This is a genomic window from Coprococcus sp. TM115-187, assembly GCF_027679115.1.
Classification (GTDB): Bacteria; Bacillota; Clostridia; order Lachnospirales; family Lachnospiraceae; genus Allocoprococcus; species Allocoprococcus comes.
Window position 1 is genome coordinate 1 of record NZ_JAQEKS010000024.1, and the last position, 45,358, is coordinate 45,358.

Sequence of the window (45,358 nt, forward strand, 5' to 3'; positions counted from 1 at the left end):
CCTATATTATTTCTAATATAAGAATCTAATTATTTTTCCTTAACTTAATGACATTGGGTAAAATGGGGGCATTTTTTTTGCAAAAAAACGGTAAAAAATAAATAGTTTTAAAATTGAAAATATTATAAATTGTAAAATTTACACACTTAAAATTATGTAAAAATAGCAAATAAATAAACTAAAAAAGGAGGAAAAATGAGAAAATTAGCTTTAGATGATGATGTTTTACTGAATATAGAGAAGCCTGCCCGCTACATCGGACACGAAGTCAACTCAGTCATGAAAGACAAGGATGCCGTGGAAATTCGATTTGCAATGTGTTTCCCGGAGGTGTATACTTTTTGATTTCTCTGATATATTACCAGATACCATATAATACCTTTAAATCCCATGTTTTCAAGGATTTTAGGACGTTATGGTATTACGTGGTATAAGATGGTATTGTTGTAAAACGGCAATTTTATGATTATTTTTTGTCAAATTTGTTGTAAAAAAATGGAACACCCTTTTTAAAATTCATAAACTATTCTCCGTGTATATTTATACATTTTAAATAAATTTCCGTTTTTATGATAAACAGGTTACTGACTAGATTTTATTTCGAAAAAAGCAATGTATACGCATCACCAGTTCTTTTTGGCATCCTATATTCTTTCAGGTACTTTTGTGCCACTTCTTCAAATCTACTTAATCGTTTGGCTATTTCAGAAAATGCGATTCCACGTTTCGCTAGGAAAGATACTCCACTTTTTGGGGTATGGTTTCATCTTTTTCTCTACCTTCTACCATAATGCTTGATTTAAAACCAGTCATATGTTCAAATTTTTCAAAATTCAGAACACTTAATCTTAATAAATTTTTTGTTTGAAAGAGAAAAAGATAAAAAGGTAATGTTTATGGGTGATTTAAACATTTATTAAAAAGAAATTAAATGATCATCGAATGCTTGTTGTAGATATTGAGGAGAACGATATAAGAGAAAACGATTACAAGGATAGAGAAAGAAGAATGTTGTACAGTGTGAGGAGAAGTATGTTTCCTGATGGAGGAGAAATCTATACCATTGAAGAAGTTAAAAGATTATTTGAAGAGGAAGGTGTGTATCCGAAAAATTTTGAAGATGCATTGAGCAAATGTATAGAAAAAGGATGGATTATAGATTGTGGAAATGGTAATTATACTAGGTAAATTATAATGATATCAAATATATCTTCAGAGAGCCAAACGGCTCTCTTTTTTTCGAAAATCAAAAGTTGTAACGGTTTATACACAATCTAATTATGTATAAATATAACATAGCAGACGGGAATCGCCAAATTCAAGAGGTTGATATTCCTCCATTTGCCCCTCCGCTGAAAGCTTACAAGTAGAATATAATAGAATCAGGATCAAGAAAGAAAGGATAAGGAAATGGTAGTTTTTGACAGTTGGAAATTCAGAGAAATATTGAAAAGCATAGTAGAGAAAAAGGAACTTAATGGAGATAGGATATCTTCTAAACAACAGTTATATGTGCAGATAGGTGAAGAACTGCATGTATCACCGGAAACGGTTAAATATTGGCAGAGAGATAAATCCAGTGGACCGGATTCTAGAACACCAGAACTTTTGGATGAATTGGAGAGTTATTTGGGATATCCGAAAGGTGCTTTGCAAAAGGAGATAAAGATAGAGGAAGAAAAAACGGAGGATAAGAGAATGGATAAAGTAAGTGAATTTCAGAAAAATCAGATCATGGAGATTTACGAGGCTTTAAAAAGTTTTGTAAGCGAGATGGCTATAGAGAATGAAGATGAATACTACAGGATCCGAGCTGTCATAGAAAGAAAGCAACTGGTTCTTCCGGATACAATATTTAATACGATACTGCAGTTTATGGATAATGTCGTTGAAGAATATGTTTTTGATGCGGAGAGACCAGCTTTTACCGAAGAAGAAGCAGAATATGGGAATAGTGTGATGAACATAAAAACAGATGCAGCGTTTAATAAGCTGATGAGTCATTTCTTAGAAAGACTCCAGGAGTTGGATGAAAAAATAGACCAATTCGCGGAACAAGAACTGCGAGCGTATCTTTTAGGATAATATTTTCGAAAGGATCGATTTATGCGGATTAAAAGCAGAGCCATATTATACAATCTCACCATAAAAGGCAGAAAGAGTCATTGGTGATGTATTTCAGACATCGGATAATGGACTTTAATCCGCAAGGGATAGGAGAGTAGTAAATCAGAATCAATAAGGAGACAACATGGGATTTAAACATTATAAATTTCAACCAAATGAGTATGTGCTTGTGATGAAGAACGGGAAAGTTATAAAGCAGGGAATTGGATTATCATTTTTTGTAACACACTTAACACAGGAATGTCAGTGGTTCCTACAGTGTCATTTGACACATTCTTTGCTTTCGATGATGTGTTGACATCGGATTTTCAGAGAATCAATATACAGGGTGATATTTCTTACATTATTCGTGATTACGAAAAGGTAGCTGGAATGATTGATTTTTCGTACACAAGTGAATCAGGGTATGAAGGGAAAAAAGTTGAAGCAAAGCAGGTGATGGGAAAGCGAATAACAAACTTAGAAAAGACATCTGTTTCTAAGTTTGTTAATGCAAGAGATGTGAAGGCGGTAATTCATGCACAGGAGAAATTAGCAGCATTTTTGTCTGAAGAAATGACCTCCAACGAAGCCATTAAAGAGTTAGGATTGGAAGTTGTAACCGTATCCATTTTGGCTGTATCTCCTTCATTGGAAACTCAAAAAGCTCTGGAGTCAGCTACAAGAGAACAAATCCTTCAACAACAGGATAATGCGATTTATAAGAGAAGAAATGCGGCGATAGAACAGGAACGAATTGTTAAGGAAAATGAGTTGAATACAGAAATAAAAGTTGCGGAGAAAGAGCATGAAAATCAAATGCTAAGGCAAAAAAATGCTTTGGAAGAGGTTGAGCTTAAAAGTAAGTTAAGAAAAGAGCAAGCGGACACTAAAGCATACGCCAATGAAGTTGTACTTAAAGCATTGGAATCAGTGGATAAGGAAGTTCTTCTTGTCATTCTTTTATCCGGTATGGACAGTAAAACACTGATTGCAAAGGCATTTAACAGTCTTGTGGAAAACACGGATAAAATCGGAAATTTGAATATTTCGCCTGATCTTCTGGAGACATTGACATCTTCGGGTGTTACTACAAGTAATTAAGTATATAATCTGGGTGATTCTAATCAGGAAATTGCCCGGTAATGGAGAGCAAATGGATAGAAATGCAAATAAAATTGTGATTGTGACGCAGAAGAGTCGCCTTCAAGAGCTCTTGTACAAGTATAATACATATCGTTATTGCTGTCGGAAGAGATGGTCTGGTATGCAATACGGTGAAGTATTTGAGCGGACAAAAGTTAATCGGAGTCAATCCTGATCCTGCAAGGTGGGATGGAATCCTCCTTCCGTTTGAGGCGGGAGAATTGGAGAAGATTATCCCCCAAACGATAACTAGTGACTGTGATGTGAAAAATGTTACCATGGCAAAGGCTGTGACCAATGATGGTCAGAAAATGCTTGCTGTGAATGATTTTTTTATCGGTCCCAAATCTCATACATCAGCACGATATGACTTAACCACACGCCATACTTTGGGGCGTGTCATAACAGAAACACAGTCTTCATCCGGTATAATAGTTTCTACAGGAATTGGGCAGACCGGATGGTACAAGTCAGTAATGGCACAGGCAAAGACTGCATGTGGATTGTTTGGTTATGATGGTAGTGGTGATTATGAAAAGATTGGATGGGATGAGAAAAAGTTAAGTTTTGTTGTTAGAGAGCCATTTCCTTCAAATACAACAGATGCCACTGTTGTATTTGAAACGATTGGTGAAGGAGATCCGTTCCGGGTATTATCTAAAATGCCTGAAAATTGAATAATCTTCTCTGACGGAATGGAGGAAGACGCGATTGAGTTTAATTCTGGAGTAGAAGTAAATATTGGAATGTCGGAATGGAAAGGGTGTCTGGTGAGATAGATGGCAGAAGTATATGATGTAACGAGGGATGTTTTAGTTGAAGATTTAGTTTTTATAGCCATAAATAAGGAAAACGGGATAACAATAGAAGTTCCTTTTTGCTATTTATATCCCTATGAAAGGGAAGTCGTGGATATTTGTCTTGATTGTTTTGCATATCGTCGAGATGACAGGAACAATTTGCCTGTGGGAATTTATGATAATGATTTTATTTGGAGATTAAAAAGAATAGACGAAGAACCCTCGGACATAAAACCGATCAAGTTCATTTCGGCTTATCATACGAAGGAATACTGTTTGGTAATAGAAACGACAGCAGACAAGAGAGAATATGATTTTCATAGATTACATAAGTATTACTCAGAGTGCAGTTTTGAAAGTTTTACGATTAAAGAATATTTTATTATATTCGAACATGGACCATAGATCAGATATTCGGATTTGCATAGGTATACCTAGTTATATGGATGAAGATGTGTAATTGAACCGTTTATTAACTATTCAGGAAACCGGAGATTCTTAACATTGTCAGTGTAAAATTAAAAATAGGGTAGTGATTTTTGCGTAAAATGCAGATGGCCATGGATTCTAAAGGTTATCTGCATTTTTTATGCCATAGCTTATTGCGATAAAGATGTCTTATCCGTATATTAAAAATTTAATTAAGATGCTTTGTCTAATAAATTTTTGCAGTAAATTTACGGTTCTGGGATTAAAGAATGGATTACGCCTGGAAAATATAGTATAATTTGTATTAGAAATTTTGGGATATATACTGAGCTAGACAGAAAATGCAATATCATTATAGTATAGCACCATAATCTGAGAAATGTGAAATATATAAGAATATCAAAAAGAGAGAGGTTGATAAAATGACATTAGAACAATATATGAGAGAACTATGGCTAATGGATAAACAGTATGGGCAAGAGATAGAATTATATCCACTAATTAATATGCTTTTGAGAGAATATGCAAAAACGGAAGAACTTTCGATACGTGATGTTCATAATGGTCGGAAAACTGTAAAACGAGATCATAGGAAATATATAGATGGATTTGGAAGTTTTCCAGATCTTGCGATTTTTGATGAAAATTTTCCAGAGGGACAGGAACCTAAAAATGGTGAAGAGGGAGAAAATACAATTTTGAAAAATATATATGGTTGTGTGGAAGTAAAGCCCATAGGTTCAAAACTCATAGAATGCTTAGACCACAACACAATGAAAATAGGTTATAAGGAAGAAGAGGAAGACTATTATGTTCAAATAGACACGAAGAAAAGGATTTTATTGAATGGATCGAATGGGGGAGCGACTCTAGCAGGTCAATTATTGGGAGAGATATTATGGTATGGAAAAGTCCTATATACAAATGGATTGATATGGAAATATTATGAACTTAAAGACACAGAAAATAAAATTAATCCCATACGGGAAAGCTGGATTAGGACTGATGAAGAGAGGGGTGCTATTCCCAAAAAAGGAACGGAAGAGGATAAAAAGTGGAAGGTAGAGCGAAAAACATGGATTTTTAAACAGTGTTTTGAACAGTGTAAAAAGAATAATTTGGAGATTACAATTACATCAGAGGAAATCGGAAATTTAACAGATATATATCAGAAAATCAAAAAGGAAAATAAAGAAAAGTTTGAGCAAGAGTGGAAAGCTCTTAAGGATAAAAAAGGGGTTGAGCAAAGGTGGAATGACTTCAAAGAAAAACTCAAAAATATTGAGTGGAATGAGGATGTATTCACTAATGCTGAGACTAAAAATCCCAATTAACCAAAGAGGAGTAATATCATGCCAGACATTAAACAAAAAATTATAACGATTGATGCCCAGGCTTTTTTCAACTTTTGTCCAAAGAAGCCAGGTCAAGAAAAAGAACGGTTCAAGCTTTATCTTGGGAATTATTCGTTGCGAAGATATGTCGCAAAACAGGAAGACGAACGAGAAGACTGTGCGCTATTTTATCAATTCTGCAAAGAAATAGAATCTGTATGGTGTGATAAAGAGAAACAACCTTTTAAACTTACAGATAAAACATTATATGACAAGTTAGTGATTGTAGATTTTGGTAAAATATTTCAGCCACTTGATAAGGAGAATTCTGGGGCATGGAAGATAGAGAACCAAAAAGCTTTGCTAGACGATTCAAAAGATCTTATAGAAAATGGATTTGATATGTATTTTGAATGGGGTGAAAATCCGGTCCATATGGTTGCTTTTGATAAGAGTGGAAGCATGAGCCGGAATAGTCGTATTTCGTTTATTGATGAAGATTTTTATGAAGGATTGAATACGCGTCTCAACTTAGGAATGGATTTTTCAAAGATACCGGTAATTGAAAGTAAATATTATGCATACAGAGGTTTATATCTTTCTTCTTCTAAAAGAGTTAAACATCCAAAGTTTGTGATAAATCCGGATACTATTATAATAATAAAGGATGTACGAACAAAGAAAGACAACCCGGAAAAGCCGGTTACAAGTTATAATTATGATAAAAATATTCCATTAGCAACTACAGAAATTAAAGTGGTAAAAGATGCAGATTTTAGGGAAGTGTTGCAATGCAATTTTCAGAAACCTCAAATAAAAGATTTTGAGTATGTGGATATCCCATTCGATGGTTCTGGTTTTATTACGCCAAAATATGCTTCTTACATTAATGAAGCATTGAACATAAAAGGAGCCACTTCTTTTCAGATTAGGTTACCGTTCATGAAGGGAATGCTTCATGAAGTGGATGTGCATGAGTTTTTAGAGACTTATAACGGAAAAAAAGGTGAACAGTTGTATGTAGATGCTTTTGGTATAAAGAGAGATTTGAGCAAGGCTCATATTTTTATCACAGAAAGTATGTTTAAATGTATGAAATGGATTCAACAGTATTTGGATAGTGCATCTGATAAAGCTGCTAATATGGATCCGATGGTATTCTATTGTGATGCAATGGAAAAATATGATCATGCATTGTATATTTCAGGAACAAATTTACCTTACGGGAACTCCAAATATACACATCTGAGCTATCAGATGATCAATACACTGCATTTTACGGAAGAGCAATTTAAAAGGATTGTAGGAAGACATTGTTTTTTTATAGAAAATCCTATCGAGTATCTGAAAGATTGCGAAGAAATGACAGTAGATGATGATAACAATATCCAAGAGGAGGATAGTGATAAACAGAAGAAAGAGGAGGAAACGATAGTTGCAAGACAGATACCTAACTGGAAACGGGCGTTATTTAAGAATTCTGCTTTAAAAAGCGACGGATATATAAAATCGCAATTAAAAAATGTACAGAAAGGACTTTTAACAAAGCTGGCAACAGGAAAAATAGTTGTGGAAGGACAGAATCGATATCTATGCAGAGATTTATTGCCATTGCTTGCGAGTCTACTGGAGAATGAGAATGTTATATCCCAATTCTGGCAAAAATATGTATATTTGCGTTTTTACCTGCCTGTAGGTACACAGAGTGATTGTTGGAAAGATTTGAAGTTAAATTATGATTCTTATTATGCATTCTTTCGAAGTCCGCATTTGTCAAGAAATGAACAAGTAATAATGAAGCGTTTTGAAATGACTACAGAGGATTTATATGCAGATTGGGTCAACTATAACTCTTTCAAAGGACATGTTGAATTATATGATGAGTATTTTAAAAAGCTGACTGGTATTGTCATGGTTCCGAGGGGATCATCGGCTCCGCTATGTCTGGGAGGTGCCGATTTTGACGGGGATCTGGTCAATGTTGTGGCGAATCAGGATGTAGTAGAAGCGGTTGCATTTGGAGCATATGAGGCTGGAAATTATCTGGGTGATAGAACGAATAGATTAGTACCGTATTTTAAGCGAACACTTCCGGTTATTAAAATACCTACTTCTAAAGGAAATCCAGTCACAATTCAGAAGTATGTTCCGTTTTCTCATATCCAGAATACATTTTCTAATCGGATTGGACAAATATCCGATGCTGCAATTGCTATCGGGCAGATAGAATATGAGAGGAATCAGAAATTACCAAGCAAAGACGAATCAGGTTTGGTATTTACCTCAAATAGTTCCACATGTGCAAAATGTACGATATTAACAGGATTGGAGATTGATGCGGCTAAAAACGGTCAACATCCTGATTTGGACATTGTACTTAAAGCAGGGATTGACAAGAGTGCTTATATTTTATTTTTGAGAGACTTAGAAAAGTTGCGGGGAGAAGAAGAGTATAATCTTGATAATCTGTCAACAACTCGGAAAAATATTGAGGGAAAAAGATGTCTTTGTGTGTCTGCAAAAAATTGTAAAACAAAAGCTACGTTTGAAATTCAGGATGGTGGTACATATATCAACGAATTACCATTATATTTTGAAGAAGGACTAAAACGATATAAAAAGAAGAAAAAAACGAAAAAGGCACAGTTTTTCGAATATTCCCAAAAAAACTCAGACGGAGACAAGGAAAACATTGAAAGATTTAAATTAAAATGTCAAGGGATTTTTAATTCGTATCGGTTCTATGCAAACACGTTTTTACCAATCTTAAAGAATGAAAAGAAAGATACTTTTTATGCACCGAAGAATCTGCAAACAAACTTATTTGAAATATATGATGAAGAAAATGTAATAGAAATTCAAAGAACTGTGCTTCCACGTATAAAGGAAAAAATAGAAGGATGTTTAGATAAAGATAATACGATTGAAAAAATGAAAGATCGCTTGAATCAGAAGCAATGGTTATTACAACCAATGCAAAATAGAGGAAAAGCATTAGAACAGATTATAGGTAATGGATTTGATGCTCAAAGTTTGAAAAAAGAAGAACAGGAAGTTCTGTTTCATTTTGAACAACAGGGATATAAAACTTTATGGAATGTACTTACTTTAATAGAAGCTCCAAAAGTAACGCTGTTTGAGACTTTAAAAAAGAGAGTTGAAAAAAATAGAACAGAAATACAAGAGTTGGATAAATCATTAGAAAAAGATCTGGAAAGTATTGTTCAAGGATTTTATGAAAAAAATGAGACAGATCCGAAAAACAAATTATATGGGGTATGTCTTCAGAAACTTAAACAAATAGTGACGGGAACCAAGGAGTTGCCTTTGAAATTAAAAATTGCAACATTATATGAAATCACAAAGAAGTCAGAAGATTATGGCAGATTCTTTTGGGAAGTATTTGAATGGAAAGAGCTGGAACCATATATAGAAGAGGAAAAAGAAGATGTTAAATGAAATTTTAGAATTTAAAGCATATGTAGAGGATCCAGAATCTGATAGACCCAGAATTCAGCCTAAAATGTTAACTGAAAATTATGAAAGTGATGATTTGAATGGAATTGGAGGAATTCTTGTAATTCTTGCAAGAGGATTTATTTTTGGATTTGAAACAGAACAAAAGGTTTATAACGAAGAGGGACTTGTTCATGAGAACATCTTAAATGATACGAAGTATATTTTACTTCAATGGTGTGGAATTGATCTTAATGCTTCAGAATCCAAAGAAAAAACAATCAATAATAATTTGGAAAATCATAGACAGTGTATTTTAGAATGGCAAGAAACATATCCGAAAGCGAATGGATGGTTAAAAAAATATTGGCTGTACCATTGTCCGGAAAATAAGAAAGAACAGTGGGAAAAAGTCGAAAGCAAGTTAAACGATAAGTTATGCGGTGAGAATGAAGAATATAGTCAAAATCGAATCACATTAGCTTCAGTAATAGCAATTGCGTTGGAGCATGGTCCATTGCGGAAAAGATATATGATATTAAGAAAGGATACGTCTAAAAAGCTGGAAAAAGATCCAACGAAGCGTTTTGCGTATTTATATAGTAGGGTAAAGCCACATAAAGATGGATCAGGAAAAACTGTGCATGAACAAACACGGGAAAAGATATTAAAGAATATTGCAGCATATCTTATAAGTAAAGAATATCATCCGAAAAATCAAAAGTTTATTCGATTAGACAGAGGACGACTTATGGGGTGGTATGGGCTTGATGATTATAGATATGCCCGTGAAGCATGGTATAGGCCAAGGTTTATCTGGGAAGAAAAACAGATTATGGAGGCTCATAGTGGGGATAGAGGATGGAGCTTCATCAAATTATCTATAAACCAGGAGTTTCTGGAATATTTTGAATTTCAATTAATCAGCGAAGAACAGATTGATGATATAGACAAATCTAGATACTGGATTTTGGAAGATACAGGACATGGAACCAAGAGCTTAGAGTGTCTGGAATAGTATTAAATAATACCCCAAAGAAAATAGACAAAGGCAGAATATTAAATAATAGCCCAAAGAAAATAATTACAGAGAAAGATCAGATATACTTAACAGCTATCTGGTCTTTTTTATTGTCCTACATTCAGTGAAAGTTACTGATAATGGAGTAGGTTCTGTAGGTGGGAGCATTATTTTTAAACATAAAAGAAAAGAGGTGGCAAGAGATGTATAATGAAAATGAAGAAATTGAGAAAGAGTTGACATTATCGCAGTATATCGATGAACTTGATATTCCAGAAGAAGTCTTAGAAGATAATGTATTTGGATTGTAAAGAAAAAAACCAAAAGGACGATTTATGCATTTTTATAAATAGATTGCGGTGGATATTCTGGAGAATATAGAGATGTGCTTCTGATATCAGATAACGGAGCTTTGAATCGTCGGGTATAGGAAAGTAGTAAGTTAGAAGAAATAAGATGCAGCCACCTTTATGGTGGCTGTATTTTATTGGTTGCAAATGGAGAAAAAAAGATGGAGGGACGTTTTTATGGCACGAGTAGAAAAAAGATTTGGTGAACGTAATAATGATGATATTATCAGAGACATATTGAGAGAGTATTCAAGCAGGGAGAATCCGATAAGTGCAAAGAGCATCATTGATAAAGCAAAAAAAAGGGGAACCGAGATAGGTAGGACAGTAATAAAAGGTTTTGCAAATAGAATGGAAGCAGAAGAGTATCAGACAGAGGAAGAATGCGACGAAATTATAAAGAAGTGTCGGGGAGATGAACGAGAAATTATTTTTATTAAGAAAGGTCAAAATGGTAGGACGATAGGATACTGGATGATGGAAATGCTATCTGAAAGCGAATGGATGTTTTTGATGGATTCAGTGATTAATAGTAAGATTTTGACTCAGAAAGAAGCAGATAATCTCGCGAAAAGGATTACATTTCTGGCAGGTAAGAGATTTTCTGAATTAACTCAATATCGCCATCGCATGGAAAATCAGCCATACTTTGTTGGAGATGATGACATAGATGGAAAGGCTGGCTATATAGAAAGTCGTGTCTTAAAGCAGGTTTATTTGATAAGACAGGCAATCAAACAGGGGAAGAAGATAAAATTTAATCTCTGCGTGTATGATTATGGAAAGCAAACTATCAGGTTGGTCCCATGCGGGCGCCATGGAAAGGTACTTCCAGAAACGCCAGAGAAATATAAAGAAGATGTCCATAGAATTTGTTCACCATTTGATATCATATTCTCGAATGGGCGGTACTATATGGTGGGTGCAGATTTGGAAACGGAAAGACGCACAGATTTGCAATACAAATTATATAGAGTAGATTTAATGTCTGACGTTACTATTAATCGAGCAAAAGCTGTTACAAAAGAGGAGGCAGGTCTTTCGCAATTAAATGACCTCTTTGGATATAGAATGGAAACCCCCTATATGTTCGCGGGAAAAGTGGAGAGAGTAAGAATACGTGTGGATGCGGATCAGCTTACACAGATTGTGGATTGGTTCTCTGATTGCTTTAAGGTAGTGGGATATGATGCGGATGAAAGCAAGTATTATGATATAGAAATCAAAGTAAATCTTAACAGTTTCACTTTTTGGGTGTTGCAATATAGCGGATGCGTAGAGGTCCTTGACATTGGTGGGAAGGGCAAGAATTCCTATAGAAATAGAATCAAAGAAACACTGAGGAAAGCATTGGAAAAGTATGAGGAGAATTAGAGTCAAGCACATGTTGGCTCTCTTTTTTCTGAAAATTAAAAGTTGTGAAGTTTTATGAACAATTGGATTATGTATAAATATAGTATAGCAGATATAGATTCGCTATCTCAGGATGCTAATTTCAAACTGGAGAAGTTGGCCCTCTAGTTGCTCCTCTGGTGGAAATCTGCAAATACAATGACGGAATCAAGATAAGTCCAAAAGGGAGAAATAATTATGATTTATGCGGCTTATGCAGGAACAGGAAAAAGCTATTTTTGTCAAGAGAATCCAGAAGCAATTGATTTGATCTGTATGCCTTTCAAATACACCAATCTTTCAGAAGTATCTGGAAATATGGAATCTGACAGGGAAGGGGAACAGATAAAAGCGAATCCTAAGTTGACGCTTAGAAATTACTGGGTACTGTATTATTATTGGGCGATAAAATATTTGCTTTATTATTGCCCGGAAATACCTCTTGTAATACCGACTATCGATTTGATATTGGATTTTCTGGAAGCAGATCAAATACCATATACGCTTATATATCCGGATAAAAATTTAAAAGATGAGTATGAAAAGAGATATAAAAATCGTGGGAACACGGAGGAATTTCTGGACATATTTATTGGTCAATGGGAATTTAGAATAGAGGAATTAGAACAGAGAAATAGTCCTTTGACAAAGCATATAGTACTACAAGAAGGACAATACTTGTCGGATGTGATAAGTTGTGTGGATGGATGCGATGTATACAAGAATCAACAGATTGAAAAATTCAAGCAAAAGTTATATCAATTGCAAAATAACACATTAAAAGGAATCATAATAAAAGAGGAAGAAGTAAATCCTTTGAGTGATGATATGATTAGCGCAGTGCTTTATTTGAAGCCCATCTGTGATGATGATATCGTTACAGATTTCGTTTGGATTTCTTCGAAAAGACAAATGCATAAATTATTAGAACAATATAAGCATGATGATTTTCGTACAGTTCCAGAATTGATATTGTTAAAAATGTGTTATACAGAATCGGGTATCAGATGTAAAACAAGAATTGAAAGAAACGATTTGTGTAGATTTATAAACCAATCGATATAGTAAAATTTCAACATAAAAAGTAGAAAGGGGCACATGTTATGGAAAGCAGCATTATGGGATACAAAAAGAAAAAGAAAACCAGTATCAGGATGATGTCAGAAATCACTTCGTATTTAAAACAGCATAATTTGTATTTCAAAACAGATCAGTTGGAAGGGACGCCAAGGATAACGATGGTTTTTCAAAATTGTGACAGATGTCCAGATAATATTACAGAGGGATGTATCTGGTTCTATGAAGATTCAATGGAGGTTCGAGTTTACTATTCAAAATCAGGTGCAGAAATTTGTAAAAAATCAACGAAGATATACGAAGTGTGCAGACTATTAAATTTTATGAATGCAAGGATATGGATAGCTGTTTCGGACGGCATGGAAGGTGCACTATATAAATCGCAATGTTTAATATTACCAAGATTTTATATTACTGAAGATGAAATGCAAGATATTACATCGACAATGCTTATTCCATATACATATTTTGAGTTGGACATGTTGCAGATAGAAGATTTTATTACGGGAGCACTTCCAAGCCTGCTAGATTGTTTAAGCACACCGGTGTTCCTTTTGCTTGAAGGTAAGATAACCATAGATGAAGCTATTGATATGGTAAAATTAGAAGTCGTTGGAAAAGAGGTAGAATGTGGAATATATTAAAAATAAAAATATACAAATAACATTTACAATAAAAGAGGATTTGTATTTCCAGTTTAAGACATTTTGTAAGGCAGAAAAGAAAAATCCAGCAGCTGTTTTAAAAGAATTTATAAAAAAATATGTAGAGGAAAGAGAGAATGAAAATAATGAACAAGAAGAAAAGAATTATGTCGATTAATATGAATGATTTTGGCGGTAAGAACGAACATTTGATGAATCACCGGTATTTTAATAATCGAGATAGAAAATATCAGATTGATTGGAAGTATTGGGCGAAGCAAGTGAAGAAAGATGAGACATGGAACAGCCTGAAAGAATATATCTTGGATAAGCAACCGGATTTATTGGTTATTGAAGAAATGTTAATTAGCTGTTATGAAAGTATAGATTTTATAGGAGAATTGGAAGAAATAGGATATTCATATATTGAAGATTGTTTACCAGAGAGAGGAAACTATTCGTTAACTATGATTTTCTTTCGAGATGGAAACCCTAAATATATTCATTCACCTGGGAAATATCGGGAGAATAGGAGTGTGGTTTGTAAAGAGGATGATTTGCTGATATGTGGAAGCCACTTTCCATGTGAATCCGATGAGATATTTTTGAATCATATGGAAAATTTTGTGGTAGACAATCTGAATGATGATTTTTTACTTGTGGGAGATTTAAACGCAAATGATCAAACCCGGGGAAATAAGAAAATGATAAATAGATTACTTGATAAAGGAGCAGTGGATCTATGGATGATGTTCGGGAATGATGAAAATACACCAACAGAGGCACAATATCAGGGGAGATTGGATTATGCCATTGCATCTCCGTCTCTTGCAAAAAAGGTAAAGAATATTGAGATTGATCCGTTTTTGATGAATGCGGGTGTTACTGATCATGCAGCGATTATTGTAGATATAAATGAATAGTCTGGTGTCAGATAACTTGCGAACATTTATAATAGGGAGATGCATGAAGATATGGATAAAAAACAGATTATTGCGGTAGATTTTGATGGAACATTGTGTTTTTCTACTTGGCCAGATACAGGAGAACCAAATCAGCCTCTCATTGATTATTTGAAAATACATAAAAAGGCGGGGGATAAACTTATTCTTTGGACGTGTCGATCGGGAGTGATTTTGGATAAGGCACTTTCATGGTGTAGAGAAGTAGCAAAGCTTGAATTTGATGCAGTGAATGATAATGTGCCGGAAGTGATTGATTATTATGGAAATAATTCACGTAAGATTTTCTGTGATATTTATATTGACGATAAAGCCTGTGTACCGGATGAATTTTGTGGAAAGTGTAGAAAAATCCAATAATAAACTCTGGTAGGAGCATAAAATAAATCTGAAAAGCATTAGATGTGCTGATTTATAGAATGTTCAAAACGGTATAATCAGTCACAGATAAAAAGCTGATGCTATTTATAAAATCATGAAGGGAGCATTAGGTTGGAGAGATAACAAAAAAATGATTGAACTTTCAAATATGCCACGCCCATCACAACTCTATCGCCAGTAGAGATTGGGCGCATGGTCGTAAGAGGAATGAATGAGCAAATACAGAGGTTATTTCAAGAGGAGAACCTGTTAGAGTTCATCCGAACGGAGACGCAAGGATGGTGTTAGTTGACACCAAGAGTTTTTTATTCGGTCATGGCACTTTGAAAATATCGTTGCAGACTGAAAATCATCTTAACGGATGGTTGAGTGTAGTCATACATTTGTGAACGATTTGTTGATGTTTCGATAGGCAGCCTCGATGCAGAGGAAGAACGGTTGATGCCTCACCCGAAAGGTGATGATTTTACACAGCCGAAACCGATAACACATCAAGCCGCATGGGCGCTGCTGCATGAATGCCCGGATATATGTGAAAAGCATATATGGAATCAAATCACAAGTGAGTAGCTAAAGGCAAGATATCGCAACGGCGACCAGGCTTGTGGCTGGTGAAAGCTAGACAGGTCTACATCAGTAAGGATTCTGCCTGCAGTAGAGAAATCTATATGCAGGGTCCACAGAGTATAAGGCTTATCGACGGATAAGACAAGAGGGATACCTCGACAAGATATTCTGTGCTGACATTTGTAGCTGCAAAGGTATTTTTGAGGTCCTCGGGTAAGCGAGGGTATATTTGAGAGTTCAATTTTAAAAGACGTTTCTGTTTTTTATTTTAGTTGGATTGGTGGCAGAGGAAGGTGAAAAGAATTGGAGCGAAAATTTAGTTCAGACTTAGAAATACCCAAATATCTCAAATGGAAAGAAAATGATATATCTAAAGCTAATAAGAAGTCAAAACACAAGCATCAATATGAAGAATGTCTAATTAGATATAAATGGAATTGGGAAGAAAACAAAATTCATACATCACTTAACAGCTATTGTACTATCTGTGGGAAGATCAATAATAAAATGAAAAATTCTATTGTAATAGATTATATGCAAAAAGTAGATACACCAGTAGGAAAACGTTATTTACAGATTTCAGAGGATATATTATATGACACATATCATGACAGATTACCGGTATTCTTTGTAGAAGATATATGCAAAGATAAATATGTGAATTTAGGATAAGCGGGGATTATTTATGAATACAGGAAGAAAAATTGAAACAAAAAGATTAAACTTATTGCCAGGTGGAGCAGGTAATAAATGAAACGTATCAATCCTAAGATACTCTATTTTGACTGTGCATTTGATCTGATGGAGGAATGTCCTGAAAGTTATAAAGAAATCAGCAGAGGACTGACAGATATGAAATTCGCTTGTTATCCGGACAAGGAGATTATAGAAAACAGGAAAAAATATTTTGCGGAGATTAACCAGAAAAATGAAGAGAGCAACTTGAAATATAGTGAAACAAGAATTTTTTAAAATGAACTTTTGAATACGCTGACACTAGTTTTTCAAAATGATTTTAAAAAGTATCTTTAAGTGAAATATGTTTACTAATATTTGGAGGACAAAATGGTAAATAATTTTATTGATGAATTTATTCCATCAAAAGACACAAGAACTTATTTGCATAGCATTCATCATGAATTTACGGACTTGGAGAAAGCTACGATTGTAGCAAATCACATTATGATTTCTTACGAGAAAAAAGTAAAGTGGTTAAATAGTTTTAAGGAAGAAATATCTGATGACACATTGAAAGACAGAATATCAAAGGCGTTAGTTCGGATAAAAAAAGATAAGAAGTATTATAGAAAGTGTAATACTTCATTAGGAGCGTTGCCTTATAATGAATCGCTTTTTGATTTTGTATTTATTCCGCATGATTTCAGGCATGGTGACATTGTAAGATGTCTCTATGGTGGCTGGAATACAACCGTGTTTTTCGAGAAAGTAGGAATCATCCTCAGTTATTTTGATAAGGATTATGAGTTTTATAAAAATCTACGAGGAGATTATTCAGATGTTCAGGTTTGTGTAGATATAAAATTTGACGGGATAGCTTATCAGGGAGAGTTTGAACATGAACACATCAACCCAATATATATTGAGCGTATGACATTGAATGAAAAAGATGAAAGAATGGCGTATCTTAACTATCTAACAAATCTTTACAGTAAAAAGAATATTAGGATTGATGCTGAAAATAAGCCTGAATATGCAGGTGGTTCAGATGGCTTATTAGAACAGAAATATCTTGGCGAATATGTTCCGGTTCAAGATGATACTTCCGGTATTTGGTGTGTGCAGACAGGACACGGATTTGAAAGTGGAGATATTAATTATATTGCATCCGAGTTCTCAGGAACAGGTTTAATCTATCACTTTATGCATAATGGTGAGATGGATCATGTTCATGGATTCGAAAGTGTGTTGTATGAGATTTTGAAAGACCCGGAACACGTAGACATTGTGGCAGATTATGGTGAATACTCAGATCAGGAAGCTCAAATGGTGAAAGGGATAAAACGAGCAGCGGAATTTGTACAAGCACATCACAGACCTATGACCAATGATGCCTACGGTAAATAAGGTTATATGACCGCTTTTAGAAGTTCCAGAAGAAAAGGTGATTTGGATTGTGTATGACGAAACAGTACTTTGTATAGACGTAATGAAAATGGAAGTATCACAGGATCTATTTGGAGTATATTATATCAACAGGACGGACAGTTATCTTTTGATGAAGAATCCGGAAAGCAGGGAACGGGAATAGAAGTATATAATATTTTCTATAACCAGTATAGTAATCTAAGTGAACCTCTAGCGTATCCACCTCCGGATGGAGGCGATGAGCCAGTAACATTTTTTGATCCGGGTAGATTTTTCTGTTCATGCCAGGCTCTGGAATAGGCAAAGAAACGTATAGCCGATAGGAATAATTTTAATTTAAAATTGGAGAAATATATGACTTTTGAATTATTAGAAGCAATTATTGTGAAGAATAAGATCCCGAAGAACGTTTGTTTAGTAAATGACAGCGAAAACGATCTTTGTACAACAGATATGAATGGTATTCAATATTGTGAAAAGAGAAATGAAATCTGTTTTATGGAAGGAGAATGCATACATAAACCAGATCATGCGGAAAATGAGAATTGGAAAGTATTGTGGCCTATTTGTGATGAATGAAAGACAAAAGACTGTTAGAGGATTTGAAAAATGTATTTTTATGAAGTGTTTGGGAAATGTAATTTGGAAGTGGTTGTTCATGAGTTCTTGAAATGGGCTGTTGACTCACCGGATATAAATGTCACAGAAGAAGTGTGGATGAAGATAAGGAAATTAATATATGTCCCGTTATTAAGATGATCTATGAAGAAAAATCAATGTGTACATAACATCAATATCATTAAAAGAGATGAAGAAAACATAGGGGTAAAAAACGTATGAAATGTGGAAAATGTAAGTTTAAAATCAATATTGGTAACACAGAAGAAACAGGGGCTGCATTATGCTCAAGAGTACCTTCGTATTTTCCTATTAATTGTAAAGACGACTGCCATTTTTTACCAAGGAAAAAAGAACTGTATTGCAAAGACTGCTCAAGATTGGGGCGTGATACTGCCTGTATGACAGCAAGAGAAAATGATAAGGTATATCACAATGGTCAGCGATGTGGAGGATTTATCGACAAAAAAGAAGATGAATTCACAGAGATTTTACAGTTTTGGAAATCACAGGGGTGGTATGAGCGCACCAAAATCGATAGGATGCTAGATGAATTTGAAAAGTTTTATGCTGAGATTGAAGAAATATAAAATTTGTTTTTGAGATAATTCGTTGAATCTGATTTGAACTATATTAAATGATGGAGAAATAATTATGGGTACAAATGAAGTATTTGCTATATCAAATAAGCCGGGAGAAGTAACGTTGAAAGGATTTAATTATATAAAAGACAGGCTTCCTAATAATTTTGAGGTCTGCTTGATTGTTGAAAAAGATGGTCATCTAAGTGCTGGTTGTTGGGATGCAGGGTTAAGGAGTACTGATTACGGGAAAATACCTGGAAGTTTCAGACAAAGTCGAGGAGGAGTTTTAGAATTTGATAGTGTGTTGGCATGGTTACCGATAGAGAAAACTGAGATAGATATAAAAGAATTATGGTGGAATCCGGAATATCGTCTCATATCTATTATTTATGACAGTATTATGGTATTTGCAAAGGATACAGATAACTATTTAACAATGGAGTATTACGGAGGAAATGAAGGAAAAATCAGTTTTTACATGGATGTACAAACTGGCAATATTTTAGAAAACGATAAAAATAGAAAAGAAGAAATATATTATCTCCAATCAACGTTGAGAGCCTGGTACAGCGATATGAGAGAAAAACTGTTGGAAGGCTATCAAAATGGTAGATTCACAATTTTGCCGGAATGGGATGAGTAGGGATAAAAAAGAAGAAAAGCAAAGATATTTTGCAAAAAACTGCCGTGACTAGTATCGGTGAATTGATGATTAAATGAAAGAAGGTTGAATTAGATGAAATATTATATCAGTGATTTGCATTTATTCCATGAAAACGCAATCAAATTTGACCATCGTCCCTTCGATTCTGTACAGGAAATGCATGAAGTGGTCCTGAAAAATTGGAATGATCGGGTGACGAATGGTGATTTTGTATATCTATTAGGTGATATGAGTTTGCGAGGAAAAAACGAAGATCTGATTGCTTTTGTGGCGCGTCTAAAAGGAAGAAAGGTGCTGATTAGAGGTAACCATGATGATGTGTCTGATTACAGGTATCAACAGCTATTTACAGAAATTTGTGATTATAAAGAAATTTATGATTCGGTTGGAAAAGAAAAATATGGATTGGTATTATCTCATTATCCGATTTTTTCTTGGAAAAACATGGGACGTGGAAAAATTTTGCTGTATGGACATACACATGAAAGTGCAGAAGACCAGTTTTATCAAAGCTGTCTGAAGCAGATGCGGGAGAATGATTGCAGACACGTGTATGACAAAAAGTTATTGGCATGTAATGTGGGATGTATGCTTCCATATATGAATTATACACCGCGAACTTTAGAAGAAATTTTGGAAGGAGTAGAAGTGGAAACGAAATAGAAAATATTTGGCAGCTAATCGGATTTACTTCTTTGGGAGTTTGTTGTCGTGGGTTCGAATCCCACCAGAACTTTAAAAGTTCTGTAGCTCAGTTGGTAGAGCACAGATTTAATCCGATAATATCGCCAAAAGGATGCCGACAGCTATTGTTACTTACTTCAAACTAGGTGTATTTGAGTGGCAAGATCAGTCGGCATTGTTTAAAGTATAGTAGAAAGAGGTGCGGGCATGAAAGAAATATACAAGGACTATTTGTTCGAAAAGCATATTCTTATCAGTGAAGGAATGACAGAAGAAAAACATGTATTTGAAACATTGTTTGCAATGGCACATTTCTTTGGTGTAAAAATCACAAAAGGCAGGGAGCTTGTGCGTTGCGAGATGGTAAAAGAACTTTCAAAAAGGTTTGGAGAAAATGTTCCAGAACCATTTTATAGGGGATTCCCACAAAGTGTCCGAGATCTTTCTGCAGAAGAACTATTGTTTGATCAGCTTATACATTATTTTAATACATACGGACTTGGAAATTTCGATGAGCCGGGACATTCTGTATTTGAAAAAGATTTTGAACGTGCGGCTTTTCAGGAAGATACAGAAGTACAGGAATTTGTGATACAAACGGAAGAAGAAGCAGAAGATGCAGTACGAACGATTGTGAATGATTCATTGTCAGGTTCACGACCACTTAATGAGAGGCAGTATACGCTTGTACTTACATTTATTCGTGACCATATTGAAAGTATTCCGGATATTGTCTCAAAGAACACCTGTGTAAGACTTCTAATTGACACGAAAAATCTTTCGCTGGCAGACAGTTTGAATCTGTCAGATGTTATGAAAATAGTAGATGAATTAAACTACCGGTATTATCACAATGAAAATCCGAAAAAATTAAACTTTAAAAATCAGGACAGAAAATTCTTAACAGCACTTTTAGACAGAATATTCAGAAGTGAAAAGTGTGATATCCGTACTTGTTATGAAAAGAAGCAGCTATGGAATGGATTTTTACATCACATTCATTATCAACCAAAAAATGAAGAGGCGGAAATATTTGTACATGCCATGAGAACGAAAGGTAATGAGTCTGTATACAGTGAGTTTGAAAAGTTGATGCAGGAAAGCAGATGTCAGCAAGCAGCAGAATTATTGCGGGAAAAGAAAGGAACATCTGCATTGCTTCGAAATATGGACTATATTATCAGTCGTATGAACAAAGAAGAAGGGCAAAGATTCTGTATGGAATTTCCAGAGGATTGCAGTACGCTGATATTGTTACAACTATTGTTCAGATATGAAGGAAAGCAGAGAAAGGACGGACGTATTTTCAAATTTACACAGCACAATCTCATGAAAGTTCATTATGAAACACCAGAGGAGAGTGAGAAAGGTCAAAGCAGGCTTACAGAAAAGCAGGTAAAAGAAGTTGGGAAAATGATTCGTTCAAAACTTTCTGAGAAACTTAGAAATCGACTTGGAAAGGTATATATTGAACCTTCGATGAAAAATTATGCACTTCCATTAGCAGAAAATACTTCGCAAGGTGGATTCGGCGTTCTTTCCAAAGGATCCAGAATTCCGATAGAGGAAGGGAAAAAGCTTCGAGCGTTTACTTATTGGGAGAAAGTGAACGATATTGATCTCTCGGTATTTGCACTTACAGAAGATGGTAATCGAAGGGAATTTTCCTGGAGAACTATGTCAAGACATCAGTCAGGGGCAATTACTTATTCCGGTGATGAAACAAGCGGTTATCTGGGAGGTTCTGAGTACTTTGATATCAATCTTCCGGAATTCAAGGCACGGTATTCTGAATATCGATATTTGATTTTTTGCGATAACGTTTATTCTGGGAAAAACTTTAATGAATGCTTTTGCAAGGCGGGATATATGCTGAGAGATTGGGAAGATAGTGGACAAGTGTATGAACCTAAGACAGTAAAGTCAGCATATCGTATAAATTGTGAGAGCACATTTGCATATTTATTCGGAATTGATCTTTTGACAAATGAATTTATCTGGTTGAATATAGCAAAGGACGGCAATTCACGGGTGGCTGGTGATACTACACTTTCCTTTTTGACTGATTATTTTCATCTTACTGAGATTATGAATATGTATGATTTCTTTTCCATGATGGCAGAAAAAATCGTTGACGATCCTATGGAAGCAGATGTAATTGTGACAGATCATGAAATTGAGGGTGCAGTTGAAGCTGAAATAATCAGAGAGTATGATTTTGAAAAAATCAGAGCACTCATGGAAACTGTAAAATAATTGTGGAGAGCAAGTATGAAATTTGAGGATAGCATACAACTGAAATTATCAGATCTGACAGAAGAATTATTTGAAAATATTGTTGCCTATGGATTTTGTGCACCATCCGGAATGGGTGGTTCGGGGTGTGTGATTATGATCGATGAAGATGGCAAAGCCTATCAGTTTTACGGACCTGAGCTAAATAAATTTAACTATCATACAGAATGGTCTTCATTATTCCCGGTGTTGAATCAGAGCGATACAAACCGGTGGAAATTAGAGAAGAATACGTTTTGCACAAAGTTATTCGTGCGAAATGATATATATGATTTGTATATGAATAATTTATCAACTCCTGATATGGGTAGATATTATCGGTGGGATGATTCCTGTATAAAAGCTACGTTGCTTTTACATGCCAAAACGGAGCATGAAGTAGAAGAAATCAACTGGAAATATGAACTGCGCACACCTCTTTTTGAAAAAGATGATTTGGTGGAGTTTGATTTTAATAACGGAACTGAGAAAATTAGATGCAAAGGGATTATTGCAGGAACAGATATTTACAGGGCACATGGAAAAATTGAAGAAATTGAATATGATATTTATGGGAAAGATTATAAAACCTTTAAAGAAAAATGCTTATATAAGCACATTGCTGAGAAACACATAAAAGAAACGCCGGAAAAACTAATAATTATTTCTGGCGTTTCGGGAGTTGGCAAAGGAACGGTTATACATCAACTATTAATAGAACATCCTGAAAAGTATGTCGTGTCGGTATCGGCGACAACAAGAAAACCACGAAAAGGTGAGGTGGATGGAAAATCCTATCACTTTACAACGCGAAAAGAATTTGAAGAAATGGTAAGTAACGATGAATTTCTGGAATTTGCAGAGTATGCGGGAGAATATTATGGTACTCTCAAAAAGGAAGTTTATAAGAATTATTTTAAAGGAAAGAATGTGATTATCGAAATCGATTCACAAGGAGCAAGACAGATCAGAAAGCAGCAAAAAATTCAGTCGGTATTTCTGATTCCACCATCGTTTGATGAATTATTACACCGATTAAAAAATAGTGGTACTGAGACAGAAGAATCCATTCGTAGGAGGCTGAAGCGGGCGTTGGTTGAAATAGAACATGTTGAAGAATATGGAGTTATCCTTGTAAATGATAGCGTGGAAGGTACAGCTTTTGTGGTCGATGCTCTTTTTCATCCAGTTTTAAAAAATGCCAGTGGAATGAATGAACGAGAGCTGAAGATAGCAAGAGAGATTCGGGAAGGGATTATAAAATATTTGTCTGACGAGGAAGGCGAATAATTGAAAGAGGATAGCTTCAGGGAAGTAAAATGTGAAGAATTTGAGAGTTGATAAAGAAATATATTTGCGACTTTTCCAGGTTCGGTAGAACGGGAATTGTGTATGGAGGAAGCAAGATGTTTGAGATAGTCCCATCCCAATGGATGAAAAAATGTTTTGAAGAAATTGATTTTGCATTTACAGATTTTCAGAAGGCAACCTTAATCTGGAATGCACCAGGCAGACTCAGGCAGGAAATTTTAGATGCCTTGGAGGAGCTGTCGGAAGAAACGAGAGATGAAACTCTAAGAAGACAAATCAACGAACGTCTGGACTATGAAAAAAAGGCATTTGAGATATTTATCCATAATCAAACGGGAAAATATATCTATGTTGTTGAAAACATGGAATATGAAAGCTGTGGCTTTTTCATTGATTATAACAGAGCTTTAAAATATGCAAAAAAATATATGCAGACATATGAGCTGAAATGTCGGATATGTAAGCAGATGATTGTAAATACAGATGCAGATGAAATTGTACGTAATCCGTGGCGAGGAAATCCAAATCTAGGTTTTGAAACGGAAGAATACTGTGCATATGACGGCACTGCGGTAGCATCCGTTACTTTAAATATGAGTGGAGAAATAGAACGATTCAATTCTTACGAGCTTCCAGAAGAGGAAAAAATTGTAGATAGCTATCAAATAGAACGATTCGAATATCATTTTATAAAAATGCCTTGTCCATTACAAGCTGGTACACCAGTAAAAGATATAAGGAATGGTTCCTATTATGTTCTGGAAGAGGGAGAAGCGGATTGGAATCGGTATCTGGATCGTATAGAAGAGAAAAATTGGTATGTTGATTTTTCAGATATACAGATGATTTGTTATAAACTAACAGAATCAGGAATCTGGTCACATGAGCATATTAACCCATTGTATCTTGAAGTAGAATTTCCAACATATATAGAAGATGATCCAAAAAGACAGGCTTTGAGATATGCAACAGAAGCGTTGGGAGATTATTTGAGTCATAAAAGCAACGGAAAAGAATTTTGCCCGGATTTGGTCCTGAAATATGCTAGAAAATATGCTGAAGTATGTAGGGAAAAAAACTTATCAGAAAAGATGCTGGAAGAGGCCAAAAAGCCAGAAGATATTATGCTGTAGACATCGGGATAAAAAGAAAATTTATTGAATATGGAGACTGTATATTATGAGTCGAAGCTATAAACATACACCAGTTTATAAAGGTGATAAAGACCGATTTGCTAAAAAGCTGGCAAATAGAAGAATTCGGCGAAGAACAAAAAGGAATCCTTATGATAGTCTGGCTGGAAAATCGAACCATTATCGGAAAGAAAATGAATCGTGGGATATATGCGATTATCGTCATTGGGGAGAGCCTATCTGGAGAGAAGAATCTCGTCTTAATCTTAGAGATTATCCGAATCTGTGGCAAAAATATTATAGGAGAAAATAAGAAAATGCTTTATGTCGTTAGTGATATCCATAATGATTATCAAAAGTTTTGTGAATTATTAAAAGTGATTAAATTATCTAAAGAGGATAAATTGTTCATCTTAGGAGATTTGTTTGACCGTTCTGATTACAATCCAAATCCGGTAGATTTGTATTTTAAAGTTATGGAACTGGGAGACAATTGCTCTATGATTAGAGGTAATCATGACGAATGGCTGGCGGCATACATTTTTAAATTTTATCAAATACCGGAGTGGAAAAGAAGAAAAACAGAACCATATCAGTACAATACATTTCGATGTCTTACTCGCCGATTAGTGCCGGTGGATGTTCAGAATCTTGCAAAGAAAATTTTAACCTGACCACTTCAGCTGAGCGTTCAGGTGAATAATGAAAAATATCTGCTTGCGCATGCGATGACATCAAAGCCTGAATGCACAGAGAATAAGTATTATTATTTAATGGGAAATGAGATGAACACAGAGTACCTTCATAATGGGATAGAAGGTTATATTTCTGTCTGTGGACATAGAAATACTGCAAATCATAAGATTTGGAAAAATGAAAAAGGGAATCTTATCATGTGTGACTGCGGATGTGGATTTAGAAATGGAAAATTAGGATGTTTATGTTTGGAAACAAAAGAAGAGTTTTATGTATGAAGTAAAGGAGAACGTATGAGGTATTATGGTTTTGCGTTGAGTGCAAATTCAGAAGAGATTAAGGAAAATGCAAAAATCGAACTCAGACACTATGGATACGACAATGTACTCGAATCTATCAACTCGTATATGTATCAGAATATGAAGAATGACAGGACATTTTTAGTGTATCGGGAAGAAGATAATCTGATTTGCGCAATCTTTTCTTACAATGAACAGAAGTTGAGTTTCCGAAATGCATATGAAGGTATTCTTGAAATGCTGCAAGATATTTTTGAAATAAAGCAGGTAAAAGTAGAGCCATTTGAGATAACGATGCATCAGTTCATGGAATGTTTTCTTGAATGTAAAAGAAGAAGATGTTTTGACTATTCTAATCGGATCATAGAATCGTCGAATCTATGGATCTATTATTATTCTTGTAAGAATGATACAAGACCATTTCCTTATGATTTTAAAGAGCGTATTATTTCTGAACAGGAGTGTGAGATCTGCAGTATCTACCATCGGGATTTTGTAGAGGAACTGAGAAATATAAAGGTGCATGCAAATCTATCTGAATACAGTGGAAATATGGTTCATTATGTGATATCCAGTCGTAGTGTTGAAGCAGCAGGTGAAATGACAGAAGTACTTGTTCAGAACTTACGCAAAGCGAATCGAATCAACAGCAGAAGAATGGAAATCGTCAGTGAAATAGAACCTAATCTGTTTAGGAAAAATAACCATCTTGAAGAAATTATCGAGAACAGTTATGGCGGAGTGATTGTTTTAGATTTATCTGAAAAGTTTGGGTATGATCCGGTTGATTATGTAATGGCAAGTCAATACCTGGAGAAACTTATAAAGAAGTACAGGAACCAATGTCTGTTTGTATTTACATATGATATGGATCATCCGGGATTTGCCTATTATCTCTTGCCACAGTTAAAAAGATATATGATGACGATTATGTTAAGAGAAGGAACAGGGGATAGAAAAGCAGCGGTCGATTATATGCAGCGGTTGATTGAAAAATCCGAATATTCAAAATATGCAGGACAGGCACAGGAGTTCATGGCATTGTTCCCAGGACATAAGTTTTCGCAGACAGATGTATTGAGGGCTTACGAGCAGTTTGAAGCATGGTGTCTGAATAAAAATATATTGAAAGCATATGACTACAATTTTTCAGAAGATTTCTTGTTGGACAGGGAAGAAAATGAAATATCTGCTTATGAAAAGTTAAAAAACTTGATTGGACTGAAAATTGTCAAAGAGCAGATTGACAATATTATTGCGGCAGATATTGTTGAAAAAGAACGAAAGAAACGAAACGGAAACGACTATCAGAGCAGTGCGATGCATATGATTTTTGGCGGTAATCCGGGAAGTGCAAAAACTACAGTTGCAAAACTATTTGCAGGAATTACAAAAGAAAAAGGCATTTTAAAAAGTGGTGCATTTGTCGAGCGTGGAGGAATGGATCTGGATGGACTAGGATGCGTAAGTGCTATCAGAGAAGCATTTCTGGCAGCAAGAGGAGGCGTTCTGTTTATAGATGAAGCGTATGCTATGAAGAGTGACACAGCTATTACGGTGTTGCTTCAGGAAATGGAAAATCACAGGGAAGATGTGATTGTCATTCTTGCAGGATACAATGAAAGAATGAAAGCATTTATGAAGAGAAATGAAGGATTGAAAAGCAGAATACCATATTGGATTGATTTTCCAGATTACACAACAGAGGAACTTACAGATATTTTTAAGCTGATGATTCATGAAAAAGGATTCTGCGTGACAGATGACGCAATCAAAGAGGCGCATTATATCTTTGAAAAAGTAAGAAATATCGATGATTTTGGGAATGGAAGATATGTCCGTAATCTGATGGAACGTGCGGTTAGACAACAGTCGGTAAGGCTGCTTTCAACAAGCGAAAGCGCAAGTGACATTCAAAAGGAAGAACTTTTTCAGATTACGAAGGCAGATATCCAGATGCTAGGAGAGGGAGAAAAGAAGGAAAGAGAATCAGGAACAGCCAGAAAAGAATTAGACGAAATGGTAGGATTAGCTTCTGTTAAAACAATAATCCATAAAGCGATTGCCAAACATAAGATAAACAAGCTTTGTATGGAGAAAGGTCTTCAAAGGGATAAAGCTTCTTTACACATGGTCTTTACAGGAAATCCGGGAACAGCAAAGACTACGGTTGCCAGATTGTTTGCAGAGATTATGAAAGATGATAAAATATTGTCAACAGGCGTGTTTGTAGAGGCAGGGCGTGCAGATCTTGTAGGTGAACATGTAGGAGCTACGGCACCGTTAGTTAAGAAAAAGTTTAAAGAAGCACAAGGAGGAGTCCTTTTTATTGATGAGGCTTATTCATTGTGTGACGGCTATGACAATGGATTTGGCGATGAGGCAATCAATACGATTGTTCAGGAGATGGAAAATCATAGGGATAATGTGATTGTAATCTTTGCCGGTTATCCGGAACCAATGAAGGCGTTTCTTGATAGGAATCCAGGGATGCGTTCCAGAATTGCGTTTTGTGTAGAATTTGCTGATTACTCTGTCGAGGAACTTTGTGAGATTACAAAATTGATGCTTTCAAGAAAACAAATGACAATCACAGAGGCAGGAATGAAAAAGTTAAAAAAGAATTTCGAGAGCATAAAAGACAGCAGAGATTATGGAAATGGAAGATTTGCAAGAAAAATGTTGGAAGAAGCAGAGATGAATCTGGCAGAAAGAATATGTCAGATGGACGAAACAGAAATCACAACAGAAGTGCTGACTACCATTGAAGAAAGCGATATTCCAGATGTTCCATTGGAAGAAAGAAGACAGATAAAGAAGATTGGATTCGCATATTAAAGGACGCCGGGAACAGGAAAAATGCAAGTGTTAGAAATGATTTTTAGAAACGAAGGGGGATGACCGACATAGCTAGTTTTGTTGTTTCAGATATTCATGGAGAATATGAACTGTTTATCAGATTGTTAGAAGAAATCCACTTGAAAGAGACGGATACGTTGTATGTTCTCGGAGATATTCTGGACAGAGGTCCGCATCCGATTCAGATTATTCTGAAGCTTATGGAAATGCCAAATGTGGTATGTCTGACAGGAAATCATGAGCTTATGGCGTTAGAGTGTCTGGAATTCTTAATGCAGGAAATTACAGAGATTTCTATCGAAAAAGTTGATGAAAAAATGTTAGAGAATCTTGTGACCTGGCAATACAACGGAAGCAAGTCAACCATCGATGAGTTTCGGACATTGAGCCGGGAAATGCAATATGAAGTAATTGATTTTATAAAAGACTTTATGATTTATGAAGAACTGACAGTTAATGGGAAAAACTATTTATTAGTTCACGGAGGATTGGGAAATTATTATCCGGGAAAAGATATGGAAGAATATTCCATAAAAGAACTGATCTGGGACAGGGCTGAGTATGATATCCAATATTTTGAAGATACATATGTGGTGACAGGACATACACCGACACAAGGAATTATGGGGAATCCAAGACCGGGTTATGCATATAGGGAGAATCATCATATTGCGATTGATTGTGGTTGTAATCGAAGAAATGGACGTTTGGCTGCAGTTTGTCTGGATACAGGACGGGAATATTATGTTGAGAGAAATTGAAAATAAGGTGGAAAAACGAAATGATTGACTTACAATATGTGAAGAAAGCTTTTGAAAACTATTTAAATGATTATGATCGGAAAAACGAAAAGATAAAGCTGAAGATTGTGCACACTTATGGAGTAATGGAATGCAGTAAAAAAAATGCAGAAGATATGAAAATGTCGGCAGAAGATTGTGAGCTTGCGCAGCTTATAGGATTGTTGCATGATATTGGAAGATTTGAACAATTGAAATGTTACAATAGTTTTGAACCTGGAACGATGGATCATGCAGCATTCGGTGTGAGAATTTTATTTGAGGAGAGACTGATTCGGCGTTTTGTCGAAGAAGATAAGTGGGATGAAATTATTAAAACAGCAATTGGACATCATAGTGATTACTGCTTAAAAGGAATTAAACAAATAAGAAACGAAATGAATCTATATATTCAAAACGCTATAAATGAGAATGGAAATTACAGATAAATATAATTGAGATTTTGAAGGCGGTTTACAATTTTAAGCATAGCGAACAGAAGATGAAATAATATATGTAAGGTGGTAGGAAATGGATTATTACATAACAGGAGATTGTCATGCAAATTTTGAAAAGTTAATTTGGTTGGCAAGATTCAATAAAAAACTTGGAAAAGAGGATGTGATCATTTTATTGGGGGATGTCGGATTAAACTATTTTGGAGCTGACAAAGATTGGGAGAACAAAAAAATACTTGCGGATTTTCCAAATTATTTCCTGTGTATTCATGGAAATCATGAGGAAAGACCTTATCATATACAAACTTACAGAACACAAATCTGGCGTGGAGGAGAGGTATATTATGAGCCGGAATTTCCGAATATAGTATTTGCAAAGGATGGAGAAATTTATGATTTTGATGGGAAAAAGGTGATTGCAATCGGTGGGGCATACAGTCAGGATAAAGAATACCGACTTTTAACGGGTCTTCGGTGGTTCCCGAACGAACAACCAAACGACGAAGTAAAAAGTCGAGTAGAAAATAAATTGAATGAAGTAGATTGGAAAGTGGATTATGTGTTTTCTCATACTTGTCCGTTAGTATATAGACCGAATCGGCGGAATGAAGAATGTCAAGAGAAGATAGATCTGTCGACAGAGGAATGGATGGATAAAATTGCAAAGAAACTAGATTATTCGCAATGGTATTTTGGACATTATCATGATAATATTCAATATATGGATGCTCAACTACTGTATGAAGAAATCAAAGAGTTAGGGAAACCAGATACTATCCAGAAAGTAGGAAGACCAAGGTACAGAGTAGGAGAAACGGTGTATTTTACATTTGGAAAAGAGGATGAAAAGGAAGGCTACGGAACTGTTGAATGGGTTGATGATTATGGAACATTGGGACAAGAGAAAGAAGTTTCTTATGATATTGTGGGAATTCAATGTGATTTACTGGGAGAGAAAACGTTGTTTAAGCATATAAGAGAATCGAAAATACAGAGTATTGATGAGATGAAAATTGTTAGAATTGAGAGGGAGGAAGGATAGGTGCATTTTTATATTACAGGTGATACACATCGTAGCTTTGATCGTATTGAAGATTTTTGCTATGGATATGAAACTACAACAGAGGATGTGATGATTATCTTAGGGGATGCAGGGATTAATTATTGGCTGGATCTGTCTGACAAAGAATTAAAGGGACGATTATCAGAAATGGATATTACATTTTTCTGTGTTCATGGGAACCACGAAGCACGACCATGGGAGGCGGCAGATTACGAAGAAAAAATGTGGAATGAAGGAATTGTATATGTAGAAGAACAGTATCCGAATATTTTGTTCGCAAAAGATGGAGAAATATATAATTTTCACGGAAAGAAAGTGATGCCAATCGGCGGTGCATACAGCGTTGACAAATATTATAGGATACGAAATGGATTACCATGGTTTGAATCAGAACAGCCGGATGAAATGATAAAAGAATATGTGGAACAGCAGTTGGATAAAGCTAAGTGGAATGTGGATATCGTGCTCTCACATACAGTACCGATTAAAGCGGAACCCGTGTGGGCGTTTATTCCGGGGCTTGATCAATCAGCAGTGGATAAGTCAACGGAAAAATGGCTACAGAAGATTTATGACAGGTTAGATTTCACTGAGTGGTATGCGGGACATTATCATGTAGAAAGTGAGGAGAGTGGAATACGAATTATGTATGAAGATTATGATGAAATTTGTGCTGAAGAGTAAAAGAAAAATATAAGTTCATAGATGAAGGGGGATTTTTTTAATGACATATCTCAGCAGTTTTAAACTAAGTGACAGGAATGTTAAAAATCCCAATATATATTCATATAACGTATTTCGTAGAAAAGATATGGATCCGTTCATATTTGCACCAATTACCGTGTTATATGGAAATAATGGTTCTGGAAAATCTACTATTTTGAACACCATAGCAAATAAACTCATGCTAACAGGAAAAGAGTATGCGGCCAGTAATTCTTTTGGAATTATAACGTTCAAGAGTTATTCAGTAAAAGAGTGATAATCACTGAGGTTTTACATTTGAATAAAGGGGAGAGAAAAATATGGGCGAGAAACGAATGGAAAATTGTTTTGATGTAAATGATTCTTATGGAGACAAAATTTTAGGAAATTGTAATAAAGAAAAGAGAGCACAGCTTCATTACTGGTATGTCGATAAGATAATACAGAATGGTAAAGAATATGTATTAGCTCATGGGAATGTATCAGGACATAAAAGATTGATTGATACGATGCATATCCATACTTCTGAAATTCAATCTATTACAATAAACAAAAATACAGAAGAACTTATTATTGCAACAAGGAATACAGAATATTATTGTCCTTTAGAATATTGCAAGTGGGAACAGCAAGACAAGAATGCCGATTTGATTCCGGAATATAACTGGATTAAGAAACATTACAGGAAAAAGTTGAATATACCAGAAATTGATGAAGATAAAGTACTTTTAACCTTATCTAATTTTGATAAATACTATTATCATAGTGCATATTGCAAGCTGTCTTCTAAACAGGAGCCAGTAAGTTTTCGTGCTTATCCGCATATTGGAATGCTTCAAGATAGCTTTACAATATCTGGTGATGGCTCTTTGATAAAGCTCAGTTATTTTCCGCATCCCAAGAATATTCAATTTTACTGTGAATCGACTGCTAAAATGCCATTATTTGTAGAAAATATTGGAAGCGATATTTTATATGTTGATACTCACAGTGGATTAATTAAATTAGTGCCGGGAGAAAGAAAAGAAGTAAAAGTTGAAAATGTAGAACAAGAGGAACAATTATTGCCTTCATGTGATTTATATCCAGTAGAAATCATAGAATAGTAAATTTTAAAACAGATTGACAAATCAATGATTTAAGGATTGACATTGTGGGAGGATAAGATAAGAAGAATGAAAGCAATAGAGATTAAGGGGAAAGTAAATACAGCTCTCTGCTATGCAAAGGTAGTAGAAGAGGAAGCAATCGAGCAGATCAGACGTATGTGTGATTATGCAATAGCAGAAGATTCTAAAATCCGTATTATGCCTGATGTACATGCCGGAAAGGGATGTACGATAGGAACAACAATGACCATAACCGATAAAGTGGTTCCAAATGTGGTTGGAGTAGATATCGGATGTGGGATGTATACGGTAAATCTTGGAAAAGATGATGTTGATTTTGAAAAGCTGGATGAGGCAGCACACTTTATTCCATCGGGTCGTGAAGTATGGGAAGGACGTCAGGAGAGATTTGATTTGACAGATCTGCACTGCTACAGAGAACTGAAAGATGCAAAGAGGCTTGCAAGATCTCTTGGAACACTTGGCGGAGGGAACCATTTTATTGAGATTGATGAAGCAACAGATGGTACAAAGTATTTGATTATTCATTCTGGAAGCAGAAATCTGGGAAAACAAGTGGCTGAACTTTATCAGAAACTTGCCATTAACCTGAACCGTGGTTATGGTGAATATTTGAAAAAGATGGACGAGATCATAAGCAGTTATAAGGAACAAGGCAGAAGAAGTGAGATACAAAGTGCTTTAAAGCAACTTCAATGGCAGGTGTATGAGAGTCCTGTAAGCATACCAGAAGATTTGTGTTATCTGGAAGGAAAGTATCTGGAAGATTATCTTCATGATGTGGATATATGTCAGGTATTTGCCCGAAGAAGCAGGGAGAAAATGGCAGAGATTATTCTGGAGAGAACCAGAATGAACGGATGTGATGCTTTTCACACAATTCATAATTATATTGATACAGATGAAATGATACTGAGGAAAGGGGCAATTGCAGCGCATAAGGGAAAAAGAGTGCTGATACCGATTAATATGAAGGACGGAAGCATACTGGCTATAGGCAAAGGAAATCCTGAGTGGAATTATTCTGCTCCACATGGTGCAGGCAGGATTATGTCCAGAACAAAGGCGAAAAACGAGCTTAATCTGGACGAGTATAAACAGGCTATGAAGGGAATATATACAACCTCTGCAAATGAAAATACATTGGATGAGGCACCAATGGCATATAAATCTCAGGAAAGCATTATAGATGTGATCCGGGAGTCAGTAGATATTATTGATGTAATGAAACCAATATACAATTTTAAAGCATCAGAATAGCATTAAACAGAGATTAAAGGATGGCGAAAGCCATCCTTTTTTGAAAACGATAAATATGTTTTATTTTGAAAAATCATGCATACAGAGCACTAAAGTTTATGATATTTCGAACATTAGGTTGATTTTAGATTGAAAAGAAGATATTATTAATTCTTAAGGTGTAAAATGAATATTTCTAAAAGAAAATGCAAAAATATACCACAAATACCATCTGTCAACATAGTGTACCATCAAGTACCTTGGGGTATGGGAAAAGTTGGATTTGTTGTAAACGTCAAGAAATAGCAAAAAAGATCACAAAAAACATACAATTGTTAACGGATTTTAACATTTTCTTACAGAAAAAAATCATAAATTTAATTTTACAAGAACCAGATAATTTTTGTGCATTGCGCACAAATAATCAAGGAGAAACAATGAGAAAACTAGCATTAACTGATGATATTTTACTAAAAATCGAGAAACCTGCCCGCTACATCGGTCATGAGGTCAATTCGGTAATGAAGGACAAAAATGCGGTGGAAATCCGCTTTGCAATGTGTTTTCCGGAGGTATATGAGGTTGGTATGTCCCATCTGGGAATCCAGATTTTGTACGATATGTTCAACCGCCGGGAGGATACCTGGTGTGAGAGAGTATACTCTCCGTGGATCGATCTGGATAAGATCATGCGCGAAAAACATATTCCACTTTTTACCCTGGAATCTCAGGATCCGGTGAAGGAGTTTGATTTTCTTGGCATCACATTACAGTTTGAGATGTGTTACACCAATGTACTGCAGGTGCTGGATTTATCCGGTATTCCACTTCACAGTGAAGACAGAACTTTAGAAGATCCATTTGTCATTGGTGGTGGACCATGTGTTTACAATACAGAGCCACTGGCTGAATTTTTCGATATGTTCTATATCGGAGAGGGCGAAGTGGTTTATGATGAACTTCTGGAAGCATACAAAAAGTGGAAGAGAGCCGGAAAAAGCCGAAAAGAATTTCTGGAAATGGCAGCAGAGATTGAGGGAATTTACGTTCCTTCTTTTTATGATGTCACTTACAAAGAAGACGGCACAATCGAATCTTTCCTGCCAAACAATCCGCATGCAAAGGAAAAAATCAAACGAGTAGTTGCAGCAGATATGAGCCAGACAACCTATCCGTTAAAGCCGGTTGTTCCGTTTATCAAAGTAACCCAGGACAGAGCGGTTCTGGAGATTCAGCGCGGCTGTATCCGTGGATGTCGTTTCTGTCAGGCGGGAATGGTTTACCGTCCGACACGTCCGCGTGATATCAACATGCTCAAAGAGACGGCACGTGCAATGCTGAAAAATACGGGACATGAAGAGATCACCTTAAGTTCTTTAAGTTCCAGTGATTACAACGAACTGGAAGAGATCGTCACCTTCCTGATCGATGAGTTCCACACACAGGGCGTCAACATTTCCCTGCCGTCCCTTCGTATCGATGCATTTTCTTTGGATGTTATGAGCAAGGTGCAGGATGTGCGTAAGAGCAGTCTGACCTTCGCCCCGGAAGCCGGAACACAGAGGATGCGTAATGTAATCAATAAAGGTCTGACGGAAGATGACATTTTAAATGGAGCCGGACAGGCTTTTGAAGGTGGATGGACGAAGGTCAAGCTCTATTTCATGCTTGGACTTCCGACCGAAACCCAGGAAGACATGGAAGGAATTGCTGTTCTTGCAGATAAAGTAGCACGCCGGTATTATGAAATTCCGAAGGAGCAGAGAAATGGAAAATGTCAGATCACGGCAAGTAGTTCCTTCTTTGTACCGAAACCATTTTCACCGCTTCAGTGGGCGACCATGCAGCCGATGGAAGAATATATCCGCCGTGCAGGAATTGTACAGGAAGCATTCCGCAACCAACTGAACCGCAAGAGTCTGCGCTACAACTGGCATACCGCCGAAGTAACCGTTCTGGAAGGCGTCTTTGCCCGCGGTGACCGGAAGGTCGGAAAGGTTCTGGAAGAGGCTTACCGTCTTGGCTGTATTTACGATGCGTGGGATGAGTATTTTGATTATGATAAATGGCTGCAGGCCTTTGAAAATACAGGTGTAGACATGGATTTCTATAATCTCAGAAAGCGTGAATTAGATGAAATCTTCCCATGGGATTTCATCAATTGTGGCGTGACAAAATCTTTCCTTATAAGAGAATGGAAGAATGCAATGGAAGGGAATGTAACCCCGAACTGCCGTGCAAAATGTTCCGGCTGTGGGGCAGCAAGTTACGGAGGAGGTGTCTGCTTTGAAGGCAAGAATTAAATTTCGGAAAAATGGAGTGATGAAGTTCATCGGACACCTGGATATCATGCGGTATTTCCAGAAAGCGATTCGCCGTGCCGAGATTCCGATCGCATTTACCAGTGGTTACAGCCCGCATATGATCATGTCTTTCGCTAATCCACTTGGTGTAGGGCTTACCAGTGACGGAGAATATTTTGATATCGAATTGACCGAGTCAATCGCCAGCAAAGAAGCGGTCAGACGGCTGAATGAACAGATGGTAGACGGCATGGAGATCGTCAGCTTTGTGCAGATCCCGGATGATAAGAAAAGCAAAGGAATGTCAATCGTAGCAGGTGCCGACTATTTATCTTCGGTAAAAAATGGCAGCCTGCCGGAAGATCTTGCTGAAAAGCTGGAAGCTTTTTATGCGCAGAATGAAATCTGTGTGGTCAAAAAGACGAAAAAGAGTGAAAAAGAAGTGGACATTCGTCCAATGATCTACAAGCTGGAATGCCGGGACGGAAAGATTTATATGCGTGTGGCAGCAGGAAGTGTCCAGAACTTAAAGCCGGAGCTGGTCACAGAAGCGTTTGTCCGCTATCTTGGTATGGATGCGGAGGAAGTGACCTTTACCCACCACAGACTGGAAACTTTTGCGGAATCCGAAAACACGGAGAGCAAGATGATTCTGGTTCCACTGGATGCGCTTGGAACGGAGATTGTGTAGATGGAACGAAAAGTACTCCTTACGGAATGCATGAACCGCCGGGTGCTTGCAATTTTAGAGGATGAGAAAGTAACGGAATTTCACTTTGGCAGTAGCGAAGAAAAAAAGAGCTGCCGCCTGGGTGAAATTTATGTCGGAAGAGTACGGAAAATCCTTCCGAATATCGGTGGCGCATTTGTTGAAATTGCCAATGGTGAGCAATGCTATTTTGCGCTGGATGGAAAATATACCTCGGTTTTCACCAATAAGATTGGAAAGAAGCCACTTGTGATCGGTGATGAGCTTCTGGTTCAGGTGGAGAAAGAAGCAGTGAAAACCAAGCAGCCTGTCGTGACCGGGAACTTAAATTTCACCGGGCAGTATGTAGTACTGACTTCCGGCAATCGTACCATTGGTGTATCCGGTAAAATTCACGGTGCCCGGAAAGAAGAACTGCAAAAGCTGGGACAGGACTATATAGACTGTGATTTCGGATTGATTTTCCGGACAAATTGTGTGGAAGCAGAAGAAACACAGATCCGTGCCGAAATTGACAAACTGGCAGAGGACTATCACAGAATCGTAGAATATGGCAAGATGCGGACCTGCTTTAGCTGTCTGCAGAGTGCACCGGATCCGTGCGTACAGACACTCCGGGATATTTACAAAAAAGATTTGACGGAAATTATTGTAGAGGAAACGGTAGAAGATGGAGCTTTGTATAAAGAAGTTCAGACTTATCTGGAAACGGAAATGCCAGATGAACTTCCGCTTCTCCGTGCGTATACGGATCCGTCTTATCCACTTGTAAAATGCTATAACCTGGAAGGGGCGATCCGAGAAGCCAGACAAGAACGGGTATGGATGAAATCCGGGGCTTATCTGGTGATCCAGCCAACCGAGGCGCTGACTGTAATCGATGTCAATTCTGGAAAATGTCTGAAAAAGAATTCTCATTTTCCGGAGATGAACCGGGAGGCAGCAAGGGAAGCAGTCCGCCAGATCCGGCTCCGCAATATTTCCGGTATCATTATTATTGATTTTATCAACATGAAATCAGCAGAAGAGAAGAAAGAACTTCTTGCGTATCTGCAGCTGGAATTAAAGAAGGACCCAAATCCGGGAAATGTGATTGGAATGACGAAACTGCAGCTGGTGGAAATTACACGAAAGAAAATCCGAAAAACACTGGAGGAAAGTTTACATGGGTAAAAAAGAAGTCAAAACAAATGCAATGCGAATTTTAGACAGAAAGAAAATTTCTTACGAATATCAGACCTATGAATGCGATGAATTCACGGACGGAATTGAAACCGCCGACAAGCTGAATCTGCCTCACGAACAGGTTTACAAGACCATTGTCACAACTGGGAAAAGTGGCGAACATTATGTTTTCGTTCTTCCGATCGAAGCAGAAATTGATTTTAAGAAGGCTGCAAAAGCGGTTGGTGAAAAATCTATTGAAATGCTTCATTTAAAGGAGTTAACACCGCTTACCGGCTATGTGCGTGGTGGATGCACTTCGATCGGAATGAAAAAGCATTTTCCGACGGTCATTGATGCAAGTGCACAGCAGTTTGAGAAAGTCTATGTAAGTGCCGGAAGAATCGGTGCACAACTGACACTTGCACCAGAGGATTTGAGAAAAGCAGCGGATGCTACATTTGCAGATGTAATTCATGCATAGAAAGTTTTCAAAAAAAGAAATTCTATTAGACAAAATGCAAGATTTTCAACAGATTCCAAAAGAAAATCTTGCATTTTTCACGTCAGCGTAATAAAGTAATAACTACATAAGTGTAGAAACATCTGCCGGTGTTTCTACAGAAAATGCAGGTTTGCCATGTGCAGATCAGAATACATGAATTGAGAGATGGAGGAATACCAACAGATGATTAAGGTAGTGAAATTCGGCGGAAGCTCTCTTGCCGATGCAGTACAGATTAAAAAGGCAGGAAAGATCGTTCTTTCAGAGGAATCAAGACGTTACGTTGTACCGTCTGCTCCGGGAAAGCGTTTTTCCGACGACACCAAGGTAACAGATATGCTGTATCGTTGTTACGGCGCAGCTGTAAAAGAGAAGAAATTTACAGAATTACTCGCTGACATTCAGAAGAGATATCAGGAAATCATTGAAGGGCTTGGGATCACTCTTTCTCTTGACGAAGAATTTGCCACCATCCGTGATGATTTTGCAAAGAAGATCGGAAGAGATTATGCTGCTTCCCGTGGAGAATATTTAAACGGACGTGTAATCGCAGCTTATCTTGGATATGAGTTTATCGATGCGGCAGAAGTGATCAAGTTCGATGAAAATGGGAACTTCCTTTCAGAAGAAACTAACCAGGTACTTGCAGACAGACTTTCAAAAGTAGAACGTGCCGTGATTCCTGGATTCTACGGAGCACGTCCGGACGGAACGATCCAGACATTTTCCCGCGGCGGATCTGATGTAACAGGATCGATCGTTGCAAGAGCCACACATGCTGATATGTATGAGAACTGGACAGACGTATCAGGATTCCTCATTGCAGATCCCCGTATCATCAAGAATCCAAAAGGAATCGAAGCAATTACTTACAAAGAGTTGCGTGAACTTTCTTATATGGGTGCCAGCGTACTGCATGAAGATGCAATCTTCCCGGTTCGTAAAGAAGGAATCCCGATCAACATCCGTAATACAAACGCACCGGAAGAAAAGGGTACTCTGATCGTAGAAGGAACCTGCAGAAAGCCGAAGTATACAATTACCGGTATTGCAGGAAAGCGTGGATTTGCTTCTATTACAATTGAAAAAGCAATGATGAACTCAGAAGTCGGATTTGGTCGCAAGGTTCTTGGTGTATTTGAAGATGAAGGGATTTCTTTTGAACATATGCCGTCAGGAATTGATACTATGACTATCTTTGTCCATCAGGATGAATTTGAAGAACATGAGCAGAAAGTGCTTGCGGGCATCCACCGTGCCGTGAATCCGGATGACATCGAACTGGAATCCGATCTTGCACTGATCGCTGTTGTTGGACGTGGAATGCGCCAGACACGCGGTACAGCCGGAAGAATTTTCTCCGCACTGGCACATGCACATGTCAATGTAAAAATGATCGACCAGGGATCCAGCGAGTTAAATATTATCATCGGTGTGAGAGAGCACGACTTTGAAGCAGCAATCAAAGCAATTTATGATATTTTTGTTAACACTCAGCTGTAAATCTTCAATTCGATCCTCAAATATGGTATAGTACAGGTGTTGGGGAAAACTCCCCTGTACAGAATATTCATACAAGAGAGGATACGAAAATGAATATATTATTTTTCCTGAAGCCAAAAGCAGAAGTGGCATTTGTATATGACTACCACACGCTCAGACAGGCAATGGAAATCATGGAGTACCACAAATACTCATCCATTCCGATGATCAACCGGGAAGGTAAATACGTCGGTACAATCACCGAAGGAGACCTGCTCTGGGGACTTAAGAAGCTGAACATCCTGAATCTGAAAGGAGCAGAAGACATTGCAATCACGAAGATTGCAAGAAGAGCAGATTACCGGCCGGTAAGCGCTGATTCCAATATGGAAGATCTGATGGAAAAAGCGATGGATCAGAACTTTGTTCCGGTCATAGATGACCAGGAGAATTTCATAGGAATTATCACAAGAAAAGACATTATCGGATATTGTTATGAAAAAATTAAAAAAATCGCAAATTAGGGGTTGACTTTGTGCGGTATGCCACTGTATAATACAGAGGTATGCCGCACAACGAGGTTATAAGTCCTGATTTGATCAGACACCGTAGTTGGCGAGTAATGATAATAGGAGGTGCCATATGTACGCAATTATAGCAACAGGTGGTAAACAGTACAAAGTAGCCGAAGGCGATATCATTAAAGTAGAAAAGCTTGGTGTGGAAGCCGGACAGTCTTATACTTTTGACCAGGTTCTCGCAGTAAGTGGTGACGAGCTTAAAGTTGGAACACCAGTAGTAGAAGGTGCAACAGTTGAAGCATCTGTAATTGGTGACGGAAAAGCTAAAAAAGTTATCGTTTACAAGTATAAGAGAAAAACAGGTTACCACAAGAAAAACGGACACAGACAGCAGTATACAGCAGTTAAGATCGAAAAGATCAACGCGTAAGAAGCTGGTGGTTATATGATACGAGTAACCATTTATAAAAATGAAAAACATCAATGTGTAGGTTTCAAAGCACATGGTCATGCAGGATTCAGTGAAGAAGGACAGGATATTGTCTGCGCAGCTGTTTCCGTACTTACGATCAATACTTTGAATGCCATTGAGAAATTTGCGGATGACCGTACAAGCCTTGTATCCGATGAATCCAAAGGACTCATTGACTATCGACTTAAAGGTAATCCGACTCGCGAGGCAAAGCTTTTGCTTGACGCGATGGTTCTTGGTCTGGAAGAGATTGCAGAAGATGAGAACTACAGAGAATATATGGATTTGACATACGAGGAGGTGTAACAACCATGATGAAATTAAACCTTCAGTTTTTCGCTCATAAAAAAGGAGTTGGTTCTACAAAGAACGGTCGTGACTCTGAATCTAAGAGACTTGGAGCAAAAAGAGCAGACGGACAGTTTGTAAAAGCTGGTAACATCCTTTACAGACAGCGCGGAACAAAGATTCATCCAGGAATCAATGTAGGTCGCGGTGGTGACGATACATTATTTGCACTGGTTGACGGTGTTGTTCGTTTTGAAAGAAAAGGAAGAGATAAGAAACAGGTTTCTATCTATCCAGTAGCTGAATAAGCAGATTTAACAGAGGCTTCAAACTTTTTTGGTTTGAAGCCTTGTTTTTAGTCATAAATAAGGAGGACATATTATGTTTGCAGACAGAGCAAAAATATATATCCGATCCGGAAAGGGCGGCGACGGTCACGTCAGCTTTCGCAGGGAATTATATGTTCCGAATGGCGGTCCGGACGGAGGCGACGGCGGTCGTGGCGGTGATGTAATCTTTGAAGTGGACAAAGGTCTTAACACACTGGTAGATTTCCGTCACAAAACAAAATATAAAGCACAGGACGGAGAGGAAGGCGGCAAAAAGCGCTGCCATGGTAAGGATGCAAAGGATCTGATCCTGAAAGTTCCTGAAGGGACAGTTATCCGTGAAGCAGAGACCAATAAAGTCATTGCCGATATGTCGGGCGAGAACCAGCGCCAGATTATCTTAAAAGGCGGTAAGGGCGGTCTTGGAAATATGCATTTTGCAACCTCTACCATGCAGGTTCCGAAGTATGCACAGCCGGGAAAGCCTGCACAGGAACTCTGGGTGAATCTGGAACTTAAGGTGATCGCAGATGTTGGGCTTGTAGGTTTCCCGAATGTTGGTAAATCCACATTCCTTTCCCGTGTAACCAATGCACAGCCAAAGATTGCAAATTATCATTTCACAACACTCAGCCCGAACCTTGGAGTTGTAGATCTGGAAGGTGCAAAGGGATTTGTTATTGCAGATATTCCGGGACTGATTGAAGGAGCATCAGAAGGTGTCGGACTTGGACATGAATTTTTGCGTCATGTTGAACGTACCAAGATGATGATCCATGTTGTGGATGCGGCAGGTATCGAAGGACGCGATCCGGTTGAAGACATTTACAAGATCAATGCTGAACTGGAAGCCTATAACAAAGAAATTTCCATGCGTCCACAGGTCATTGCAGCGAATAAGGTTGACCTGATCTATTCCGAAGATGAAGATCCGATCCAGAGACTGAGAGATGAGTTCGAGCCAAAAGGAATCAAGGTATTCCCGATTTCCGGTGTAACCGGAGAAGGGCTTTCTGATCTTCTTTACTATGTAAATAATGAACTTCAGAAGTTGGATGACAAGCCGATCGTATTTGAACAGGAATATTTCCCGGAAGAAGAGATCATCCACATGGATCTTCCATATACCGTGGAAAAAGAAGACGATGTATTTGTAGTAGAGGGACCGAAGATCGAAAAGATGCTTGGTTACACCAATCTGGATTCCGAGAAGGGATTTGCTTTCTTCCAGAAATTCCTGAAAGAAACCGGTATCCTTGAACAGCTTGAAAATGCAGGTGTTCAGGAAGGCGATACTATCCGTATGTACGGTCTTCAGTTTGAATATTACCGTTAGAAAAGAACATAATTTCAGAAAGGAGAAGTTTTATGACTTCCAAACAGAGAGCTTATTTAAAGAGCCTTGCGATGACAATGGATCCGATCCTTCAGATCGGTAAATCCAGCGTAACACCGGAACTTACCGCAGCTGTTGCAGAAGCGCTTGAAGCAAGAGAACTGATCAAGCTTCACGTTCTTCAGAACTGTGGAGATGATCTGCGTGGAATGGCAGAGATCCTTGCAGAGCGTACACGTTCCCAGGTGGTACAGGTTATCGGAAGAAAAATCGTTCTTTATAAAGAGGGAAAAGACGATAAGAAGAAAATCGTTCTTCCTTAATGAGTGGAGTATAGATTATGAGAATCGGTATTATGGGCGGAACATTTGATCCCATCCACAACGGGCATCTGATGCTTGGTGAATATGCATACCAGCAGTTCCATCTGGATGAAGTGTGGTATATGCCAAACGGCAATCCGCCCCATAAATCAAATCCGGAAATACGAAAAGATTTACAGGACCGTGCCGAAATGACACGCCTTGCAATTGAAGAGATCCCGTATTTCCGGCTTTGTACCTATGAAATGGATCGAAAGGAAACTTCGTACTCCTATCAGACAATGGAGTATTTTAAAGAGACTTATCCGCAGGATGAATTTTATTTTATCATCGGTGCGGATTCTCTTTTCAATCTGGAAACCTGGAAATGTCCGGAAAGACTTCTGAAAACAGCGGTCATCCTGGCAGCATATCGGGATGATGCAGGAGCGCCGAAAGAAATGCGCCGTCAGATCACATATTTGAAAGAAAAGTATGCATGTGATATCCGGCTTCTCCGTACCCCTGTGATGCCGGTTTCTTCCAGTGAGATCCGGCAGATGATCCGAGGAGGAGAGACAGAAGATCTTCCGATTCCGAAAAAGGTTGCAGATTATATAGATTTGAACAGATTATATCAGGTGAGTGAACATGACGGAAACAATACTTAAGATGCAGAAAAAAGTAAAACGGTACCTGGATAAAGACCGTTATGATCATACGATCGGTGTGATGCATACGGCAGGCTGCCTTGCCATGCGTTATGGTGCCAATCTGGAGCAGGCTTTGACGGCAGGACTTTTACATGACTGTGCAAAATGTGTGCCGGCAGATGAAAAGATTAAGCTCTGCGAGAAAAATCATATCGAAATTTCCGATGCAGAGAACAAAAATCCGGGACTTCTGCACGCAAAGCTGGGCGCATTTTTTGCCTGGAAAAAATATGGAATAGAAAATGAAGAGATTCTACGATCGATCGAGTCTCATACAACCGGTCGTCCGAATATGTCTCTGCTTGATAAGATCATTTATATCGCAGATTATATTGAGCCTGGAAGAGATGTTGCACCAAATCTTCCGGAAGTACGTGCGCTTGCATTTGTAGATATCGATGCATGTCTTTACCGTATTCTGGAAGATACACTTGCATATCTTGCCGAAAAAGGTGCAACGTTAGATCCTGCGACAGAAGAGACATTTTTATATTATAAAAACCTGAAAAACAGTGATTCCGAAAAGGAGGACAAAAACTGATGCAGACAATCGAGCAGTCAAGAGAGATGGCAAAACTTGCCTGCGAAGCACTCGCTGACAAAAAAGGCGAAGATATCCGTGTAATTGACATTGCAGGAATCTCTGTGCTTGCAGATTATTTTATTATTGCAAACGGAACCAATGAAAGCCAGGTAAGAGCACTGGTTGACAATGTAGAAGAGACACTCGGAAAAGCAGGATACGAAGTCAAACAGCGTGAAGGCTATGGCCTTGGAAGCTGGGTACTGCTGGACTTTGGCGATATTATCGTTCATGTATTTGACAGAGAAAACCGTGTTTTCTATGATCTGGAAAGAATCTGGAGAGACGGAAAACAGGTTGATCCGGAAGAATTATAAAAGAATTCTGTACAGAAGTAACTAGCATTTTTCTATAATTTGTAAAAACAATTATTCTGTAGCAAAC

The 45,358-nt window shown here is 37.1% G+C and carries 51 protein-coding genes; all 51 read left to right on the top strand.

The annotated features are described in order from the left end of the window. The first annotated feature begins 195 nt into the window (after window positions 1–195). Complete coding sequence (locus PGW42_RS12845) at window positions 196–345, top strand: hypothetical protein (RefSeq protein WP_270203766.1); 150 nt, start codon at window positions 196–198, stop codon at window positions 343–345. Window positions 346–942: 597 nt separating this feature from the next. After that, a complete protein-coding gene (locus tag PGW42_RS12850; RefSeq protein ID WP_270203765.1) occupies window positions 943–1,188 on the top strand; it encodes a hypothetical protein in 246 nt (81 codons plus the stop codon). Window positions 1,189–1,410: 222 nt separating this feature from the next. After that, the gene (locus PGW42_RS12855) at window positions 1,411–2,085 is read left to right on the top strand and encodes a hypothetical protein (protein WP_270203764.1); all 675 of its coding nucleotides are present in this window, start codon (window positions 1,411–1,413) and stop codon (window positions 2,083–2,085) included. A gap of 255 nt (window positions 2,086–2,340) precedes the next feature. After that, window positions 2,341–3,210 (top strand): SPFH domain-containing protein, encoded by an 870-nt coding sequence (locus tag PGW42_RS12860; protein ID WP_270203767.1) that lies wholly within the window; start codon window positions 2,341–2,343, stop codon window positions 3,208–3,210. Window positions 3,211–3,392: 182 nt separating this feature from the next. Further along, the gene (locus PGW42_RS12865; RefSeq protein ID WP_270203763.1) at window positions 3,393–3,929 is read left to right on the top strand and encodes a hypothetical protein; all 537 of its coding nucleotides are present in this window, start codon (window positions 3,393–3,395) and stop codon (window positions 3,927–3,929) included. A 102-nt stretch (window positions 3,930–4,031) separates the two neighbouring features. Next, window positions 4,032–4,457 carry a hypothetical protein gene (locus PGW42_RS12870; RefSeq protein WP_270203762.1) on the top strand — a complete coding sequence of 142 codons (426 nt, stop codon included), beginning with the start codon at window positions 4,032–4,034 and terminating at the stop codon, window positions 4,455–4,457. Window positions 4,458–4,903: 446 nt separating this feature from the next. Continuing rightward, window positions 4,904–5,815, top strand: a complete 912-nt coding sequence (locus PGW42_RS12875) for a hypothetical protein (protein ID WP_270203761.1) — start codon at window positions 4,904–4,906, stop codon at window positions 5,813–5,815. Window positions 5,816–5,833: 18 nt separating this feature from the next. Next, the gene (locus PGW42_RS12880; RefSeq protein WP_270203760.1) at window positions 5,834–9,274 is read left to right on the top strand and encodes a hypothetical protein; all 3,441 of its coding nucleotides are present in this window, start codon (window positions 5,834–5,836) and stop codon (window positions 9,272–9,274) included. After that, window positions 9,264–10,289: a hypothetical protein gene (locus PGW42_RS12885; RefSeq protein WP_270203759.1), complete on the top strand. Its 1,026-nt coding sequence runs from the start codon at window positions 9,264–9,266 to the stop codon at window positions 10,287–10,289. The genes PGW42_RS12880 and PGW42_RS12885 overlap by 11 nt, the downstream gene beginning before the upstream one ends. Window positions 10,290–10,450: 161 nt before the next feature. Continuing rightward, entirely contained in the window at window positions 10,451–10,603 is a 153-nt protein-coding gene (locus PGW42_RS12890; RefSeq protein WP_270203758.1) for a hypothetical protein, read from the top strand. A gap of 216 nt (window positions 10,604–10,819) precedes the next feature. Continuing rightward, a complete protein-coding gene (locus PGW42_RS12895; RefSeq protein ID WP_270203757.1) occupies window positions 10,820–12,016 on the top strand; it encodes a WYL domain-containing protein in 1,197 nt (398 codons plus the stop codon). A gap of 216 nt (window positions 12,017–12,232) precedes the next feature. Next, window positions 12,233–13,099, top strand: coding sequence for a hypothetical protein (locus tag PGW42_RS12900; protein WP_270203756.1), 867 nt, complete (start codon window positions 12,233–12,235; stop codon window positions 13,097–13,099). Between the two features lie 38 nt (window positions 13,100–13,137). Further along, window positions 13,138–13,755: a hypothetical protein gene (locus PGW42_RS12905; protein ID WP_270203755.1), complete on the top strand. Its 618-nt coding sequence runs from the start codon at window positions 13,138–13,140 to the stop codon at window positions 13,753–13,755. After that, on the top strand, window positions 13,742–13,933 hold the full coding sequence (locus tag PGW42_RS12910; RefSeq protein WP_270203754.1) for a hypothetical protein: 192 nt from the start codon (window positions 13,742–13,744) through the stop codon (window positions 13,931–13,933). Before PGW42_RS12905 ends, PGW42_RS12910 begins: the two co-directional genes overlap by 14 nt. Next, entirely contained in the window at window positions 13,902–14,678 is a 777-nt protein-coding gene (locus tag PGW42_RS12915; RefSeq protein ID WP_270203753.1) for an endonuclease/exonuclease/phosphatase family protein, read from the top strand. The genes PGW42_RS12910 and PGW42_RS12915 overlap by 32 nt, the downstream gene beginning before the upstream one ends. A 51-nt stretch (window positions 14,679–14,729) precedes the next feature. Further along, on the top strand, window positions 14,730–15,077 hold the full coding sequence (locus tag PGW42_RS12920) for a hypothetical protein (protein ID WP_270203752.1): 348 nt from the start codon (window positions 14,730–14,732) through the stop codon (window positions 15,075–15,077). An 891-nt stretch (window positions 15,078–15,968) separates the two neighbouring features. Then, window positions 15,969–16,337, top strand: coding sequence for a hypothetical protein (locus PGW42_RS12925; RefSeq protein WP_270203751.1), 369 nt, complete (start codon window positions 15,969–15,971; stop codon window positions 16,335–16,337). Between the two features lie 78 nt (window positions 16,338–16,415). Continuing rightward, window positions 16,416–16,637 (top strand): hypothetical protein, encoded by a 222-nt coding sequence (locus tag PGW42_RS12930; protein ID WP_270203750.1) that lies wholly within the window; start codon window positions 16,416–16,418, stop codon window positions 16,635–16,637. A gap of 93 nt (window positions 16,638–16,730) precedes the next feature. Further along, the gene (locus PGW42_RS12935) at window positions 16,731–17,750 is read left to right on the top strand and encodes a hypothetical protein (RefSeq protein ID WP_270203749.1); all 1,020 of its coding nucleotides are present in this window, start codon (window positions 16,731–16,733) and stop codon (window positions 17,748–17,750) included. A gap of 49 nt (window positions 17,751–17,799) precedes the next feature. After that, the gene (locus tag PGW42_RS12940) at window positions 17,800–17,934 is read left to right on the top strand and encodes a hypothetical protein (RefSeq protein ID WP_270203748.1); all 135 of its coding nucleotides are present in this window, start codon (window positions 17,800–17,802) and stop codon (window positions 17,932–17,934) included. Window positions 17,935–18,125: 191 nt separating this feature from the next. After that, complete coding sequence (locus PGW42_RS12945) at window positions 18,126–18,350, top strand: hypothetical protein (protein WP_270203747.1); 225 nt, start codon at window positions 18,126–18,128, stop codon at window positions 18,348–18,350. Window positions 18,351–18,607: 257 nt separating this feature from the next. Next, a complete protein-coding gene (locus PGW42_RS12950) occupies window positions 18,608–18,979 on the top strand; it encodes a hypothetical protein (protein WP_270203746.1) in 372 nt (123 codons plus the stop codon). A gap of 64 nt (window positions 18,980–19,043) precedes the next feature. Next, complete coding sequence (locus PGW42_RS12955) at window positions 19,044–19,616, top strand: hypothetical protein (protein WP_270203745.1); 573 nt, start codon at window positions 19,044–19,046, stop codon at window positions 19,614–19,616. Window positions 19,617–19,709: 93 nt separating this feature from the next. Continuing rightward, on the top strand, window positions 19,710–20,300 hold the full coding sequence (locus tag PGW42_RS12960; RefSeq protein WP_270203744.1) for a metallophosphoesterase: 591 nt from the start codon (window positions 19,710–19,712) through the stop codon (window positions 20,298–20,300). 228 nt (window positions 20,301–20,528) lie between these two features. Further along, window positions 20,529–22,577: a hypothetical protein gene (locus tag PGW42_RS12965; protein WP_270203743.1), complete on the top strand. Its 2,049-nt coding sequence runs from the start codon at window positions 20,529–20,531 to the stop codon at window positions 22,575–22,577. Between the two features lie 135 nt (window positions 22,578–22,712). Then, complete coding sequence (gmk, locus tag PGW42_RS12970; protein WP_270203742.1) at window positions 22,713–23,885, top strand: guanylate kinase; 1,173 nt, start codon at window positions 22,713–22,715, stop codon at window positions 23,883–23,885. Between the two features lie 116 nt (window positions 23,886–24,001). Continuing rightward, entirely contained in the window at window positions 24,002–25,039 is a 1,038-nt protein-coding gene (locus tag PGW42_RS12975) for a hypothetical protein (protein WP_270203741.1), read from the top strand. Window positions 25,040–25,122: 83 nt separating this feature from the next. Continuing rightward, window positions 25,123–25,713 carry a metallophosphoesterase gene (locus PGW42_RS12980; RefSeq protein WP_270203740.1) on the top strand — a complete coding sequence of 197 codons (591 nt, stop codon included), beginning with the start codon at window positions 25,123–25,125 and terminating at the stop codon, window positions 25,711–25,713. Between the two features lie 21 nt (window positions 25,714–25,734). Next, window positions 25,735–26,013 (top strand): hypothetical protein, encoded by a 279-nt coding sequence (locus PGW42_RS12985; RefSeq protein WP_270203739.1) that lies wholly within the window; start codon window positions 25,735–25,737, stop codon window positions 26,011–26,013. Window positions 26,014–26,028: 15 nt separating this feature from the next. Further along, window positions 26,029–28,872 (top strand): AAA family ATPase, encoded by a 2,844-nt coding sequence (locus PGW42_RS12990; protein ID WP_270203738.1) that lies wholly within the window; start codon window positions 26,029–26,031, stop codon window positions 28,870–28,872. A 59-nt stretch (window positions 28,873–28,931) separates the two neighbouring features. Beyond that, window positions 28,932–29,654 (top strand): metallophosphoesterase, encoded by a 723-nt coding sequence (locus PGW42_RS12995; RefSeq protein WP_270203737.1) that lies wholly within the window; start codon window positions 28,932–28,934, stop codon window positions 29,652–29,654. A 20-nt stretch (window positions 29,655–29,674) separates the two neighbouring features. After that, window positions 29,675–30,121: an HD domain-containing protein gene (locus tag PGW42_RS13000; protein ID WP_270203736.1), complete on the top strand. Its 447-nt coding sequence runs from the start codon at window positions 29,675–29,677 to the stop codon at window positions 30,119–30,121. 82 nt (window positions 30,122–30,203) lie between these two features. Further along, entirely contained in the window at window positions 30,204–31,172 is a 969-nt protein-coding gene (locus PGW42_RS13005) for a metallophosphoesterase (RefSeq protein WP_270203735.1), read from the top strand. Then, window positions 31,173–31,877 carry a metallophosphoesterase gene (locus tag PGW42_RS13010; RefSeq protein WP_270203734.1) on the top strand — a complete coding sequence of 235 codons (705 nt, stop codon included), beginning with the start codon at window positions 31,173–31,175 and terminating at the stop codon, window positions 31,875–31,877. It begins immediately after the preceding gene. A 40-nt stretch (window positions 31,878–31,917) separates the two neighbouring features. Further along, a complete protein-coding gene (locus PGW42_RS13015) occupies window positions 31,918–32,175 on the top strand; it encodes an AAA family ATPase (RefSeq protein ID WP_270203733.1) in 258 nt (85 codons plus the stop codon). A gap of 43 nt (window positions 32,176–32,218) precedes the next feature. After that, entirely contained in the window at window positions 32,219–33,004 is a 786-nt protein-coding gene (locus tag PGW42_RS13020; RefSeq protein WP_270203732.1) for a hypothetical protein, read from the top strand. Between the two features lie 69 nt (window positions 33,005–33,073). Next, window positions 33,074–34,288, top strand: coding sequence for an RtcB family protein (locus tag PGW42_RS13025; protein ID WP_270203731.1), 1,215 nt, complete (start codon window positions 33,074–33,076; stop codon window positions 34,286–34,288). A gap of 416 nt (window positions 34,289–34,704) precedes the next feature. After that, on the top strand, window positions 34,705–36,570 hold the full coding sequence (locus PGW42_RS13030; protein ID WP_270203730.1) for a TIGR03960 family B12-binding radical SAM protein: 1,866 nt from the start codon (window positions 34,705–34,707) through the stop codon (window positions 36,568–36,570). Next, the gene (locus tag PGW42_RS13035) at window positions 36,554–37,261 is read left to right on the top strand and encodes a TIGR03936 family radical SAM-associated protein (RefSeq protein WP_117823676.1); all 708 of its coding nucleotides are present in this window, start codon (window positions 36,554–36,556) and stop codon (window positions 37,259–37,261) included. The genes PGW42_RS13030 and PGW42_RS13035 overlap by 17 nt, the downstream gene beginning before the upstream one ends. Further along, window positions 37,262–38,452: a ribonuclease E/G gene (locus tag PGW42_RS13040; protein ID WP_270203729.1), complete on the top strand. Its 1,191-nt coding sequence runs from the start codon at window positions 37,262–37,264 to the stop codon at window positions 38,450–38,452. Continuing rightward, window positions 38,445–38,927: a Cys-tRNA(Pro) deacylase gene (gene ybaK, locus PGW42_RS13045; protein ID WP_008370496.1), complete on the top strand. Its 483-nt coding sequence runs from the start codon at window positions 38,445–38,447 to the stop codon at window positions 38,925–38,927. Before PGW42_RS13040 ends, ybaK begins: the two co-directional genes overlap by 8 nt. Before the next feature lie 204 nt (window positions 38,928–39,131). After that, the gene (locus PGW42_RS13050; protein ID WP_270203728.1) at window positions 39,132–40,451 is read left to right on the top strand and encodes an aspartate kinase; all 1,320 of its coding nucleotides are present in this window, start codon (window positions 39,132–39,134) and stop codon (window positions 40,449–40,451) included. An 89-nt stretch (window positions 40,452–40,540) separates the two neighbouring features. Next, window positions 40,541–40,954 (top strand): CBS domain-containing protein, encoded by a 414-nt coding sequence (locus PGW42_RS13055; protein WP_055248622.1) that lies wholly within the window; start codon window positions 40,541–40,543, stop codon window positions 40,952–40,954. A 118-nt stretch (window positions 40,955–41,072) separates the two neighbouring features. Further along, a complete protein-coding gene (gene rplU / locus PGW42_RS13060) occupies window positions 41,073–41,381 on the top strand; it encodes a 50S ribosomal protein L21 (RefSeq protein ID WP_008370484.1) in 309 nt (102 codons plus the stop codon). Window positions 41,382–41,396: 15 nt separating this feature from the next. Further along, a complete protein-coding gene (locus PGW42_RS13065; protein ID WP_008370483.1) occupies window positions 41,397–41,729 on the top strand; it encodes a ribosomal-processing cysteine protease Prp in 333 nt (110 codons plus the stop codon). Between the two features lie 5 nt (window positions 41,730–41,734). Beyond that, window positions 41,735–42,019 (top strand): 50S ribosomal protein L27, encoded by a 285-nt coding sequence (gene rpmA / locus PGW42_RS13070; protein WP_008370482.1) that lies wholly within the window; start codon window positions 41,735–41,737, stop codon window positions 42,017–42,019. Between the two features lie 73 nt (window positions 42,020–42,092). Then, the gene (obgE, locus tag PGW42_RS13075) at window positions 42,093–43,376 is read left to right on the top strand and encodes a GTPase ObgE (protein ID WP_055248620.1); all 1,284 of its coding nucleotides are present in this window, start codon (window positions 42,093–42,095) and stop codon (window positions 43,374–43,376) included. A gap of 32 nt (window positions 43,377–43,408) precedes the next feature. Further along, complete coding sequence (gene yhbY / locus PGW42_RS13080) at window positions 43,409–43,699, top strand: ribosome assembly RNA-binding protein YhbY (RefSeq protein WP_008370480.1); 291 nt, start codon at window positions 43,409–43,411, stop codon at window positions 43,697–43,699. Window positions 43,700–43,716: 17 nt separating this feature from the next. Then, a complete protein-coding gene (gene nadD, locus PGW42_RS13085) occupies window positions 43,717–44,349 on the top strand; it encodes a nicotinate-nucleotide adenylyltransferase (protein ID WP_022221033.1) in 633 nt (210 codons plus the stop codon). Beyond that, complete coding sequence (gene yqeK, locus PGW42_RS13090; RefSeq protein ID WP_117559509.1) at window positions 44,330–44,932, top strand: bis(5'-nucleosyl)-tetraphosphatase (symmetrical) YqeK; 603 nt, start codon at window positions 44,330–44,332, stop codon at window positions 44,930–44,932. Before nadD ends, yqeK begins: the two co-directional genes overlap by 20 nt. Before the next feature lie 8 nt (window positions 44,933–44,940). After that, window positions 44,941–45,291, top strand: coding sequence for a ribosome silencing factor (gene rsfS / locus PGW42_RS13095; protein ID WP_044998772.1), 351 nt, complete (start codon window positions 44,941–44,943; stop codon window positions 45,289–45,291). Window positions 45,292–45,358 lie beyond the last annotated feature (67 nt).

Excerpts from the sequence above, each read along its gene's own strand:
- PGW42_RS13005 (WP_270203735.1), top strand. The coding sequence starts at position 30,204 with ATGGATTATTACATAACAGGAGATTGTCATGCAAATTTTGAAAAGTTA.
- rpmA (WP_008370482.1), top strand. The coding sequence starts at position 41,735 with ATGATGAAATTAAACCTTCAGTTTTTCGCTCATAAAAAAGGAGTTGGT.
- obgE (WP_055248620.1), top strand. The coding sequence starts at position 42,093 with ATGTTTGCAGACAGAGCAAAAATATATATCCGATCCGGAAAGGGCGGC.
- PGW42_RS12965 (WP_270203743.1), top strand. The coding sequence starts at position 20,529 with ATGAAAGAAATATACAAGGACTATTTGTTCGAAAAGCATATTCTTATC.
- PGW42_RS13055 (WP_055248622.1), top strand. The coding sequence starts at position 40,541 with ATGAATATATTATTTTTCCTGAAGCCAAAAGCAGAAGTGGCATTTGTA.
- ybaK (WP_008370496.1), top strand. The coding sequence starts at position 38,445 with ATGGGTAAAAAAGAAGTCAAAACAAATGCAATGCGAATTTTAGACAGA.
- PGW42_RS12850 (WP_270203765.1), top strand. The coding sequence starts at position 943 with ATGCTTGTTGTAGATATTGAGGAGAACGATATAAGAGAAAACGATTAC.
- PGW42_RS12920 (WP_270203752.1), top strand. The coding sequence starts at position 14,730 with ATGGATAAAAAACAGATTATTGCGGTAGATTTTGATGGAACATTGTGT.
- PGW42_RS12845 (WP_270203766.1), top strand. The coding sequence starts at position 196 with ATGAGAAAATTAGCTTTAGATGATGATGTTTTACTGAATATAGAGAAG.
- gmk (WP_270203742.1), top strand. The coding sequence starts at position 22,713 with ATGATCGATGAAGATGGCAAAGCCTATCAGTTTTACGGACCTGAGCTA.
- PGW42_RS12995 (WP_270203737.1), top strand. The coding sequence starts at position 28,932 with ATGACCGACATAGCTAGTTTTGTTGTTTCAGATATTCATGGAGAATAT.
- PGW42_RS12900 (WP_270203756.1), top strand. The coding sequence starts at position 12,233 with ATGATTTATGCGGCTTATGCAGGAACAGGAAAAAGCTATTTTTGTCAA.
- PGW42_RS13030 (WP_270203730.1), top strand. The coding sequence starts at position 34,705 with ATGAGAAAACTAGCATTAACTGATGATATTTTACTAAAAATCGAGAAA.
- PGW42_RS12870 (WP_270203762.1), top strand. The coding sequence starts at position 4,032 with ATGGCAGAAGTATATGATGTAACGAGGGATGTTTTAGTTGAAGATTTA.
- yqeK (WP_117559509.1), top strand. The coding sequence starts at position 44,330 with ATGACGGAAACAATACTTAAGATGCAGAAAAAAGTAAAACGGTACCTG.
- PGW42_RS12915 (WP_270203753.1), top strand. The coding sequence starts at position 13,902 with ATGAACAAGAAGAAAAGAATTATGTCGATTAATATGAATGATTTTGGC.
- rplU (WP_008370484.1), top strand. The coding sequence starts at position 41,073 with ATGTACGCAATTATAGCAACAGGTGGTAAACAGTACAAAGTAGCCGAA.
- PGW42_RS13025 (WP_270203731.1), top strand. The coding sequence starts at position 33,074 with ATGAAAGCAATAGAGATTAAGGGGAAAGTAAATACAGCTCTCTGCTAT.
- PGW42_RS13000 (WP_270203736.1), top strand. The coding sequence starts at position 29,675 with ATGATTGACTTACAATATGTGAAGAAAGCTTTTGAAAACTATTTAAAT.
- PGW42_RS12885 (WP_270203759.1), top strand. The coding sequence starts at position 9,264 with ATGTTAAATGAAATTTTAGAATTTAAAGCATATGTAGAGGATCCAGAA.
- PGW42_RS12960 (WP_270203744.1), top strand. The coding sequence starts at position 19,710 with ATGAAATATTATATCAGTGATTTGCATTTATTCCATGAAAACGCAATC.
- PGW42_RS12955 (WP_270203745.1), top strand. The coding sequence starts at position 19,044 with ATGGGTACAAATGAAGTATTTGCTATATCAAATAAGCCGGGAGAAGTA.
- PGW42_RS13065 (WP_008370483.1), top strand. The coding sequence starts at position 41,397 with ATGATACGAGTAACCATTTATAAAAATGAAAAACATCAATGTGTAGGT.
- PGW42_RS12990 (WP_270203738.1), top strand. The coding sequence starts at position 26,029 with ATGAGGTATTATGGTTTTGCGTTGAGTGCAAATTCAGAAGAGATTAAG.
- PGW42_RS13040 (WP_270203729.1), top strand. The coding sequence starts at position 37,262 with ATGGAACGAAAAGTACTCCTTACGGAATGCATGAACCGCCGGGTGCTT.
- PGW42_RS12875 (WP_270203761.1), top strand. The coding sequence starts at position 4,904 with ATGACATTAGAACAATATATGAGAGAACTATGGCTAATGGATAAACAG.
- PGW42_RS12905 (WP_270203755.1), top strand. The coding sequence starts at position 13,138 with ATGGAAAGCAGCATTATGGGATACAAAAAGAAAAAGAAAACCAGTATC.
- PGW42_RS12950 (WP_270203746.1), top strand. The coding sequence starts at position 18,608 with ATGAAATGTGGAAAATGTAAGTTTAAAATCAATATTGGTAACACAGAA.
- yhbY (WP_008370480.1), top strand. The coding sequence starts at position 43,409 with ATGACTTCCAAACAGAGAGCTTATTTAAAGAGCCTTGCGATGACAATG.
- PGW42_RS12880 (WP_270203760.1), top strand. The coding sequence starts at position 5,834 with ATGCCAGACATTAAACAAAAAATTATAACGATTGATGCCCAGGCTTTT.
- PGW42_RS12855 (WP_270203764.1), top strand. The coding sequence starts at position 1,411 with ATGGTAGTTTTTGACAGTTGGAAATTCAGAGAAATATTGAAAAGCATA.
- PGW42_RS13020 (WP_270203732.1), top strand. The coding sequence starts at position 32,219 with ATGGGCGAGAAACGAATGGAAAATTGTTTTGATGTAAATGATTCTTAT.
- PGW42_RS12935 (WP_270203749.1), top strand. The coding sequence starts at position 16,731 with ATGGTAAATAATTTTATTGATGAATTTATTCCATCAAAAGACACAAGA.
- PGW42_RS12930 (WP_270203750.1), top strand. The coding sequence starts at position 16,416 with ATGAAACGTATCAATCCTAAGATACTCTATTTTGACTGTGCATTTGAT.
- PGW42_RS13050 (WP_270203728.1), top strand. The coding sequence starts at position 39,132 with ATGATTAAGGTAGTGAAATTCGGCGGAAGCTCTCTTGCCGATGCAGTA.
- PGW42_RS12945 (WP_270203747.1), top strand. The coding sequence starts at position 18,126 with ATGACTTTTGAATTATTAGAAGCAATTATTGTGAAGAATAAGATCCCG.
- PGW42_RS12895 (WP_270203757.1), top strand. The coding sequence starts at position 10,820 with ATGGCACGAGTAGAAAAAAGATTTGGTGAACGTAATAATGATGATATT.
- nadD (WP_022221033.1), top strand. The coding sequence starts at position 43,717 with ATGAGAATCGGTATTATGGGCGGAACATTTGATCCCATCCACAACGGG.
- PGW42_RS12975 (WP_270203741.1), top strand. The coding sequence starts at position 24,002 with ATGTTTGAGATAGTCCCATCCCAATGGATGAAAAAATGTTTTGAAGAA.
- PGW42_RS13015 (WP_270203733.1), top strand. The coding sequence starts at position 31,918 with ATGACATATCTCAGCAGTTTTAAACTAAGTGACAGGAATGTTAAAAAT.